The 57,671-nt window shown below is 46.8% G+C and carries 49 protein-coding genes and 3 tRNA genes; 39 read left to right on the top strand and 13 right to left on the bottom strand.

The window, feature by feature from the left end; genetic code table 11:
- Positions 1–14 precede the first annotated feature (14 nt).
- Positions 15–980: a calcium/sodium antiporter gene (locus H141_RS0109845; RefSeq protein WP_019676094.1), complete on the bottom strand. Its 966-nt coding sequence runs from the start codon at positions 978–980 to the stop codon at positions 15–17.
- Between the two features lie 169 nt (positions 981–1,149).
- Between H141_RS0109845 and H141_RS0109840 the strand changes: the two genes are divergently transcribed.
- Positions 1,150–1,899 (top strand): substrate-binding periplasmic protein, encoded by a 750-nt coding sequence (locus tag H141_RS0109840; RefSeq protein WP_019676093.1) that lies wholly within the window; start codon positions 1,150–1,152, stop codon positions 1,897–1,899.
- Between the two features lie 11 nt (positions 1,900–1,910).
- Here H141_RS0109840 and H141_RS0109835 read toward each other — a convergent pair whose 3' ends face one another.
- The 3 genes from H141_RS0109835 to ppnP are packed head-to-tail and all read right to left on the bottom strand — an operon-like array spanning position 1,911 to position 3,291.
- Positions 1,911–2,237 (bottom strand): TraR/DksA family transcriptional regulator, encoded by a 327-nt coding sequence (locus H141_RS0109835; protein WP_026349367.1) that lies wholly within the window; start codon positions 2,235–2,237, stop codon positions 1,911–1,913.
- Between the two features lie 11 nt (positions 2,238–2,248).
- Positions 2,249–2,968 (bottom strand): ABC transporter transmembrane domain-containing protein, encoded by a 720-nt coding sequence (locus H141_RS0109830; RefSeq protein WP_240473116.1) that lies wholly within the window; start codon positions 2,966–2,968, stop codon positions 2,249–2,251.
- A 41-nt stretch (positions 2,969–3,009) separates the two neighbouring features.
- Positions 3,010–3,291: a pyrimidine/purine nucleoside phosphorylase gene (gene ppnP, locus H141_RS0109825; protein ID WP_019676090.1), complete on the bottom strand. Its 282-nt coding sequence runs from the start codon at positions 3,289–3,291 to the stop codon at positions 3,010–3,012.
- Between the two features lie 193 nt (positions 3,292–3,484).
- On the opposite strand from ppnP, the gene H141_RS0109820 reads away from it, so the two are divergent.
- Together H141_RS0109820 and H141_RS0109815 are read left to right on the top strand one after the other, a co-directional pair.
- Positions 3,485–6,010 carry an ExeM/NucH family extracellular endonuclease gene (locus H141_RS0109820; protein WP_019676089.1) on the top strand — a complete coding sequence of 842 codons (2,526 nt, stop codon included), beginning with the start codon at positions 3,485–3,487 and terminating at the stop codon, positions 6,008–6,010.
- 21 nt (positions 6,011–6,031) lie between these two features.
- On the top strand, positions 6,032–6,604 hold the full coding sequence (locus H141_RS0109815) for a PEP-CTERM sorting domain-containing protein (RefSeq protein ID WP_019676088.1): 573 nt from the start codon (positions 6,032–6,034) through the stop codon (positions 6,602–6,604).
- A 91-nt stretch (positions 6,605–6,695) separates the two neighbouring features.
- On the opposite strand, the gene fadE is transcribed toward H141_RS0109815, so the two are convergent.
- The 8 genes from fadE to cmoA all read right to left on the bottom strand — a co-directional run bounded on the left by fadE (position 6,696) and on the right by cmoA (position 15,016).
- The gene (fadE, locus tag H141_RS0109810) at positions 6,696–9,185 is read right to left on the bottom strand and encodes an acyl-CoA dehydrogenase FadE (protein ID WP_019676087.1); all 2,490 of its coding nucleotides are present in this window, start codon (positions 9,183–9,185) and stop codon (positions 6,696–6,698) included.
- Positions 9,186–9,447: 262 nt separating this feature from the next.
- A complete protein-coding gene (locus H141_RS0109800; RefSeq protein WP_240473115.1) occupies positions 9,448–10,209 on the bottom strand; it encodes a DUF3108 domain-containing protein in 762 nt (253 codons plus the stop codon).
- Positions 10,193–10,843, bottom strand: coding sequence for a phosphoribosylglycinamide formyltransferase (purN, locus tag H141_RS0109795; RefSeq protein WP_019676084.1), 651 nt, complete (start codon positions 10,841–10,843; stop codon positions 10,193–10,195). The genes H141_RS0109800 and purN overlap by 17 nt, the downstream gene beginning before the upstream one ends.
- An 8-nt stretch (positions 10,844–10,851) precedes the next feature.
- Positions 10,852–11,895 carry a phosphoribosylformylglycinamidine cyclo-ligase gene (gene purM / locus H141_RS0109790; RefSeq protein ID WP_019676083.1) on the bottom strand — a complete coding sequence of 348 codons (1,044 nt, stop codon included), beginning with the start codon at positions 11,893–11,895 and terminating at the stop codon, positions 10,852–10,854.
- A 75-nt stretch (positions 11,896–11,970) separates the two neighbouring features.
- Positions 11,971–12,378 (bottom strand): hypothetical protein, encoded by a 408-nt coding sequence (locus H141_RS0109785; RefSeq protein WP_019676082.1) that lies wholly within the window; start codon positions 12,376–12,378, stop codon positions 11,971–11,973.
- An 8-nt stretch (positions 12,379–12,386) separates the two neighbouring features.
- Complete coding sequence (locus H141_RS0109780; RefSeq protein WP_019676081.1) at positions 12,387–13,274, bottom strand: LysR family transcriptional regulator; 888 nt, start codon at positions 13,272–13,274, stop codon at positions 12,387–12,389.
- A 23-nt stretch (positions 13,275–13,297) separates the two neighbouring features.
- A complete protein-coding gene (cmoB, locus tag H141_RS0109775; protein WP_019676080.1) occupies positions 13,298–14,263 on the bottom strand; it encodes a tRNA 5-methoxyuridine(34)/uridine 5-oxyacetic acid(34) synthase CmoB in 966 nt (321 codons plus the stop codon).
- A 27-nt stretch (positions 14,264–14,290) separates the two neighbouring features.
- A complete protein-coding gene (gene cmoA, locus H141_RS0109770; RefSeq protein ID WP_019676079.1) occupies positions 14,291–15,016 on the bottom strand; it encodes a carboxy-S-adenosyl-L-methionine synthase CmoA in 726 nt (241 codons plus the stop codon).
- 217 nt (positions 15,017–15,233) lie between these two features.
- Here cmoA and H141_RS0109765 point away from each other — a divergent pair, with 217 nt between their 5' ends.
- The 25 genes from H141_RS0109765 (at position 15,234) to H141_RS0109645 (ending at position 44,578) form a co-directional block, all read left to right on the top strand.
- Positions 15,234–18,056, top strand: coding sequence for a transporter substrate-binding domain-containing protein (locus H141_RS0109765; RefSeq protein ID WP_019676078.1), 2,823 nt, complete (start codon positions 15,234–15,236; stop codon positions 18,054–18,056).
- 83 nt (positions 18,057–18,139) lie between these two features.
- Positions 18,140–19,915: an aspartate--tRNA ligase gene (gene aspS / locus H141_RS0109760; protein ID WP_019676077.1), complete on the top strand. Its 1,776-nt coding sequence runs from the start codon at positions 18,140–18,142 to the stop codon at positions 19,913–19,915.
- Between the two features lie 83 nt (positions 19,916–19,998).
- A complete protein-coding gene (locus H141_RS0109755) occupies positions 19,999–20,742 on the top strand; it encodes a YebC/PmpR family DNA-binding transcriptional regulator (RefSeq protein WP_019676076.1) in 744 nt (247 codons plus the stop codon).
- Positions 20,743–20,744: 2 nt separating this feature from the next.
- On the top strand, positions 20,745–21,266 hold the full coding sequence (ruvC, locus tag H141_RS0109750; protein WP_019676075.1) for a crossover junction endodeoxyribonuclease RuvC: 522 nt from the start codon (positions 20,745–20,747) through the stop codon (positions 21,264–21,266).
- Positions 21,267–21,315: 49 nt separating this feature from the next.
- Positions 21,316–21,933, top strand: a complete 618-nt coding sequence (gene ruvA / locus H141_RS0109745) for a Holliday junction branch migration protein RuvA (protein ID WP_019676074.1) — start codon at positions 21,316–21,318, stop codon at positions 21,931–21,933.
- A gap of 5 nt (positions 21,934–21,938) precedes the next feature.
- Entirely contained in the window at positions 21,939–22,949 is a 1,011-nt protein-coding gene (gene ruvB, locus H141_RS0109740; RefSeq protein WP_026349365.1) for a Holliday junction branch migration DNA helicase RuvB, read from the top strand.
- An 866-nt stretch (positions 22,950–23,815) separates the two neighbouring features.
- Complete coding sequence (gene ybgC, locus H141_RS0109735; protein ID WP_033425459.1) at positions 23,816–24,226, top strand: tol-pal system-associated acyl-CoA thioesterase; 411 nt, start codon at positions 23,816–23,818, stop codon at positions 24,224–24,226.
- Entirely contained in the window at positions 24,216–24,902 is a 687-nt protein-coding gene (gene tolQ, locus H141_RS0109730; RefSeq protein WP_019676071.1) for a protein TolQ, read from the top strand. The genes ybgC and tolQ overlap by 11 nt, the downstream gene beginning before the upstream one ends.
- Positions 24,902–25,327: a protein TolR gene (gene tolR / locus H141_RS0109725; RefSeq protein ID WP_019676070.1), complete on the top strand. Its 426-nt coding sequence runs from the start codon at positions 24,902–24,904 to the stop codon at positions 25,325–25,327. The genes tolQ and tolR overlap by 1 nt, the downstream gene beginning before the upstream one ends.
- Positions 25,317–26,264, top strand: a complete 948-nt coding sequence (gene tolA / locus H141_RS0109720) for a cell envelope integrity protein TolA (RefSeq protein ID WP_019676069.1) — start codon at positions 25,317–25,319, stop codon at positions 26,262–26,264. The genes tolR and tolA overlap by 11 nt, the downstream gene beginning before the upstream one ends.
- A complete protein-coding gene (tolB, locus tag H141_RS0109715) occupies positions 26,264–27,613 on the top strand; it encodes a Tol-Pal system beta propeller repeat protein TolB (protein WP_019676068.1) in 1,350 nt (449 codons plus the stop codon). The genes tolA and tolB overlap by 1 nt, the downstream gene beginning before the upstream one ends.
- Before the next feature lie 36 nt (positions 27,614–27,649).
- Entirely contained in the window at positions 27,650–28,180 is a 531-nt protein-coding gene (pal, locus tag H141_RS0109710) for a peptidoglycan-associated lipoprotein Pal (protein ID WP_019676067.1), read from the top strand.
- Between the two features lie 25 nt (positions 28,181–28,205).
- Positions 28,206–28,997: a tol-pal system protein YbgF gene (ybgF, locus tag H141_RS0109705; RefSeq protein ID WP_019676066.1), complete on the top strand. Its 792-nt coding sequence runs from the start codon at positions 28,206–28,208 to the stop codon at positions 28,995–28,997.
- Between the two features lie 139 nt (positions 28,998–29,136).
- Positions 29,137–29,212, top strand: a tRNA-Lys gene (locus H141_RS0109700).
- Positions 29,213–29,238: 26 nt separating this feature from the next.
- Positions 29,239–29,314, top strand: a tRNA-Lys gene (locus tag H141_RS0109695).
- Between the two features lie 92 nt (positions 29,315–29,406).
- Positions 29,407–30,465 carry a quinolinate synthase NadA gene (gene nadA / locus H141_RS0109690; RefSeq protein ID WP_026349363.1) on the top strand — a complete coding sequence of 353 codons (1,059 nt, stop codon included), beginning with the start codon at positions 29,407–29,409 and terminating at the stop codon, positions 30,463–30,465.
- A 115-nt stretch (positions 30,466–30,580) separates the two neighbouring features.
- Positions 30,581–30,670, top strand: a tRNA-Ser gene (locus H141_RS0109685).
- A gap of 96 nt (positions 30,671–30,766) precedes the next feature.
- Entirely contained in the window at positions 30,767–32,527 is a 1,761-nt protein-coding gene (locus tag H141_RS0109680; RefSeq protein WP_019676064.1) for a site-specific integrase, read from the top strand.
- A gap of 232 nt (positions 32,528–32,759) precedes the next feature.
- Positions 32,760–33,314: a hypothetical protein gene (locus H141_RS0109675; protein WP_019676063.1), complete on the top strand. Its 555-nt coding sequence runs from the start codon at positions 32,760–32,762 to the stop codon at positions 33,312–33,314.
- A gap of 11 nt (positions 33,315–33,325) precedes the next feature.
- Positions 33,326–34,312 (top strand): plasmid recombination protein, encoded by a 987-nt coding sequence (locus tag H141_RS0109670; RefSeq protein WP_019676062.1) that lies wholly within the window; start codon positions 33,326–33,328, stop codon positions 34,310–34,312.
- Positions 34,313–34,447: 135 nt separating this feature from the next.
- Entirely contained in the window at positions 34,448–36,424 is a 1,977-nt protein-coding gene (locus H141_RS0109665) for a type I restriction-modification system subunit M (RefSeq protein ID WP_026349362.1), read from the top strand.
- Positions 36,421–37,794: a restriction endonuclease subunit S gene (locus tag H141_RS20060; protein WP_019676060.1), complete on the top strand. Its 1,374-nt coding sequence runs from the start codon at positions 36,421–36,423 to the stop codon at positions 37,792–37,794. Before H141_RS0109665 ends, H141_RS20060 begins: the two co-directional genes overlap by 4 nt.
- Positions 37,787–38,719 (top strand): DUF4145 domain-containing protein, encoded by a 933-nt coding sequence (locus tag H141_RS0109655; protein ID WP_019676059.1) that lies wholly within the window; start codon positions 37,787–37,789, stop codon positions 38,717–38,719. Before H141_RS20060 ends, H141_RS0109655 begins: the two co-directional genes overlap by 8 nt.
- Positions 38,712–41,870 carry a type I restriction endonuclease subunit R gene (locus tag H141_RS0109650; protein WP_019676058.1) on the top strand — a complete coding sequence of 1,053 codons (3,159 nt, stop codon included), beginning with the start codon at positions 38,712–38,714 and terminating at the stop codon, positions 41,868–41,870. Before H141_RS0109655 ends, H141_RS0109650 begins: the two co-directional genes overlap by 8 nt.
- 125 nt (positions 41,871–41,995) lie before the next feature.
- Entirely contained in the window at positions 41,996–44,578 is a 2,583-nt protein-coding gene (locus H141_RS0109645) for a DEAD/DEAH box helicase (protein WP_019676057.1), read from the top strand.
- 202 nt (positions 44,579–44,780) lie between these two features.
- Here the strand turns inward: H141_RS0109645 and H141_RS0109640 are convergent, their stop codons facing one another.
- Positions 44,781–46,388, bottom strand: a complete 1,608-nt coding sequence (locus H141_RS0109640) for a DUF3987 domain-containing protein (RefSeq protein WP_019676056.1) — start codon at positions 46,386–46,388, stop codon at positions 44,781–44,783.
- Between the two features lie 1,045 nt (positions 46,389–47,433).
- Here H141_RS0109640 and H141_RS0109630 point away from each other — a divergent pair.
- The 11 genes from H141_RS0109630 to H141_RS0109575 all read left to right on the top strand — a co-directional run.
- The gene (locus H141_RS0109630; RefSeq protein ID WP_019676054.1) at positions 47,434–49,005 is read left to right on the top strand and encodes a class I SAM-dependent DNA methyltransferase; all 1,572 of its coding nucleotides are present in this window, start codon (positions 47,434–47,436) and stop codon (positions 49,003–49,005) included.
- Positions 48,995–50,374 (top strand): restriction endonuclease subunit S, encoded by a 1,380-nt coding sequence (locus H141_RS0109625; RefSeq protein ID WP_019676053.1) that lies wholly within the window; start codon positions 48,995–48,997, stop codon positions 50,372–50,374. The genes H141_RS0109630 and H141_RS0109625 overlap by 11 nt, the downstream gene beginning before the upstream one ends.
- 69 nt (positions 50,375–50,443) lie before the next feature.
- Positions 50,444–51,466, top strand: coding sequence for a hypothetical protein (locus H141_RS0109620; protein ID WP_019676052.1), 1,023 nt, complete (start codon positions 50,444–50,446; stop codon positions 51,464–51,466).
- Positions 51,467–51,469: 3 nt separating this feature from the next.
- Positions 51,470–51,910 (top strand): type II toxin-antitoxin system death-on-curing family toxin, encoded by a 441-nt coding sequence (locus tag H141_RS0109615; RefSeq protein ID WP_019676051.1) that lies wholly within the window; start codon positions 51,470–51,472, stop codon positions 51,908–51,910.
- 117 nt (positions 51,911–52,027) lie between these two features.
- A complete protein-coding gene (locus tag H141_RS0109610; RefSeq protein ID WP_019676050.1) occupies positions 52,028–55,171 on the top strand; it encodes a type I restriction endonuclease subunit R in 3,144 nt (1,047 codons plus the stop codon).
- Positions 55,172–55,304: 133 nt separating this feature from the next.
- Positions 55,305–55,583 (top strand): type II toxin-antitoxin system HicA family toxin, encoded by a 279-nt coding sequence (locus H141_RS0109600; protein WP_019676048.1) that lies wholly within the window; start codon positions 55,305–55,307, stop codon positions 55,581–55,583.
- Between the two features lie 29 nt (positions 55,584–55,612).
- A complete protein-coding gene (locus tag H141_RS20055) occupies positions 55,613–56,098 on the top strand; it encodes a toxin-antitoxin system HicB family antitoxin (RefSeq protein WP_019676047.1) in 486 nt (161 codons plus the stop codon).
- Positions 56,091–56,573, top strand: coding sequence for a hypothetical protein (locus tag H141_RS0109590; RefSeq protein ID WP_019676046.1), 483 nt, complete (start codon positions 56,091–56,093; stop codon positions 56,571–56,573). The genes H141_RS20055 and H141_RS0109590 overlap by 8 nt, the downstream gene beginning before the upstream one ends.
- Positions 56,574–56,583: 10 nt before the next feature.
- Entirely contained in the window at positions 56,584–56,748 is a 165-nt protein-coding gene (locus H141_RS21425) for a hypothetical protein (RefSeq protein ID WP_019676045.1), read from the top strand.
- A gap of 506 nt (positions 56,749–57,254) precedes the next feature.
- Complete coding sequence (locus H141_RS21420) at positions 57,255–57,401, top strand: hypothetical protein (RefSeq protein WP_019676044.1); 147 nt, start codon at positions 57,255–57,257, stop codon at positions 57,399–57,401.
- Between the two features lie 50 nt (positions 57,402–57,451).
- A partial coding sequence (locus tag H141_RS0109575) for a transposase (protein ID WP_019676043.1) occupies positions 57,452–57,671 on the top strand: 220 nt, incomplete at its 3' end.

The following is a 57,671-nucleotide window of genomic DNA, read 5'->3' as shown; positions in this document are numbered from 1 at the left end:
TGAAGTGGCTTAAATCAGAAGGCGCTGCTGATTAAATAGCCGGTATAGCCAAAAAATACCGTCAGTAAAAGGGCACCTTCCAGCCGGTTTATCCGGCCCGCTTTTTTAATGCCAATACCCAGCACTAACAATGCAACGGTTAAACCAAACATTAAGGTCCAGTCGCGGCTCAGCACCACTGCATCGACCGCCATCGGCTCAATTGCTGCAGCGATACCCACCACAGCCAGGGTGTTAAACAGGTTAGAACCAATAATGTTACCCAGCGCAATGTCGTGCTCGCCCTTTTTAATCGCCATTAATGATGAGGCGAGCTCTGGCAAAGAGGTACCAATAGCTACTACTGTTAAGCCAATCACTAAGTCACTTACCCCCAAGCCCTGCGCGATATACACCGCACCATAGACCAGAAAGCGGGAGGCAATAATTAACAGTACTAAACCCAGCACCAGCCAGAACAGCGCTTGTTTTAAGGTCATGCTGTTTGCGCTTAGCTCAGTGTCAACATCGGCTGCCATTGCATCCTGTGGGTTGCGCATACCCTGCCACACAGACCAGGCCATGACGAGAGCAAATACGCCCAGCAAACACCAGGCATCAAGCCGGCTTAATTGATGGTCAAACAGCTGCCAGCCGGCAAACAGGGTAATCGCCAGCAGTAGGGGTAGTTCCTTTTTAATGACCTGCGAGTGGACATTAATCGGGCTAATAAGAGCAACTAAGCCGATAATCAGCGCAATATTGGTAATGTTAGAGCCATAAGCATTTCCCAGTGCCAGGGCAGGGTTACCGTCTGCGGCAGCCATGGCGGACACCACCATTTCCGGCGCCGAGGTACCAAAGCCAACTACCAACATGCCTATAAGCAGTGGTGGCATGCCACCAAAACGCGCTGCCGCCGCGGCGCCATCAACAAAACGATCGGCACTCCAGACCAGTAATGCTAAACCAGAAAGTAGTGCTAACACTGCCAGTAACATGAGGTTTTCCTGCTTATGAATAATGCGGGTTAGCATATCAGTTACAACGCCATTTGCCAGAGGGGGCATGGTCGCGGCCAATTATATTTTGGGTTGTAGCAACTTCAGCCTCGAGTTCATTTAACAATTAAGCTAGGCTATAACTGGTATTTAGCAAACGGATAAATGTATGTCCTTTAACAACATAATGGCAGTGCTGCTATCGCTTAGCTTGCTAATGAGTATGCCACTGGCAGCAACTAATATCAGAGTAGTGACAGAATATCGCAGCTATTATCAGATGCAGAACAGTGATGGCAGTTTAGGTGGTTACGCCACTGACGTCGTGCAGGCGCTGTTTGCTGTTACCGGCGATACGCCGGAGTTTGAAGTTAATTCATGGGGCCGCAGTTATTATGAGGCGGAAACCAATAATAATGTGCTTATTTATTCGATGTCGTTTAACCCCGAGCGTGCTGAATTGTTTGATTGTGTGGCGGAGCTGGATAATGAAGAATTATTTTTCTGGGCACTGAAAGACAACATCAAGCGCCCGCTGGATACTCTGAACGATTTAAGGCAGTACCATATTGCGGTTAGCATCGCATCTAACCCTGATCAATATTTAACGGCACAGGGGCTACCACGACTGTTGCGTACCTCTACCCCGGAATATGCGCTGAACATGTTATATAGAAACCGGGTAGACATACTGATAAGTGTTGAAAAATCAATACACTATCGGGCGCAACAGCTTGGTTTTGATCCCAGCCAACTAAGTAAAGTGTTTCAGCTGGCTGAGCTGAATCACCCGTTGTGTGTCGCTTTTAACCGTAATTCCGACGCCGAACTGCGCCAGCGCTACCGCCAGGCATTTGCTACTTTGCAACAAAATGGCACCCTGGCGCAAATTCGGCAACGTTGGAAGTTAGATGAATAACAGCTGAGAAATCACTGCGTTGCAGTATTAGCACAGCTGATACATAAGCTGGTGTAGGGCACCGCATTTAACCGCTCCAGACCAATGGCTTCACCGCATTGACTGCATTGCAGATAGTCGCCATGTTCTATCCGCTGCAGCGCAGTATTAATTTGCCTGAGCTCTTCTGCAGCGTTGTGCTTCAGAGAATTTAACACCTGCTCGTTTTCCCGCTCGGCGGCCTGCTCGGCCGAATCAGCGCTGCGCCCTTGCTGAAAATCATGATGAATAGCGCTTAACTGGCGCTCTAACTGCATTTTCTGAACTATTAATTTATGCTTTAGTTGTTGTAGTGGCATAGCGCCTCCTTTCATTTTACCGGTTGTTTAAAGCATAGACGGCTTTTGCTGATTAGGGGTTGATCTGGCTCATGTCTGCTGTTAGTGGTGTTGTCGGCCTGGTTTGCTTCGCGGATAAACTTATTGCGCCACTCGGTAACGGTTACGGTAAAAAAGATATACAGCCCCACTGCAATAACGGTAATAACCGCATAAAGGGGGGAGAACAGCAGGCTGAAAATAACCGCCACTGCCAGGATTTCAAACAGGGTTGGTACAATGTTGAACATCAGAAAGCGCATCAGGAAGCTGAGGCCATTGCTGCCGCGCTCGATATCCCGGCTGATGCCTCCGGTTTGGCGGTCGAGATGAAATGCCAGTTCCAGGCTATGCAGATGCTTAAACACTTTTAAGCCAATCTGGCGCATGGCATGCTCGGTTACCCGGCCAAACAGCGCGTCGCGCAGCTCACCAAAAAACACCGAGCCAAATCGTAAGCCGCCATATAACAACAGCATGGCGGCAGGCAGCACCACAACAGCGCTGATATTGGCGTCGAGTGCATCAATAATTTCTTTTAATGCCCAGGGCATAACCAGGGTGGCCGCTTTGGCAGCGATCAGGGCCAGTACCGCCAATAAAACCCGGCCCTTAAACGCCATTAAATAAGGCCAGAGTGTCGCCACAGTCTGGCGCAGATCCATTGCCTCAGCGCGCTTCAGGGGTTCAGGTTGTTTAGCTGTACTTCGCATACCGCGCATAGGCTGCTCTTAATAAGGGTTATTTGTGGCTATTATGCATAGGTACAAAGGTAAGCGGTATCCTGGTTTACCTTAACCTGAAATTTAACATTAGCCTCTACCTCAAAATGCTGGCTGCTGTTAAAAGTTTGCCAGTCGGTTTTACCCGGTAGCAACACTGTTAAAGCACCGCTAATTACGGTCATTACTTCATGCTGACTGGTAGCAAATTCATATTCGCCGGGGGCCATTACACCTACTGTGGCGGGTAGTTTTTCGCCAGCGAAAGCGATAGAGGCGACCTTGCCATCAAAATACTGATTAACGTTAAACATGAAAAACTCCTTTGATTTAAGGCTTCTAGTAAACCTGAAAACCCTGCGGTTTCCCAGTAAAAAAAGCTGACGCATAGATGTAAAATAATAAGTTGATTGTTTTTTGAAAAGGTTAATGAAAGTGACATAAATTGGCGCTATCGTAGCGCGCTTTGTTTATTTGTCTATATAACAATAATCTCAGGGAACCAAGATGAAAAAAACGATCTTAGCCGCCAGTATTGCACTGTTACTGGCCCCCGCAGCTCATGCTGAACTCTTTATTTCCGAATATGTCGAAGGCTCAAGTAACAATAAAGCATTGGAGTTTTATAATCCTACCGATGCGACATTAAATCTGGCAGATTACCGGCTCAATGTATTTTTTAACGGTAGTACCAGCGCTGGTTTCAGTGTTGCTTTAAATGGTGAACTGCCAGCTGGCGCAACCTATGTCTTTGCTTCTTCCAGAGCTTCTGCAGAATTAGTGGCACTGGCTGATCAGACAACCGGTTCAGGCTTATGGAACGGTGACGATGCCATTACCCTGACCAAAAGTGGTGTGGTGGTAGACAGTATTGGCCAGGTGGGTGTTGACCCGGGTTCAGCCTGGGGTTCAGGTGATATAACTACTGCAAATGATACCTTACGCCGTGCGGCAGTTAGCTACGATACTAATCCGTTTGATGCTTTTGAGCCTGCAGATCAGTGGTTGGGTTTCGCGCAAGATGATTTTAGTGATATTGGCTTGTTCAACGGTGAAGGCGGTGGCCCGGGTGAACCTGATCCAGAGCCAGAGCCAGATTTTGATTTAAGCTGTGGTGCGCCATTTACACCAATTCATCAAATCCAGGGGAGTGGCGACACAAGTCCGCTAGTGGGCCAGACTCTGGTAGTTGAAGCCGTTGTTAGCCAAACCCTGCCAGGGCTGCGTGGCTTTACCATTCAGTCAGCGCCGGGTGAGGAAGACAACGACCCGATGACTTCAGAAGGGGTATTTGTATTCACTGGCAGTAGCGAGCTGACAGTTGCCACCGGCCAGCGGGTAAGACTGCAGGCCAACGTGGCTGAATTCTTTACCTTGACCCAGCTTACCGGCATTGCTGCTACCGTTGATTGTGGTACCTCGGCACTGCCGCAGGCTACTGAATTAGCGCTACCAGTGCCTGATATGGCTTACTGGGAAGCCCATGAAGGCATGTTGGTCGGCTTTTCCCAGCCGTTAACAGTAAATGAAACCTTTACCCTGGGCCGTTTCGGCGAGCTTACCTTAGCTAACGGCCGTCGTTATACGCCTACCCAGGTTGTGGCACCGGGTGCAGAGGCTATTGCACTGGCTGCATCCCATAAGCTGAACCGGATTATTCTGGATGACAACAGCACAGTGCAGAATCCGGCGCTGGTGCCTTATCCTGCACCGGCACTAAGTGCGGCTAATCCGGTACGGGGAGGCGATACCGTTGTTGGCCTAACCGGTACTTTATATTACTCATTTAATGAATACCGGATTATGCCGAATGCACCGGTAACTATTCTGGCGGATAATCCAAGAAGCGCTGCACCGGCTTTACTGGCTGACGGTAACGTAAAAGTTGCCAGCTTTAATGTGCTGAATTATTTTAATGGTGACGGCGCTGGTGGCGGTTTCCCAACCTCTCGTGGAGCTGATACGGTTGTTGAATTTGAACGGCAGAGAGACAAAATCCTGGCAGCTTTAGCAGGGTTGGATGCCAGCGTAATCGGCTTAATGGAACTGGAAAATGATGGCTTTACCAGCACCTCTGCCATAGCTGATTTAGTCACAGGCCTGAGGCAAGTTAGTGGCCAGGCTGACTGGCAGTTTGTGCAACCAGCCGTTAGCCCTATTGGTACTGATGCAATCACTGTTGGCTTACTGTACCGGGCAGATTTACTGGCCCCGGCAGAGTCTGCACGTTTACTTAATTCTGAGAATTCAGCACTGGACAATAGTGGTCAGCCACTATTTGACGACAACCGGAACCGGCCGATGTTAGCGCAGCGTTTCCGCTTGCTGGAAAATAACGCTGAATTCGCAGTAATGGTTAACCATCTTAAATCTAAAGGTTCAGGTTGTGGAGCTGCAGATGGTGATAGCGGTGATGGTCAGGGTAACTGTAACCTGAGCCGGACCCGTGCGGCAGAGGCAATCGGTGTTTTTGCTGATGAACACTTCGCTGATATTCCGGCGCTGGTTATCGGCGATTTAAATGCTTATGCCAAAGAAGACCCTATTACCACTCTGGCAGCAGCCGGTTATTATAATGTGTTTGAAGCACTTGGTAAGACAGACAGTTATGGCTATGTGTTCCAGGGCCTGGCCGGTTCGCTGGATCATGCATTGCTAAATCAGCACGCACTGGATGCAGTGGCTGACGCTGCCAAATGGAATATCAATGCTGATGAAGCAATAGCACTGGACTATAACACTGAGTCTAAATCTGAGTCGCAAATTTTTGATTATTATGCTCCGGATGCTTATCGCTCCTCTGATCATGATCCGGTAATTGTATCGTTGCAGCTTACGGCTAGTTTCCGGGCCGCTGATCTTGACCAGAATGGCGTAATTGACCGGAACGATATCAGCCTGTTTCAACAGATACTCAGACAAGGCGGTGAGCTATCGCTAAGTTTAGATTTTAATAACGATGGCCGTGTTGATCAGCGTGACATCAGAGCAATGACTACGCTGTGTGATTTGCCACGTTGTGTAACCCCTTAATAATTAATGGAGAATAACAAAATGAAATCAATTTTACTTGCGCTAGGTATACTGTTCAGCGGGTTAAGCCACGCCACGTTAATTCAGCTGGATACTGAGCGTAGCGATTATAAAATCGGTGAAACCATTGTTGTGACATTGTCTGTCAGTGACTTTACCGAAACACTGAGCGGTTTCTGGGCTGAGATTTTTTATTCGTCTTCAGCTATTTCGTTGCTTGACTGGCATTTTGGTGAGGGTTTTGACGATGGTTTCGGTAGCAGTCCGTTTGCTGATCATGATGCAAGCAGTGGTGCTCTGTATCTTGAGGAGTACGCTGACTTTTTTGCTGACGAGTCGATTCTGGCCGGATTACAAGGTAGTAGCTTTGTGTTAGCGACATTCAGTTTTCTGGCAACAGAGACGGGAAACATCCTGTTAAGCTTTAACCCTGAAAAATTTGGCGCGCTAAATTTCGCTAATGACTTTATCGATGTTAACACCGCAGATTTAAACTTTACGGTAAGTGCAGTTGAGGTACCAGTGCCGACTACAGCATTACTGATGTTTGCTGGTATGGCTTTGTTACTGCGTCGTAAGCAGCTTAATAAGTAAAGTATGTAGTGTTTCTTAACAAGCTTTAAAATAAAAGGGCCAGTCTGCAGACTGGCCCTTTTTACTTAACTAATAACTAATAACTTTAAACTTAAGCCGCTTTAGTCTTTTTGCTTTGTTCTGCATTCAGGGCATCAGCCCCATTGGGTTGCTGAGTCAGACTATTATCAGCAGCCAGATACTCCGGCTCGAAGTCATCAACATTAATCACAAATAAGCGGCCTTCTTCAGCTAAGCGCAGTTTGGCGGCTTCTTCCTGGCTGATTACCCCAAGCTCCAGACCTAAGTCAGCAACTTCGTGCAACCGGTAGAAAGGCATACGCTTGTTCGCTGCTTTCGTTACTTTATCAAATAAAGGTTCAGCAGCCAGAACATCCAGCAGTACCTGTTCTACCCGGCCTAACTGATTGCCAGGTTCGTCAGTCAGGTATAAATGCAAGCCTAAGCGTGAACGTGCTTCACATGGCGTTTGCATAATTCGGGCAACCTGATGTTCTACTTTATCTGACGCTTTGCGCAAGGTGCGGCCCCACGGGAATACAATGCGTTTTAACACTATACCCACTAAGCGGTTAGGGAAGTTATCAAATAACTCGTCCAGCGCCAATTGTGCTTTGGCCAGATTATCTTCACAAGCCCATTGTACTAAGGGTAAATCCTGGACCTGACGGCCTTCATCGTTGTAGCGTTTTAACACGGCAGAGGTTAAATACAACATGCTTAAAATGTCACCCAGACGGGCTGAGATCCGCTCGCGGCGTTTTAACTCACCACCCAGGGTGGCCATTGCTACATCAGACATCAGGGCCATAGCAGCACTGAACCTGTTCATTTGTTTGTAGTATCTGGCAGTAGCATCGTTATAGGGTGCATGGCTGAACACACCACCGGTTAACGACAGCCAGAAGGTACGGAAGAAATTACTGATGGCAAAACCAATATGGCCAAATACTGCTTTATCAAAGGCCGTTACCGCAGCGCCTTCGTCTTCCAGTTGCGCGGCTTGTAACTCAGCCAGTACATAAGGATGACAACGAATTGCCCCCTGACCGTAAATAATCATGTTACGGGTTAAGATATTGGCGCCTTCAACGGTAATCGCTACCGGTGCACCCTGATAACCTCGGGCCAGATAGTTGTTCGGCCCCATACAAATACCTTTACCGCCGTGGACATCCATCGCGTCGTTGATCGCGATGCGCATCCGCTCGGTCATATGGTACTTGGTAATAGCTGAAATAACTGACGGCTTTTCACCTAAGTCGATAGCGCCAACCGACATCGTGGTTGAGGCATCTGCCATATAAGCATAGTCACCAATCCGGGCCATGGCTTCTTCCACACCTTCCATTTTGCCGATAGGCAGTTTGAACTGGCGACGAATACGGGCATAAGCGCCGGTTGCCATTGCTGCAGCTTTAATACCACCGGTGCTGTTAGAGGGCAGGGTAATGGCCCGGCCAACTGATAAACATTCTACCAGCATCTTCCAGCCCTGGCCGACCATAGCTGCGCCACCAATAATGTAATCCAGCGGTACAAAAATATCATCGCCCTGAGTTGGACCATTCTGGAATGGCACGTTTAACGGGAAATGGCGACGGCCAATTTTCACGCCCGGGGTATTGGCCGGAATTAATGCGCAGGTAATACCCAGCTCTTCTGTGTCACCCAGTAATTTTTCAGGGTCGTACAGTTTGAAGGCTAAGCCTAAAACGGTAGCAATAGGAGCCAGCGTAATATAACGCTTGTTCCAGGTCAGGCGCATACCCAACACTTCTTTACCCTGCCACTCGCCTTTACAAACAATACCAAAATCCGGAATGGCGCCGGCGTCAGACCCTGCTTCCGGACTGGTCAGGGCGAAACAAGGGACGTCCAGGCCTTTAGCCAGCCGTGGTAAATAATAGTTTTTCTGCTCATCAGTGCCGTAGTGCTGTAACAGCTCGCCCGGGCCTAACGAGTTAGGAACGCCAACAATGCTTGATAACATCATGCTTTTGCTGGTCAGCTTTTGCAGTACGCAAGATTGAGCATAGGCTGAAAATTCCAGACCACCGTATTTCTTAGCGATGATCATAGCGAAAAAGCCTTTGCTTTTCAGGTAGTCATATACTTCAGGCGATAAATCAGCACGTTCGTGAGTGCTGTGCCAGTCATCCACCATTGCCAGTAGTTCTTCTACCGGGCCATCGAGGAATGCCTGCTCTTCAGCACTTAATCTTGGCTTGGGGAAGTTATGCATTTTGTGCCAGTCCGGGTTGCCACGGAACAGGTCTGCTTCCCACCAGGTGGTGCCGGCATCGATCGCTTCTTTTTCAGTGGTCGACATTTCCGGCATAATTTTGCGGTATACGGCCAAAACCGGTTTGGTAATATATTGCTGACGAATACTGGCAATATTTAGGGGCAGTGCCACGGCTAAAAATATCAGCCAGGCTATGATGCCTGCAGTATCAGTCAGACTACCAACCACTAATAACGCAGCAATAGCAGCCGTAAACATTGTTAAGCTGGCGCGATAGTACGCTAACACACCAATTGCCACGACGAGGGCAAGCACTAAAAAGAACACATTCATTGTTAACTCCCAATAAGAGGTCAGACCACTAGTGGTTAAGCTTAGATTGCTTTGGAAAAAGTTGCAAGTGATATCCGGTTTTTCTCTTAGTAAATTGCTACAAACAAAATGTACTATTGCCATATACGCAGCAGGGCAGCCGGATGGCTCAGTTTGATTAATGCAGGCTTTTGCTAAAGAGGGCGGGACAACAGAAAATGTGCCGCGCCCGATATTGTTATTGGCAATGACAATACCGGCGCTGGCAGGGTGTAAAGGCTAATTACTCTGGGCTGGTGAACTCAAGTTTATGTAATTGCACATCAAATTGTTCGACATTATCTTCACCGCGCCATAAGCGTACCAGCATATAGTCGAGCTCGGGTGCTACCCAGGCGTAAACTTGCTTTTCCGGATCGTCCATTCTGGCGATCCGTAAGGTACGCACTGTGTCATAGGGCAGGGCCAGTGGTTCTTCCATTACCACTTTATAGTGATAAGTTTTACTATTGCCGTTACGGTTTAACACTTCATAAAAAAACTCAGTTTTACCGGCGCGCAAATCCAATACCAGTTGCTGATGGTAGCTCAGCGGATCCAGCCAGTTATCCTGCCAGCTGTCAGCCTTAAGCTCCCTTTTTTTGCCTACCAGCAATTGTTGCAGGGTTGGGTCTAAATGCAGTTCATAATGACGACTCGGGCCGGTGCCCTGACGTTTCATTATGTAGTTAAGGGGATGGATTTGGTTATTACTAACCAGAAATTCACTGGTTTCCTGGCGTTTGTCACTGAAAATAAGCCAGCTGATATCACTGCTGTAGCCCATTTTATAGCGATCATCACTGAATTTGAGGTAACGATTAGCCTCACCGTGCTTTTTGCCGGCACGGTAAACCAGGTATTCAGCATTAAATTGGCGAAACTGGGCAGCTGGATCAGCCGTTGTGGTAACAGGTTCGGTTTGAGCGTGAGTTATTCCGGAATAAGTAAGCAGGCTGGTCAACAGTAATGACGCCAGCAGGCGCCATTTAAGATTCATCCTCATCGTTTGCATATCCTTGTTCCGACAATAAATTATTATCTAACCATGCCTTATCGCCGCGTTGTTGTAAACGGTTTTGACAGAACCAGCGAATAACCAGTGGATATAACTGATGTTCCTGTTCGTGTACTCTGGCCGCGACTGTTTTGGCATCATCTCCGGGGAATACCGGTACCTTAGCTTGTAAAATAACCGGCCCACCATCAAGTTGCTCTGTGACAAAGTGCACGCTACAGCCATGTTCGCTGTCGCCGGCATCAATTGCCCGCTGATGGGTGTTTAATCCCTGGTACTTCGGCAGCAAAGACGGATGAATGTTCAATAATTTTCCGCTGTAGTGGCTGACAAAGCCGGCGGTAAGAATGCGCATAAAGCCTGCAAGCACCACCAGGTCTGGTTGGTAGCCGTCAATAAGCGTCATTAATTCTTTGTCGTATGCATCGCGGCTGGCAAAGTTCTTATGGCTCAGCGCATGGTTGGCAATGCCAGCTTCTGCTGCACGTTGTAAGCCATATACTGCCGTTTTATTGGAGATAACCGCGCTAACCCGGCCAGCGATAAAACCGCTGGCACAGGCATCTATTACTGCTTGCAGATTAGAACCATTTCCTGAAATCAGTACTACTATAGATTTCATCGATAGCCCTATTCGTTAATAATGACAAGTTGTTCACCGGCAGCGGCACTTTGAATTTCGCCAAGGTGCCAGGCTGTTTCGCCGGCAGCCTGTAAGCTGGCTAATGCCGGCTCTAATTGATCAGCAGGCACAACCAGTAGCATGCCGACACCACAGTTAAAGGTGCGGTACATTTCGTGACGACTGATATTACCTTGCTGCTGCAGCCAGTTGAAAATGGCCGGCCACTGCCAGCTGTTACCGTTGATCACCGCTTTGGTATCTGCAGGCAACACCCGCGGGATATTTTCCCAGAAACCGCCGCCGGTAATATGGCAAAGGGCATGCACTGGCATTTGCTTGATTAGCGCCAACAGGTTTTTGACATAAATACGGGTTGGTTCCAGTAAATGGTCTGCCAGGCTTTTACCTTCCAGCAGAGTATCTGCCGACTGACCGCTGACTTCCAGCACTTTACGGATCAATGAAAAACCATTGGAATGCGGCCCCGATGAGGCCAGCGCGATTAGCTGATCACCGGCTGTTACTTTACTACCGTCAATAATGTCAGCTTTTTCAACCACACCAACGCAAAAGCCCGCAATATCATAGTCGTCACCGTGGTACATGCCCGGCATTTCAGCAGTTTCGCCACCAACCAAAGCGCAACCTGACTGGACGCAACCTTCAGCAATGCCAGCTACCACTGCCGAGGCGGTATTAACGTCAAGCTTACCAGTCGCATAGTAATCAAGGAAAAACAACGGTTCGGCACCTTGCACGACTAAATCATTAACACACATAGCAACTAAGTCGATGCCAACGCCGTCGTGACGTTTTAAATCCATGGCCAGCCGCAACTTGGTACCGACACCATCTGTGCCAGATACCAGCACCGGCTCTTTATATCCTGCCGGAATTTGACATAAGGCGCCAAAACCCCCTAAGCCTCCCATGACTTCCGGACGGGTAGTGCGTTTTACCGCGCCTTTAATCCGTTCTACCAGGGCGTTGCCGGCATCTATATCAACTCCGGCGTCTTTGTAGCTTAAAGATGTGTTTTGCTCGCTCACGGCTTTCCTCGATTGGCTTAGTTGGTTGGCGGAATCGGCGCGTATTTTACCTGTATAAAGGCGCCGACAAAAGCATTACTGCATGACATTTGCAGCGGCTTGTTTTACATAGTTGGCGATACTAACCGTTTCGTCCTGAGTGATTTTATGGTAACAGACTGATGCAAATGGAAATTCTTTATCAGATAGCTGCACTGAAATGTAAGGTGCAGTCTCATCTGCAGTGTTGTTATGCCAGTTGCCGCCATAGTTTTTGATAAAAATCTCACCAACGTAAGCACCCAAAATGTTACTCAGGGTAAATATCAACTCAGCGGAATGGCTTTGCTGCTGCTCATGCTGATGTAACGCAACCAGTATCGCGTCAACCTTTTTCAGACTGACCAGGCTAAAATCGAGCTCAAGCTGATGTTGTTCTGCGACATAGGCCACCGCATCCCGGGCTGCGTCCTGCATCAGTTTGCTTATTTCATTAGTTTGCATAGAGATCCCTATTTAAAATGTTCAGCCAGAATTAATTGGCGTAATTGTTTGCTGCCGGGCCCCAATGTCTCTTCCTGTGGGGTTAACAGCGACATAGGTACAAGTCGCTCTGAACTATTATTAAGTTGGATCTGAACCAGCTTGCCATTGGCCAGTGCCTCGGCTGCAGCAAAATCCGGCAGCCAGCAGAAGCCCAGACCCAGTTGTAATATTTCAATGGCCTCAACGAAGTTGTCAACTGTCCAGCGTTGCTCGGCTTTTAACCAGCCGATATTTTCCAGAGGTTTTTGCGCGGTATCTCTGATCACGATCTGCAGATATTGGCTGAGCTGGTTTTGTTCCGGCAGTTGCAGACTGGCCAGCTCATGGTTCGCGCCTACCACCGGGATAAAACGGCTGACATACAAGGGTTCCCCCAGGTATCCTTTCGGAACCACACCTGCAATAACCAGATCAGCTTTTTTCTGGACAATAACTTCACTGGTGCCGGTTAATACGGTATCAATAATCTGCACCCGGCTACCGCGGCTTTGTGGATAAAATTTTTGCAGAGCGCGGTACAAGTATTGTTTCGGGTAGGCAAGCTCTACCGCAATCCGGATTTCCGGTTCCCAGCCTTGTTCTATATTGTCGGCCAACAGCTCGAGATCTTCAATTTGCTGGGTTAATACCCTTGAGCGGCGCAGCATTACTTCGCCTGCATCGGTAAGTTGGGCTTTGCGACCAATCACTTCCAGCAGTTCTACTCCTAATTGCGACTGCAATTTAGCCACGGCGTGATTGAGTGAAGACTGACTCTTATTTAATAAATCGGCTGCCTGAGCGTAGCCACCGGCATCGACAACTGCCTGTAAAATGCGCCATTGTTCCAGGGTTGAGCGAGGGCGATAGGGCATAGCGAACCGGATCCTGTATCTGTTTAAACAGTGGCTATAATCACAGCGCGCAGCGGCGCCGGATAACCTTCAATGGTTTTACTATGGTCAGTCGGGTCGAGAAAATCAATTAAACTTTCATTTTCCATCCACGGTGTCGCCCGTTGTTCTGCCAGGCTAGTTGTATTTAAATCAACAACTTTTGGGTTTTTAAAGCCAAGCCTGCTTAACCAGTGACACAACGCCCTGGTGCTCGGAATAAACCATACGTTGCGCATTTTGGCATAGCGCTCACCCGGCACTAAAACCTGCTGCTCATCTCCTTCAACCACCAGGGTTTCCAGGATCAGTTCACCACCCGGCCGTAGCTGTTGCTTTAATTGTTGCAAAAAATCAATTGGCGAGCGCCGATGATACAACACGCCCATTGAGAACACCGTATCAAACTGCGCCAGCGGTGGTAAATCGTCGATGCCAACCGGAATAAGATTAACATCCGGGTCCGGGTTAAAGTGTTTAATTGCCTGAAACTGACTGTAAAAAAGCTGCGACGGGTCAATACCAACCACAAATTGGGCACCGGCACCTCGCATTCGCCACAAGTGATAGCCACTGCCACAGCCAACATCCAGCACAGTGCGGCCGGCTAAAGGGCTGATATGCGGTAATACCCGGTCCCATTTGAAATCTGAGCGCCATTCGGTATCAACCCCGATGCCATGAATGTTAAAAGGGCCTTTGCGCCAGGGTTTCAGTTGCTGCAGTAAATAGCGGATCCGTTCTGCTTCGCCGGCGCTGATATCTGTTGCGTCGCCAAACTGCACTGCATTGGTCAGTTCAACGGTGCTGACATTGGTTGCGGGCAGGTTAGCAATTACTTTTTGCCATTGTTTAAAGTCACCGTGTAAGGCATGTTTCTGCCAGTCAGCTAACTGGGCCGGCAGTGTTTGCAACCAGTTATGCAGCTTGTTGGTGGCTAACTTAGCGTAAAAGGGGCTGAAATCGAGCATTGAATATCCCTGTATTTAGCCGCTGGCTTATTTAATTGCCAGCATTGAGCAAAAGTTAAAACACTGAAACCATAAGCTCTGCTCACTAAAGCCAGCCTGTTGCAACCGCTGCTGATGCTGTGCCAGCGTATCGGGCTTCATCACGTTTTCCAGGGCAGAACGTTTCTGGCTTATCTCCAGCTCGCTGTAGCCGTTGGCCCGTTTAAAATCAAGATGCAAATCAACCAGTAGTTCATTAGTGGTATTGCTGTGGGCAACAAACTTTTCCGATAATATCAGCACGCCGCCGGGCTTTAAGCCCTGGTAAATAGTGTTGATCAGGGTATCACGGTGCTCCGGTGCCAGAAATTGCAAGGTGAAGTTAATCACCACTACAGCGGCATTTTCAATGGCAATATCACGAATATCTGCCAGCTCCAGACTAACCGGGACCTCAGAGCGAAACGCCAGCAGATGCCGTTCACATCGTTCCAGCATCGCTTTGCTGTTATCTACGGCAATCAGCCTGGCACCGCTGACGCTGATATTACGGCGCATCGCCAGACTGGCGGTACCTAGCGAGCAACCTAAATCATAAAAATTGCTGTTGGCTTGCTGATAACGTGCGGTTAGTTTACCAATTGTCTGAATAATAGTCTGATAGCCCGGAATAGAGCGCTGAATCATATCTGGAAAAACTTCGGCAACCTGGTCATCAAACCGGAAGTCCTGGATCTGAGCTAACGGCTCGGCATAAATATGGTCTTTTTGCATAAACTTTACGTACCAGTGCTGCGCAGGAACGGGTTAAAAGCGCGGTAAAAATTAAGCGCCTAGTTTACCTGATTTGTTGCAAGCCGCCAAAAGCAAACTAGCTAGCCAGAACACAAAATAGTCAGAACATAAAGATGCTGATAATGATCCTTGCTTATCTTGACCAATGCGGACAGGAAGGGTACAACGATATGACACTAACTATCAGTCTAAACACATGATCAGACGTTTATTTTATACTGCTGCATTGCTGTTGTGTTTTATCACTGCTGCACAGGCAATGGCCAGCCCGGACAGACTGAGAGTTGCGCTAAGCAACGATACCTATCCTTATATGTTTGTTGATGAGCAAGGCCAGCCGAACGGCCTGATTGTTGACTACTGGCGTGAAATCGCCCGCCAGCAGCAATTTGAAATTGAATTTGTGATGGCTGAGTGGCCAGAAACCATGGCCCTGTTAGATGCCGGCGAGGTTGACCTGCATGGCGGCATGGCGTTTACCGAACAGCGCGCCAAAAATTACAACCTGCATAGCATAAATATTACGATCTACAGTAATGTGTTTGTGCACCGTGATTTGTTGCGGGTGGAATCACTGAAAGATTTAACTCCTTATGTCATAGGGGTGGTAGAAAACTCCAGTCATGTCCCTACGCTTGCCCGGCTATTACCCACAGTTCCTTTGCGCAAATTTCCGAATGTTACTCTGATGTACGATGCAGCGCTGGCCGGAGAACTGAAAGCCTTTGCCGGACTCGACCGTTTACCTCCGCGCTATGATTCCTATCAGAATTTGAACAATCAATTTCCGCTTTATAAAAAGCTGCCGTTAAAGGTCATTCAACTGGTATACGGCGTACCGTTAAACTCGCCGCTTAATGCCAGGTTAGCCCAATACTCTGCAGCAGTGTCTGTTGCTACCCTGAATGAGCTGGAACGCAAATGGCTCGGTTTCAGAGGCGCAAATGCTGACACCTTACTGCTCGGCTTGTCTGTATTAAATCAACCCTATATGCATGTTTCGTCACAGGGCGAAGCTACCGGCTTACTGGTTGACTTATGGCGTTTATGGTCCGAGAAAACCGGTACCAGTATCGCATTTGTGCCGGATAATTCAGATGATAGTCTGACTAATCTGGCGAATCAGCGGATCGATGCTCACATTGGTTTTCCTGCCCTTGCAAGCCTGAATCCGCAGTTGGCTAAGGCGTATCATTTATATAGTTTCAGTACCGCATTCTACAGGTTAAAAAACAGTGATTTACCGGTATTAGACAGCAAGTTCGCCGGCAACATCGGTATTTATAATAATGCCAGTTATCTGGCTGAGTTACAGCAGCAATATCCTGATGTAACGTTCCGACGTTATCCATCTCTGGAATCAATGACCCAGGCAACGTTAGATGGCGAGATAGAAGGCTTTTTCGGCTCAGAGGTGGTAGTAGACACTCGTCTGAATCAGCTTAACCTGGCAACTGATTTTGTGGTGGCACCGGCTAGCCGGATTTTTGCACCGCTTTATGCATTAACCCACGTTGATAACCCGGAACTGGCAGAACAAATCAGGCAGGGTTTTAACCAGATTTCGCTGGCAGAACTAATCAATATTGAAAAAAAATGGGTAAAGCTGGCCGAGCATAGCTACTTCGCCGACTTTAAAAATAAAATACCGCTGACAGCGACCCAGCGCTCGTGGCTGGAACAGCACAGCCCACTGCGGGTAGGTATTATCAGTAACTGGCCGCCGATGGAGTTTGTTGATGAAAATGGCAATGTTGCCGGTTTGACTAATGAAATTCTGCAAATTTTAGCAGAGCGGCTGGATATTGAGTTTGAGCTGAAGGTATATGATGATTTTGACAGTATTCTGAGCGAGCTGGAACAAAGAAAGCTGGATTTGGTAGCGAATGTATCGCCTAAAGCTGAACGCAATGCATATGCCCTGTTTACCGAGCCCTTCTGGACGGTGCAGTGGGCCTTGATCAGCCATATTAATAGTGAAAATATTTCAGTTGTAAAGCAGCTGAAAGGCAAAAGGGTTGCTGTTTTCCAGGATTATCAGCTGGCGCAGCATTATTTAACAGATTCAGTGCCTGAAGTTGAGGTTGTAACACTCACCGATTTAAATGATGGTATCCGCTTGCTACAAAATAATCGGGTCGATTTTGTGCTTGATTCGGTTGAAGCGGGGAGCCGGGCATTAAAACAATCAGGCGCCATAAATTTAAGGATGCAACTGATTGATGATTTACCTGACTACCCATCGCTGGTCGCGGTGCGCAGTGATTATCAGCCACTGGTCGATATTTTAAACAAAGGCTTGCGCAGCATTGGCGACACTGAGCGGGCGCAAATTTATAAGTATTGGTTTGATTTTGAAATTACCCAGGGCATAGACCGTAAACGACTGCTACAGATAGTCTGGCAAGTGGTGGCAGTAACTTTAGTGTTGTTAACTGCGTTTGTGATCTGGAATTTATTTTTACGCCGCGAAGTCGGCCTGCGCCGTAACGCCGAACATAAAATGCGTTATATGGCCACCCATGATGACCTTACCGGCTTAGCAAACCGTAATTTACTGAAAGAACGGATTGAGCAGGCAGTTGAGCAACACCGCAGTCAAAATGAAATATTAGCCGTGCTGTTTCTCGATCTTGATGGCTTTAAAGAAGTTAATGACCTGCATGGTCATGCTGCTGGTGATGAATTACTATTGAAATTTGCAGGCGTGCTGCAAGGATGCGTGCGCACCAGTGATACCGTGGCCCGGTTGGGTGGCGATGAATTTGTGGTGTTGCTAACGGCGTTATTGCACAGCGATGATGCGGCTATTGTCGCCGAGAAAATTCTGTATCAGTTAAGTCAGCCGCTACAACTGACATTTGGCGAAGTCCGGCTAGGTGCCAGTATTGGCATTGCTATTTTTCCACATGATGCCACCAGCAGTTCTGACCTGCTCAAACAAGCCGATAAACAAATGTACCTGGCGAAGCAGCAGGGTAAGAATGGTTACAGTTTTACCGAACGAGAGTTTTCGTGAACGGGCAGTGACATTAAGCGCTATTTCTATATAATTGACGGTCATTTTACAGCGGCTGACCAACGAGATAGAAGGAAGGGTTAATGCGTAGCCATTACTGCGGTTTTTTAAATGCCCAACATGCCGGGCAACAGGTTTCATTGTGTGGCTGGGTTAACCGGCGCCGGGATCTCGGTGGCGTTATTTTTATCGATTTGCGTGACCGTGAAGGTATGGTTCAGGTAATTTGTGACCCGGATCTGACTGAGTTGTTTGAGCTGGCCTATACCTTGCGTAACGAGTTTTGTATTCAGGTAACCGGTGAAGTGCGGTTACGGCCAGCATCACAAATTAACGCCGATATGGCCACCGGTGAAGTTGAAGTATATGCCAGTGGTTTAACTATTCTAAATAAAGCCGCGCCACTGCCGCTGGATTTTAACCACGACAACAGTGAAGAGCAGCGCCTTAAATACCGCTACCTGGATTTACGCCGGCCAGTAATGAGCGAGCGCCTGAAGTTTCGGGCCAGAGTAACCAGTTTTGTTCGTAATTTTATGGACAGTAATGGCTTTCTTGATGTTGAAACCCCGATTTTAACCAAAGCGACCCCGGAAGGCGCGCGTGATTATCTGGTGCCAAGCCGCACCCATAAAGGCCAGTTTTTTGCTTTGCCGCAATCCCCGCAGCTGTTTAAACAATTGCTGATGATGTCTGGCCTGGATCGCTACTATCAAATTGTAAAATGCTTCCGCGATGAAGATTTACGAGCCGACCGCCAGCCTGAATTTACCCAGATTGATATCGAAACGTCATTTATGAGTGCTGAGCAGGTAATGGCAGTGACCGAGCAAATGGTCCAGCAGTTGTTCCTGCAACAACTGGACGTTGACCTTGGTAAATTTCCGCAAATGACTTTCCATGAAGCGATGCGCTTATACGGCTCTGATAAACCTGATTTACGTAACCCGATGCAGTTTGTCGATATTGCAGACTTAGTAACAGACGTTGAGTTTAAAGTATTTTCCGGCCCGGCAAATGATCCGAAAGGCCGGGTAGTGGCGCTGAAAGTGCCGGCAGCTGCCGACAAGGTATCGCGTAAAGACATTGATAACTATACCAGTTTTGTTGGGATATATGGTGCCAGGGGCCTGGCCTGGATGAAGGTCAATGACCTTAGTGCCGGCATTGACGGCGTGCAATCGCCGGTTGCTAAGTTTTTAACGGCCGATATTATCAGCAGCATTCTCGAGCGCACCGCTGCAGCGAACGGCGACATGATTTTCTTTGGTGCTGACAGTTATAAAGTGGTGTGTGAAGCGATGGGTGCGTTACGCCTGAAACTGGGTGAAGATCTGGGGCTGACAGTACCCGGCTGGAAACCACTGTGGGTAGTCGACTTCCCGATGTTTGAAGAAAACGATGATGGCAGCCATACCGCGGTGCATCATCCGTTTACCTCGCCACTGGATACCGCTGCGTTTTTAGCCACACCAGTTGCTGAGCTTGACCATACTAATTTATTGTCTAATGCCTATGATATGGTGCTAAATGGTACTGAATTGGGGGGCGGTTCAGTGCGGATCCACAGCGCTGACGTTCAGGCTAAAGTCTTTAAATTGCTTGGCATCAGCGATGACGAAGCGGCGGAGAAGTTTGGTTTCTTGCTGGAAGCACTGAAGTTTGGCGCGCCACCACATGCCGGTTTGGCTTTTGGTTTAGATCGGCTGGTAATGCTGATGACCGGCGCTACCTCTATTCGTGACGTAATGGCGTTTCCTAAAACAGCTACTGCTGCTTGTCCGTTAACTGATGCGCCGGGTGAAGCTAACCCAACTCAGCTGGCAGAGCTAAGTATTCAGGTTGTCAGGAAGCAGTAATTCGTAGTCAGTTTTAAAGCTGCGACAACGCTCGTTACCATAATGAGTTGTCGCAGCATTTTGCCCTAAGCGAGGAGTTAAATATGGCCGGCCATAGTAAATGGGCGAACATGAAGCATCGTAAAGCCCGCCAGGATGCCAAAAAAAGTAAAATATTTACCAAAATCATTCGAGAGTTAACCGTCTCAGCCCGCAGCAATCCTGATATCAGCGCCAACCCGCGCTTGCGGCTGGCAGTAGACAAAGCCCTGTCTGAAAACATGACGCGTGACACCATCGACCGCGCAATTAAACGTGGTGCCGGTGCGACCGAAGGTGAAAATTACGAAGAGCTGGTGTATGAAGGCTACGGCCCGAATGGGGTCGCTATTATTGTTGAAACCATGACCGATAATAATAAAAGAACGGTTGCTGATGTGCGCAATGCTTTTAGCAAAAATGGAGGCAACCTGGGTACGTCGGGCTCGGTTTCGTACTTATTTGCCCGGCGTGGGGTGCTGTTGTTTGCCCCCGGGGTCGATGAAGACGCATTGTTGGATGCGGCGCTGGAAGCCGGGGCCGAAGATGTGCAAAACCATGAAGATGGCAGTATTGAGGTGTTCACCAGCCAGGAGCAATATAACGATATTAAAGACAGTTTAACGGCTGCTGGTTTTATTGCCGATGATGCCGAAATAGATATGATCCCGTCTATCCGGGCCCAGGTTGATGCCGATAATGTTGGCCGCTTTTTCAAGCTGATCGATATGCTGGAAGATTCAGACGATGTGCAGAATGTTTACCATAATGCTGAGATCAGTGATGAACTGCTTGGCGAGCATGGCTAACAGTGAATATTATTCTGGGAATTGACCCGGGCAGCCGCCTGACCGGCTATGGGGTGGTGCGCCAGCAAGGCAACAAATTTGTGTATCTGGCCAGTGGTTGTATTCGCCTGGGCACTGATGAGTTGCCAGAGCGGTTGTTGCGTATTTTTAATGGCATTTCTGAAATCATTACCCAAACCCAGCCCACCGTGTTTGCTATTGAACAGGTGTTTATGGCCCGTAACCCAGATTCAGCATTAAAGCTGGGGCAGGCCCGCGGCGCCGCTATCGTTGCCGCCAAACATGCCGGGCTGGAGGTCTTCGAATATTCAGCACGTCAGGTAAAACAGGCGGTAGTGGGCACCGGCGCAGCTGACAAAGCCCAGGTGCAGCATATGGTGCGCTCGTTGTTGCAGCTAAGTGCCAGCCCGCAGGCTGATGCGGCCGATGCGCTTGCAGTGGCCTTATGTCACGGGCATACTCAGCAAAGCTTAGTGGCATTAGCTGGCCAGGCCAGCAAAACGGTACGCCGCCGCTTGCGCTGAACCGACCGGGCCAGTTAATTCATCACCAACTAACAAGAAGAACAGCCTGATGATTGGACGTTTACAAGGTATTTTACTGGAAAAACAGGCACCGGATATTTTACTGGACGTGGCCGGCGTGGGCTATGAAGTGCAGTTGCCCCTGACCAGCTTTTACCAGCTGCCAGAGCCAGGCAGCCAGGCGACCATATACACACATTTCGTGGTGCGGGAAGATGCGCAGCTGCTGTATGGTTTTATTACCCGCACAGAACGCAGCTTGTTCCGGCAGCTGATTAAAGCTAATGGGGTAGGGCCGAAACTGGCACTGACTATTTTGTCCGGGATGACTGCCCAGCAATTTGTCCATTGTGTGCTGCATGATGACATCACCACCCTGGTAAAATTGCCGGGCGTTGGCAAAAAAACTGCCGAGCGCCTGGTAATTGAAATGCGCGATCGCCTGAAAGATTGGGGCACCGGCGCTACGCCGGTAACGGACAAACTGACACTGGCTGGTGAAGAGGCGATTTTTGCGCCGCCCGCCAGTGCAGAACAAGATGCATTAGGTGCTTTACTTGGCTTGGGTTACTCGCAGGCTCAGGCCAGCAAAGCAGTAAAATTAGTTAAACGCGCCGACATGAGCAGTGAACAACTGATCATGGCCGCCCTTAAAAGTATGATATAGCCAAGATGATTGAAGCTGATCGAATGATCCAGGGCAACGCGACCCGTGAAGATGAAGTAATAGACCGGGCTATCCGGCCAAAAAGTCTGGCCGACTATACCGGTCAGCAGCATGTTCGTGAGCAAATGGCTATTTTTATCGAGGCAGCCAGAGGCCGGGGCGATCCACTGGATCATCTGCTGATATTTGGCCCGCCGGGTCTTGGTAAAACTACCCTGGCGATGATAGTGGCTAACGAAATGGGGGTAAATATTAAAAGCACCTCCGGCCCGGTGTTGGAAAAAGCCGGTGATTTAGCAGCGCTGCTAACCAACCTTGAACAAAACGATGTGTTGTTTATTGATGAGATCCATCGCTTGAGCCCGGTTGTCGAAGAGATTTTGTATCCGGCAATGGAAGATTATCAGCTGGACATTATGATAGGCGAGGGGCCGGCTGCCCGCTCGATCAAGCTGGAGCTGCCGCCCTTTACCCTTATTGGCGCTACCACCCGCGCCGGGGCGTTAACCTCACCGCTGCGCGATCGCTTTGGCATAGTGCAGCGGCTGGAATTTTATAAGGTGGACGAGCTTAGCGATATTATTCAGCGTTCTGCGTTATACCTGAATTTGCAATTAGAAAAAGACGCAGCCACAGAAATAGCCAGACGCTCACGCGGTACGCCACGCATTGCTAACCGTTTGCTGCGCCGGGTACGGGATTACGCTCAGGTTAAATCTGACGGTACGGTATCAGTGGCAATTGCCGGCCAGGCTCTGCAAATGGTAGACGTTGACGCAGAGGGCTTTGATTATATGGATCGTAAACTTATCCTGGCCATTATTGATAAGTTTATGGGCGGCCCGGTCGGGCTGGATAATTTAGCAGCGGCGATTGGTGAAGAAAAAGAAACTATTGAAGATGTAATAGAGCCGTTTTTAATTCAGCAGGGCTTTATTCAGCGCACTCCCAGAGGCCGGATAGCCTCGCCCCGCGCTTATCAGCACTTCGGCTTCGACTTACCCAAATCAGAATGAATTATCGCATCGTATTCGCAAACTAGTTGGTGCTACAGCTAGGCGGCAAATTAAAGTGCCATACGAGCATAGTCGACTATGTGAGTGTGGGACTTTAATGCAGGCAACAACGCTGCAGTACCAGTTAGAACAGTATACCCTAACTACTTTACGCTGCAGGTAGGCGGCAAGTAAACGAATTCCCATGAGCATAGTTACCTATGCGATTGGTGATGAGAGAACGCAGCCAACACCGCTGCGGCTTAAAGTAGGACGGGTAGACAAAAAAAAGCCCGCTCAGGGAGCGGGCAAAGCAACAAGTTGAAGGAGTGCTTCATAAATCCAGGGAACATGTTTAAACAGCAGCAAAACTAACCTTAGCTATCAGTCATACTGCGCAGTGAACTTTACTAAACAGGGTAACGCTCTTACCTTGCCTTTGCGCTAGCTCAGAACACGGAGCGTATGTTAAAGAGTTCGAGTAATTACTTCAAACGAGAAAAATTAGAACTTAGGCATTAGAATAACTAATGTTACGCTGACTGGTGTTGTTGTTTAATTAAGCAGTTAGCTGGCGCTAATGTAAAGCGCGCCTTTATTCATCTGTGATTAAGTTTAAATGTGGATGATAGCTCGGATTACTTTTTATAGCTTTTTTATGGTTTCGGCATGGTTTAGGTAACGGTAGCAGTATCGACATCGCATACCTTGAAGTAAAACCACCAGATTTGCAGTTGATTGAACTTAAGGGAGGTATCAGAGTCTGCCTTCTGAACACAATGCAATAGCAGGCGTTAAATAAATATAGTTAGCTCCTGCAGCGGTTAGCCATTGAGTTTGGCAACCCGGCTAATTATCATACGCAGTAAATTAAGATGTGATTATAAATGTCTGAGAAAAGCTTCGAATTTCCAATACGAGTGTATTATGAAGATACAGATGCCGGCGGCATCGTTTATTACGCTAATTACCTGAAATTTTTTGAAAGAGCCCGCACCGAATGGTTACGGGCCCTGGGTATTGAGCAGGATATATTGTTGTCAAACAATATCGCCTTTGTTGTTACTCAGGTTTTAATGGATAACAAAAAAAGTGCGGGTTTTAATGAATTATTGACGGTATCGAGTCAAATCAGTACCTTAAAGTCAGCAAGTATGATTTTTTCCCAGCAAATTTATAATGCTTCGGCCCAGTTGGTTTGTCAGGCTGAAATTAAAGTTGCCTGTGTTGACAAGCAGGCCATGAAAGCCCGGCCAATGCCGGCCGAAATTGCAGAGGTGTTAACGCGTGTCAGGTGAAATTTCCATTCTTCATTTATTACTCGATGCCAGTATTGTGGTGCAGGCAGTGATGCTAATTCTGGTAGGTATGTCGGTTGCCTCCTGGAGTATGATTTTTAAACGGAAAAAAGTTTTGAAAGAAGCACTGGCCGATGCCAGGCGGTTTGAAGATAAATTCTGGTCCGGGATAGACTTATCGAAGCTATATGCCGAAGTCAGTGCCCGCCAGAGCAACATAGGTTTAGAGGCACTGTTCCGGGCGGGTTTCAAAGAATTCGCCAGGCTGCATAAAAGCAGCCGCCAGCAACCTGCGGCAATAATGGAAGGCGCACAGCGGGCGATGCGGGTTGGTTTATCACGCGAAGTAGAGCGGCTGGAAACCAATTTACCTTTTCTGGCGACAGTCGGTTCAATCAGCCCTTATATCGGTTTGTTTGGCACCGTCTGGGGCATTATGAATTCATTTATTGCATTGGGTGCGGTACAGCAAGCTACCCTGGCAATGGTGGCGCCGGGTATTGCCGAGGCGCTGATTGCTACTGCGATAGGCCTGTTTGCCGCTATACCGGCCGTTATTGCTTATAACAAGTTCTCGCATCAGGTTGAGTTGCTGGAAAGCAGTTATGCCAATTTTGTTGAAGAGTTTTCTAATATCCTGCATCGCCAGGCTGTTACCAGTACTGAGGCTGCCTGATGTACGTCCGGAAAAAACGGCGGATGATGGCCGAAATAAACGTGGTGCCATACATTGATGTTATGCTGGTGCTGTTGGTTATTTTCATGGTTACTACCCCGCTGATCACTCAGGGGGTGAAAGTAGATTTGCCAAAGTCGGCGGCTGAACCTATTGCCCAGATGACAGAAGGCAAAACTCCGTTAGTAGCTACCGTAGACAGTGATGGTTTGTATTACTTTGAGAAAGACGGTAACCAGCAAGGGCCTTTTACCTCAGCAGAGCTGCAGGTAGAAGTGGCGAGCTGGTTGACGATTGAACCGGGTACTCAGGTAATTGTTAAAGGTGATAAAGCGGTGAGTTATGAAGCCGTTATCCGCCTGATTAATGTTTTAAAAAATGCCGGCGCGCCGGCAGTGGGTTTAATGACTGATAATGAAGTTTGATAAGCTTAAACCAGCACTGACAACTCCGTTAGCAATGTCGGTGGCATTACATGTTGCCATTGTGCTGCTGTTGATATTTGGCGCCAACATCAGTTTTAAGCGCCAAACAGTTGAACTGTCGGTCAGCACTGAACAGGCGGTGGCAGCTAATCCTGCGCCGGTAGAGGCGGTCGCAATTGATCGCAAGCAGTTAGAGCAGCGCATTGCTGAAATTCAGAAGAACCGGGACGACGCTAAAAAAGCGGAAGAAGATCGGATTGCCGCCCTAGAGCGCAGAGCTAAGCAGGCGGAGCGCAACAGAGCCGCGGAAGAAGAGCGGTTAAAACGCGTTGCTGAGCAGAAACGCCAGGCAGATGAAGCCGCACGTAAGTCTAAGGCTGCAGCCGCTGAAGCACAAAAGCAGCAGCAGGCTGAAGCAGCAAAAGCTAAGCAGGCGGAAGAAGCTCGTAAAGCCCGCGAAGCCGAGCAGAAAAAAGCAGAGGCTGCTGCTAAAGCTGCCGAGGAAAAACGCAGACAGGCTGAAGAAGAGGCGGCTAAAGCTCAGGCAGAGCGGGAGCGCAAAGCTCGGGAAGCCCGAGAACAGGCAGAACGTGAACGGCAACTGCAGGAACAACTGGCTAAAGAAGCAGAATCGAGGCGCCAGGCCCGGGCTCAGCAAGCGGTTACGGAAGTGCAGCGCTACACGGCGATGATCCGTGATGCTATTCAGCGTAATTTATTAGTAGATGAAAACATGCGCGGTAAAACAGCCCGGATTAATATCAGGTTGGCAACCAGCGGTTTTGTGACAGACGTACGTTATGTCAGCGGTGACCGTCAGGTAGCAGACGCCGCCATTCGAGCAGTAAACCGGGCAGGAACCTTGCCGGTATCTACTGACCCTGATGTTTATAATCAACTGAAAGATATAACTTTAACGGTGGCACCAGAATTTTAATGATGACTAATTTACTTAAAAAAACCTTAATCCTGACAATTTTACTTTTCCCGGCACTGGCCCGGGCCTCTTTAGAAATTGTGATTACTGAAGGTATAGACTCTGCCAGGCCAGTGGCAATTTTACCTTTCAGTTTTAATGGCACCACCCGGCCAACCGAAAATCTGGCCGAGATTGTTGCTGCCGATTTGATGCGCAGTGGCAAGTTCAGTCCGCTTGCTAACATTAAAATGCCGCAGCGGCCGGCTAAAGTGAGTGAGATAAACTATGCGGCATGGGCGCGTGAAGGCGTTGAAGCCATTGTCATGGGGCAGATTAACGAGATTGGCATTGACCGTTATACCGTAAGTTTTGAGCTGATAGATGTACTTAAAGGCAACAGTGGCCCCAGTTCGCAAATGCTTAATGCCGGTAAACTGGTTACCAGCAACGAACACGTTCTGGATAGCCGGGAAACCACCATTAATGGCAGCCAGTTCCGCCAGTATGCCCATCGGATCAGCGACATTGTTTATGAAAAGCTTACCGGTGAACGTGGTGCCTTCTTAACTAAAATTGCTTATGTGCTGGTACGGCCCGATCATGAATTCCCTTACCAGCTGGTAGTAGCGGATTATGACGGTGTTAACGAACAAATATTGCTGCGTTCGAAAGAGCCGTTAATGTCGCCCAGCTGGTCACCAGATGGCACCAAGCTGGCCTATGTTACCTTTGAGCGGCGACAGGCCCAGATTTTTATCCAGGATATCTATAGTGGCCGGCGTACTGTAGTCAGTACTTTCCCGGGTATTAATGGTGCACCGGTGTGGTCACCAGATGGTGAAAGCCTGGCGCTGGTCTTGTCTAAAGACGGCAACCCTGAGATTTATACCTTAAATATCGCCAGCAAGGCGTTACGCCGGATCACTAATCAGCGGGCGATCGACACTGAGCCAAGTTGGTCTCCCGATGGTAAGGAGCTGGTGTTCAGTTCGGACAGAGGTGGCAATCCCCAGCTATATAGCGTAAATTTAGCCACAGGTACCACCAGACGGTTGACTTTTGAGGGTGAAATGAATCTGGCAGGCGCCTATAGTCCTGATGGCAGCACTATTGTTATGGTGAACCGGACTCAGGGGCAGTATCATATTGCGAAAATGGATCGGCAAAGCCGGTTTTTACAGGTACTGACCAAGACCAATCTGGATGAATCACCCAGTATTGCGCCAAATGGTTCAATGATTATATACAGCACTATGCACGGCTCGTCGCAGGTGTTGGCACTGGTTTCAATGGATGGACGCTTTAAAGCCCGACTGCCGGCGATAGATGGACAGGTTAAATCGCCAGCCTGGTCACCTTTTTTATAAAACAAAAACGTGGTTAACTTACTAAGGACAACAAAAATGAATTTAAACAAAGTGTTAAAGGCTTTATTAGTCGCAGTACCTGTGATGACATTAGCCGCCTGTAGCTCAACGTCATCAACTTCTGCTGACGATGCCCGCACCTCAGGAACTACTGAGCAGGTCACCGATACTGTACAAGTTGAAACTGCAGAGCCAGTAGTAAGCCCTGCTGAGCAAATGCGTCAGAAACTGGAAGCTCTGCGCCAGGAAAATACTATTTATTTCGATTTTGACCGGGCGACAGTTCGGCCGGAATTTGTTGAAGTATTAGAAGCTCATGGTACTTTTTTACGTGCTAACCCAAGCGTCCGTGTGACCATTGAAGGCCATTCAGACGAGCGCGGTACGCCAGAGTACAACATTGCCTTAGGTGAGCGTCGTGCCCAGGCCGTGGTATCTTATTTACAAAACCTGGGTGTGTCTGCAGGCCAGTTGTCTACCGTTAGTTACGGTGAAGAGAAGCCAGTCGACAGATCACGTACTGAAACAGGTTTTGCCAAAAACCGTCGCGCAGTACTGGTTTACTAATAGTTAATAACGAAAAAGAGTGATCATGACAGTAAATAAAACACTGTGGGTTGCTCTGTCCTTAGTGAGTAGCGGTGCCTGGGCTAACCCGGCACCGGTTACTGAGCTGGGCAGAAATATCACTACAAACCAGCAGGTTGCCAGCCAGAGTGCAGGTGCGCTGGAGCAACGTCTGGCAACATTAGAACGGGTAGTTGAAGCCCGGGCTCAGGGTCAGATCCGCATGCAGCAGCAATTAAGTTTATTGCTGGATGAAGTTAGTCAGCTGCGTGGCGTTACTGAAACCCACACTTATCAGCTGGATGAAATGCTGCAACGCCAACGTGATTTATATCAGGAAATTGATCGCAGGGTAGGTGCTTTACAAACCAGCACTGCAGCCCAGCCGGCCGTTACCAGCAACGTTAATAATGTGCCCACGGTTTCATATTCTTCAAATATGTCAGAGAACGATGCTTACGATAAAGCCGTTAATATGGTGTTGAAGGATCGGCGTTACGATGCTGCTATTCCCGAATTTGAAGCCTTTTTGCAAAACTACCCCAACTCAGGTTATGCGCCAAATGCCCATTACTGGCTGGGTCAGCTATTGTTTAATAACAATGAACTGGCGAAGGCGAAAACTCACTTTGAACGGGTTGTTGCTAATTTTGGTACATCTAACAAGGTGCCCGATGCCCTGTTAAAGCTGGGCCAGGTTGCAGAGCGGGAAAATAATAAAGATGCTGCGCTGCGATTTTACCGGCAATTAACCAACGAGCATGCTTCGGCAACGTCTGCCAGGCTGGCGCAGGACCGCATAGACGCACTTAAGTAAACCTAGCAAGCCAACCTTGAGGTTGGCTTTGTCGTTTCATATCGCTGGCTTTTTGTGCAGTCAGGCCAGGATGAAGGCCTTTTTAACAATTTTCAGTTGCACTGGCGCCGTAAATCAGTAAGATATGCGTCCGCGGTAAGGGTCGTTAGCTCAGTTGGTAGAGCAGTTGACTTTTAATCAATTGGTCGCTGGTTCGAATCCAGCACGACCCACCAAACCGCACAAACAAGTACACCGAAGTGGGTCGTTAGCTCAGTTGGTAGAGCAGTTGACTTTTAATCAATTGGTCGCTGGTTCGAATCCAGCACGACCCACCAAACACCAAACACCAACGCCATCCCTTAACTACTGTTCTTGCCGGCCCGGCGGGTGTATAATACGCGCCTTTTTACGCTACCGGTCAGGTGTTATGACGCAGTCGATGTACTTTAGTGAGCAGGATTTCAGATTTCCCAGAAAGCCTGTAGCCCTGTCTACAGATGAAAAACTCGCATACAAAACCCGGATTAAAACCTTGCTGCAGCAAAAGAATGCGGTACTGGTTGCCCATTACTATACCGATCCGGAAATTCAGGCGTTGGCCGAGGAAACCGGTGGTTGCGTGTCAGACTCTTTAGAAATGGCCCGTTTTGGTAACGAACACCCGGCAGAGACGTTAATCGTAGCCGGCGTTAAGTTTATGGGCGAAACCGCAAAAATTCTGACCCCGAATAAAACCGTATTAATGCCAACGCTGGAAGCCACTTGTTCACTGGATTTAGGCTGCCCGGCAGAACCGTTCTCGGCCTTTTGCGATGCCCACCCTGATCGGGTTGTGGTGGTATACGCCAATACCTCAGCCGCCGTTAAAGCCCGCGCTGACTGGGTAGTTACTTCGTCGATTGCGCTGGATGTGGTCGATTATCTGGATAGCCAGGGTAAAAAAATTCTGTGGGGCCCCGATAAGCACCTCGGCGCTTATGTCCAAAAACAAACCGGTGCTGACATGCTGCTGTGGGACGCTGCCTGTATTGTCCACGACGAATTTAAAGCCAGTGCGCTGATTGAGCTGAAAAAGCAGTACCCGGAAGCGGCAGTGCTGGTACACCCGGAATCACCCGACAGCGTAGTGCAACTGGCCGATGCGGTGGGCTCTACCAGTCAGCTGATTAAAGCCAGCCAAACCTTACCGAACAGCACCTTTATTGTCGCCACCGACAAAGGCATTTTTTATAAAATGCAGCAGCAGATGCCGGACCGCACCTTTATCGAAGCCCCAACCGGCGGTAACGGCGCCACCTGCCGCAGCTGCGCTCATTGCCCCTGGATGGCAATGAACGGCTTAAAAGCGATTGAGGCGGCGTTAACCGACACTACCGGCCATGAGATCTTTGTAGATAGCGCCTTGCGCGAAAAAGCCTTAGTGCCGCTGAACCGGATGCTGAACTTCGCCAAAGAGCTTAAAATGCAGGTAAAAGGCAACGCTTAAGCGAAAACGGGCCCTGACTGCTTAAAAAGCAGCCATAAACAAAGGCCTTATGTATATAACAGTTGCAGCGCGCGGTGAATTTCCCTAGTATAGCCGCGCTTGCAACGCAAGTTCCGGAGAGATGGCTGAGTGGCTGAAGGCGCACGCCTGGAAAGTGTGTTTAGGTTAACCCCTAACGAGGGTTCGAATCCCTCTCTCTCCGCCAATACCATAACCCTATGATTTTACTGGACTTATCCACGTGGCATCATGGGGTTTTTCTTTTTGCCACATAGCTTATCCACTAAACCGGAGGCTGTGCATGCGCGCTCAACATACTTATCTTTATCGTGTTAAAGGCTCAAAAAGCTTTTATTTTCGTATCCGCGGGACCTTTTTAGAAAAAATCTGCCATCATCCCGTGGGCAGCGAACACTTTGTCGCGTCGCTCAGAACAGAGCACATGGATGAGGCTCTCTGGCTGTCAAAATTTATTAAACGCAAACTAATACAGGAGTTGACTATGTTTGCAGAACGCACTTTTACTCAAAAAATTCGGATCACAACTATTCAGGCTAATGCCATAGCAGATCTTGCTAGAATGTTTAATCCACAAGAAGAGGAGCTGAAGCTTAAGCTCAAAGCTTTTTTGAAAGAAAGCTTTTCAAAATGGTTGGTTACAGGGAAAACAATGTTTCAGTTAGGTGCTATTGAACCTGCACAGCTTTCATCTCTGCGTACAGTCCCAGATGCAACAATCAAAGAATGCTTTGAGTCGGGCTCCGTGACAGAGAAGCATCCCTCTATTCACTCAACAACACTTAAAGTTTTTGAACATTCAGCCAAGACCCTCGGCTCCGAATTAAACCCATGGAGAGAAGAGGCGTTAATGTCAAACAGGCTTATTGCCGAACTACAAAAACTGCATCGGCAGCATGAAAATTATGAGCCGGGGATGATATCAGAGTCACCTGAATTCGAATTTCGGGAAGGTATGGAGTTTCTGCAATTAATATCAACGTTACGCGACTTTACGGCATTTTTTAGACGGTCTGAGAGAACGGCTACGATTAAACGTGATAAGCATCTACAGCTAGCTGTGTGTATCGATAACTTCTGCACGAGTAAATTTGCAGAAGTGGGCCTGAGCGCGCAATCTCAATATAAGAAATCGTTTGAGGTTTTACAAAATGTCCTGGGATCTACTTTTTTAGTCTCAGAATTAGATCGTCAGGCGGCGATGTCAGTTAAAAACCACATCATCGGCCTACCATCTGGTCGCACAGTCCGAGGCAAGGCCAAGACTTTAAGTGTAAAATCCGTTAACAAGTATTTAACCAACTGCTTCACGCTTTGCGAATGGCTGATGGACTCAATGCAGCTGATTACAGCAAATCCCTTTGCAGGTATGCAGTTATCTCTGAAATCGGAAAAGCATCAACTTAAACGGCGAAAATTCAAACCTACTGAGATCGCAGCCATCTTAGACTATAAACCCTCTGATAGCAGGGAGGCATCTGAATTTCGGCAAGCAGCATATTGGCTTCCAAAAATAGCACTTTACTCTGGTATGAGGCTAAATGAATCCGCCGGCCTTAAAGTGCGTGATATCAAACAAATTGATGACATCTGGGTTTTCGATTTAGGGGAACATCAGCTTAAAAATGAGCGTTCCAGACGCTTAGTGCCAGTACATAGTAAGCTGGTTGAGCGTGGACTGCTCGAATTGATTCAAACACACAGGGATAATGGCGAATTGATGCTTTTTCCTGAGCTACAGACCGATAAAAAGCTGATAGGACGCGATGGTTTGGGTGTGCCTGTCAGCAAATGGCTAAATCGTACCGTATTCAGGAAAATTTGTATTGATAAAAATTACGAAAGAGATCTGGGTTTGTTGGTTGATTTTCATAGTGCGCGAACTACTGTAATTAGTCATTTTAAACATCGCGGTGTGAACGCGTATGTTGTAAAAGCGCTTTTAGGACACGTTGATGATGATATTACGTTTGGTGGTTACGGTGCAGATGAGAGTGTTAGTCTGCCGGTCTTAAAAGACGTGATCGAGCTTTTGGATTACTGACTGTCGCCGAACAACTGACACTTATCGAGTGAGCGGATAGGTTTTAACCCACTAAAACCTATCTCCCCTACTGGGGGAGATAAGTCGCTTCGCGGTGGGATTTGCTGATGCAAATAAAGATAACCGCCACAATAAAACCAAGCAAATATAAAGTGATAAAAAACATACACTTAAGAGTAGTTTTGTCATTTTTTGTGATATAATCAATGTCAACAAGCCAAGGAGTGTTGACATGAAGATAAGAGCTGAATTAAGAAACCCGACACCGCAGATCTGTAAGTCCATTTCTGATTTAATTCAGCCGGTCATTTGTGCGTCTGAGAAGGTATTAGATGATTTTGAGGATACTGTGACGACAGACCGCCGTTATGGAAATTACTCAAGGGATGACATCAAATGGCTGAAATTACTAACTAAGTACATTCAGACAGAAAGTGGTTTAAACCGGTTAGCGACAATGAATTGGGAACTCACTGCTGAAAAACTGTCCAATGTTTTAAGTGCAACCTTTCGAAACAAGAAAGAAGAAGAGCTTGTTCGGAATGCTATTAATCTTGTCGTGACTGAACACCAGGCTACGCCAAATCCAGATATAGATTCATCATCTGATTCAGCAACGAACTTCGAGGAACTAGCTATTAAACTCAATATTTATGCACTTTGCGACTTATGTGAGGCTGGTTGCAGAACGATGACCAACGGTCAGTCTGGCTTTCACTGCAAGGAGATGATCAGTAAACATCCAGTACAAGAGTGTGGGGATTTTAAGCGTCGTAATATTGCGTAAGGAAAAGATGAGTGAAAAACTTTGCAGCGGTTCGCACTGAGTATTACAAATATGACAAAGCCGTTGCATTGCTTGATCACGTTGGAATCAGGCGCAATGGTTTTACAAGATCAGCCAATGTGGTTCGTCCGGATCTTTCACATCACAATGTTCAACATATCTACCAGGGTGCTGAAACGGCTCTTGATGCATTGAATGTTGTTATTGAACGGCATACTAAGTTAAAAAAAAAAAGGCCACGCAGCGATTTTAACATGCTTTTTGAGCATGTAATCATTTTGTCTGAAGAGCATTTTTCTTCGCTTGAAAATAAACATGGCCAAAACAATGTTGCAAAGGGCATTTTAAATAAGCTCCGTAAATATGCTGAAAAAATCCAGGACGAGTTTGGTTTTGAACCGCTCGGAATATCACTTCATCTTGATGAAGGAAAATATGAATACAAATTTTCACCCAATGGCGTAAAGAAAAAATTCATTAGAAATACACACGCGCACATTGATTTCTACAACTACGATTTTAAAAAAAATGTTTCTCCGTTGCGGCACCTGATGGTTAAGGGTTTGGATGAAAACAACAAAACTAATGAGTTGAATCCAAACTTTGTTCGAATGCAAGATATTTCAGGAGAGATTTTAAGCGGTGCTGGCTTTCGTCGTGGCGTTTCTAAATTAGTTACAGGTAGGAAACATCTACGAAAAGAGTTGTTTGTTTTGCAAAAATTAGCTGAAAACACTGAGGCTATAAAACTTTCAGAGCAACAACTAGCGGATCTACAACTAAGCTCAAAACGGCTCGATCGCGATATTCAACAAAAGATCAATCAGGTCGAAGAGTTAGCAGAGGTTATGAACGATTATAAATCTAAAATTAATGATCTCAGTAAGGTAGTAGAGCAGCTGACAAAACGTGCTTATTCACTCACGAAGAATCAGCTTAAGAAGATGGCATCGTTTTTTAATCCAAATAACAGCAGACAGCGGCCACCATCGCCCTAATTACTTGCAAGCCTTTCTTTTGTCGGGTTTAATGCTGCTAGTACTTAAAATAACAACAAGCAGCAACGGACTTGCCTTTTCCCCAGCCATTTATCAGATATGGCCTGCAAACCGCTGCTGCCTCAGAGGTTTTACATGGTCGTTGAAAATCACTCGCAAACTGCATCATTTATCTGGTCTGTCGCCGACCTGTTACGTGGCAATTTTAAACAGTCTCAGTATGGCCGGGTGGTGTTGCCTTTTACGCTGCTTCGTCGAATGGAGTGTGTGCTGGGAGCTACCAAGGCCGATGTCTTATCCGCTGCCACTGCGCATAGCAATAAACCCGACGAAGTGCGTGAGCAGCTATTACGCCGTGCAGCCGGGCAGGAGTTTTTCAATAGCTCTGCATTGAGCTTAAATACCTTGTCCGATACCCAAACCGCTGAAGATTTAATTAGCTATGTGCAATCATTTAGCCGTGAAGCACGGGAGATTTTCGAGCACTTTAACTTTGAAGAATTTGTGCATCAGTTACAGCAGGCAGACTTGCTGTATCAGGTTACCCAACGTTTTGCATCATTTGACCTATCGCCTAAATCCATTAGCAATTTCGGTATGGGGCTTATCTTTGAAGAGCTGATCCGTAAATTTGCGGAAAGCTCTAATGAAACCGCCGGTGAGCACTTTACCCCGCGTGATTGTGTGCATTTAGCCAGCTCATTAATGCTTACCGGGCAAGATCATATTTTGCAGCCCAATAGCATTGTCACTATCTACGATCCAACAGCGGGGACGGGTGGGTTTTTATCTGAAGCCGAAGAGTATATTCAAAGCATCAGCAAGGGCGTAGACGTTAACCTGCTAGGCCAGGAACTTAACCCGGAGTCTTACGCAATCTGTAAAGCCGATATGCTGATTAAAGGCCAAGCAGTTGGCAATATTAAGCTCGGTAACACGCTGTCGAACGATCAGCTACGTGGCGAACGTTTTACCTACATGCTGAGCAACCCGCCATTTGGAGTTGACTGGAAAGGTGTACAAAAGGTTATCGACAAAGAGCATAAAGAGCAGGGTTTTGATGGCCGTTTTGGCCCTGGCTTACCCCGTGTATCCGATGGCTCTTTACTGTTCTTGATGCATTTAGTAAGCAAAATGCGTGATGCTAAAGAAGGCGGTTCGCGTATTGGCATAGTGCTTAACGGTAGCCCGTTATTTACCGGCTCGGCCGGTTCGGGTGAGTCTGAAATTCGCCGCTACCTGCTGCAAAATGACTTGGTTGAAGCCATCGTCGCACTTCCTACCGACATGTTCTTTAACACCGGTATTGCCACCTATATCTGGATTTTATCTAACAGCAAACCGGCTAGCCGCAAAGGTAAAGTGCAGCTGATTGATGGCAGTAACCACTTTGCCAAAATGCGTAAATCGCTGGGTAGTAAGCGTAAATACCTAACTGAAGAGCATATCAACGAGCTGGTGCGCGTGTACGGTAGTATGGAGCAGTCGGCCATCAGTAAGCTGTTCCCGAATGAAGCCTTTGGCTATCGCCGTATTACCGTTGAGCGGCCATTGCGGCTAAATTTCTGCGCAAGTAGCGAGCGTATGAGCAAGCTGCAACAAGAAACGGCGTTGCAAAAGCTATCAGGCGCTGAGTTTAATGAGCTGATGCTGGCCTGCAGTAAGCTGGGTGATACCCTTTATAAAAACCGCGAAAGCTTTATCAAGCTACTCGATAAACAGCTGAAAACAGTGAGCTTTAAAATTGCTGCACCGGTTAAAAAGGCGGTGCTTAATGCGCTATCAGAGCGCGACGATAGCGCCGATATTTGCCATGATGCCAAAGGTAATCCAGAGCCCGATACCAACCTGCGTGATTATGAAAACGTGCCGCTTACTGAATCAATTGATACCTACTTTGCCCGTGAAGTATTACCGCATGTACCCGATGCATGGATAGATACCAGTAAAACCGACCCGTTAGATGGTGAGGTAGGTTTAGTCGGCTTTGAAATACCCTTTAACCGTCATTTCTATGTGTTTACCCCGCCACGGCCACTGAGTGAAATTGATGCTGAGTTAAAAGCATGTACCGACCGCATTAAAGCGATGATCGAGGGGTTGTCAGCATGAGGTTAGATACTTGTCTTGAATACCAAGACTCTGGAATTGATTGGATGGGGTTATTGCCTAAAGAATGGCAATTAGTACCCTTCTTCTCAAGGTTTACTCAGCAAGCCCGGTCTAATAAGGGAATGCATTGCGACAATTTGTTATCGCTGAGTTATGGCCGGGTTGTTACTAAAGATATAAATACGTCTGATGGCCTACTGCCAGAATCCTTTGAAACCTACCAAATAGTAGAACCCGGAGATATCGTATTCAGGCTTACTGATTTACAAAATGATAAAAGAAGTCTAAGAAGTGCGATTGTTGAAGAAATGGGGATTATCACCTCAGCATACCTAGCTGTAAAACCACTCGAAATGGAATCGAGATATGCTCATTATCTGTTTAGAGCATATGATCATACCAAGGTCTTCTATTCTATGGGGGGTGGATTAAGGCAGAGCATGAAGTTTGATGATATGAAACGATTGCCTGTTATTTGTCCACCAACTGATGAACAAACCCAAATCGCCCGATTCCTTGATCATGAAGTCGGTAAAATCGACGCCCTTATCACCGAGCAGGAAAAGCTGATTGCGCTGTTAAAAGAAAAGCGCCAAGCGGTTATTAGTCAGGCGGTAACCAAAGGCTTAAACCCGGCTGTACCGATGAAAGATTCTGGTGTGGATTGGCTGGGGGAAGTGCCGGAACATTGGGATGTAAACCGAATCAAATTTGTGACTCAAGTTTTTGAGCAAGGATGGAGCCCTCAGTGTGAAAGTGAGCCAGTCGAGTCAGGTGAGGAATTTGGTGTTCTGAAAGTTGGCTGCGTCAATGGTGGCATTTTCAGAAGTGAAGAGAACAAGAAACTCCCCTCTGAACTAGAACCTATAAAAGCTTTGAGTCTAAAGGCTGATGATCTGCTTATCTCAAGAGCGAATACTCGTGAGCTTGTTGGGAGCGCTGCCGTTGTTCCCGTTAATTTTGACAACCTACTTTTATGTGACAAGTTATATAGGCTCAGACTATTTAAAAATATCGTAGTACCACAATTTTTGTCTTTCTTTTTAAGTACAGACTTAGTTCGCACTCGAATTGAAACTGAGGCTACAGGCGCAAGTCAGTCGATGCTAAATATAAGTCAAAGCACTATTAATAATCTTTATTTTCCCTGCCCATCAATAGAAGAACAGTTACGGATAGTTGGGTATGTTGTAAAGCAACAATGGCAAATTTTACAGTTAGTTGCTGATGCGAGGGCTTTAACTAATCTCTTAAACGAACGCCGGTCCGCCCTGATTTCTGCCGCTGTTACCGGTAAAATCGACATTCGGGGCTGGCAGACTCCGGTAGAAAATATTAACCCCGCAAACAAGGAAGTATGCGTTGATTAAAAGTTTAGAAAACACCCACATTGGTAAATGGCAGCGTATTGCCAACTTCATATCTGTTGTTGAGTACCCTGTACTTAATTGCCCCTATTGTGGTGAAGAACAATTATATTTCGACCCCGAAAGTATTGATACGCGGCCTGTAACAAAAGACATGGCGGATAGCATTTGCAAGAAGTATCGCCAGGCCAAAGAGGAAAACAAGAAGCCTAGTGTTTTATTGGATGAACTCGGCGATGCTAATGGCTGGGCAAAATTGTTTGGTATTGGTTTAGTTTTTGCTGAAGTAATAGTTAAACAGCAAGATGCTATTAACGGCTTACCCCATTTGATGACCGGCTATTTAACTTGCCACGCTTGTGATGGTTCAGTTGCAGCATCAGGTATGCAAGTTGTCGCTGAAGCAACGCAAAGCAGACGACAAACAACTCTAGTAAAAGTAGAGCATTTTACGCCCACTTTATCGATTATCCCGGTGTCGAATAATGTTCCAGAGCCGATCAAGATCGAATTACTGGATGCGTTTAAACACTTTCATTTCGACCCGCCATCTTCAGCATCAAAGCTGCGCCGAGCCATTGAGCAGTTCTGCAAAGATATGAAGTTGCAAGGGAAAGGGCTGCACCAACAAATCAGCTCTTTACGACAAATTCAGCCGGAATTAGCTGACTACCTTGAACCGCTGAAATTAATTGGTAATGAAGGTACACACGCCTCTGACGTTTCAGAAATCGATTTGTTGCATGCCTTTGAGGTGTTTCAGTTTGTGCTGGAGTATTACGACCGACAAGCGCGGTACAAACAAACCCAGGCTAATTACAAAAAGTTGATGGATAAATACGGCCCTAAACAAGAAGTGCCGAAGCTTGAGAACAAAGCAGCCCCAGCGGTAAAAGGGAATAAACAACAGGCGGTGGCTAATGGCTGACACCAAAGAGCGCATCTTTCAAACCGATATTATAAACAGCCTGGAAGCTCAAGGTTGGCTGGTGGGTAAAGCGGCCAACTATGACCGGGTTAACGCGCTTTATACAGAGGATTTACTGCACTTTGTGTGTGAAGCCTATCCTGAACGCTGGGAGAAGTTTGCCAAAAGTAACCCGGCGAATCCGGAAAAAGTATTAGTACAGGCACTTACCCGAGCGCTGGAGCGTGATGGCGCTTTGCATTTGCTACGCCACGGTTTTAAGGTGATTGGCGGCCATATGAATATCTGCGCCTTTAAGCCTGATCACGGTATGAACCCGGATACCGAACGCCGTTATGGTTTAAACCGTTTGCGGGTTGTTGAGGAAGTATCGTATTCGCCACATGCTAGGGAAGGCGAGTACAACCCACGCATTGATTTAGTGTTATTCGTTAACGGGTTACCCACTGCCACGCTGGAGCTGAAAAGCGAGTTTAAGCAAACCATTGAACACGCTAAAGCGCAGTATAAAAAAGATAGGCCGTTAAAAGACCCGCTTACCCGAAAACCAGAGCCGTTGCTGGCTTTTAAACGCGGTGCTTTGGTGCATTTTGCGGTAACGCAGGATGAAGTGGCGATGACCACTAAGCTGGCCGGCAACGATACTTTTTTCCTACCGTTTAATATGGGTAGTGATGAAGGCGGTGCCGGTAACCCCACACCGAAAGCCAGTGAGTATGCCAGCGGTTACCTGTGGCAATTGTTATTTGCCAAAGACAACTGGCTTAATATCCTTGCCCGGTTTATGCACCTGCAGGTAGATGAAAAACCGCAGTTTGATGGCAGCATTAGCCGCAAAGAAACGATGATATTCCCGCGTTTTCATCAGTGGGATGTGGTCAATCAACTAATCAACACTACCCGCAGTGAGGGGCCTGGCAAACGGTATCTAGTTCAGCACAGTGCTGGTTCGGGTAAATCGAATTCTATTGCTTGGACAGCCCATCAGTTGGCTTCGTTATACCAGCAGGATGAGCGTGGCCAGCATACTAAACTGTTTAGCTCGGTCATTGTGGTCACCGACCGCACGGTATTGGATAACCAGCTACAAAATACCATTCGCCAGTTTGAGCATGCCGATGGCATGATTAAAGCGATTACCCGTGATATTGGTAACCTGAGTAAATCTGAGCAGCTGGCCGAAGCGCTACAAAGTAATACTCGTATTATCATTGTTACCATTCAAACCTTTCCGGCCTTGTATGATGCGCTGGAGCGTTATCCCAAGCTTGCCGAAGGTCATTACGCCATCATTGCCGATGAAGCGCACTCATCTCAAACCGGCTCATCTGCTGCCAAGCTAAAAGCGATATTAGGCAGTGATAAATCTGATAGCGATGAGCTTAGCGCCGAAGAGCTTTTAACTGCAGCCGTGCAATCCCGAACACCAACCGACCGCATCAGTTACTATGCCTTTACTGCGACACCTAAAGGTAAAACACTGGAACTGTTTGGCCGTCCACAGCACCCGAATGAGCCTCTGAGCGATAGTAATAAGCCCACTGCCTTTCATCTGTATTCAATGCGCCAGGCAATTGAAGAAGGCTTTATTCTGGATGTGCTGAACAACTACACCACCTATGCCACTGCCTGGAAAATCGCACACCCCGATGGTGAAGATACCGAGGTGGAAAGCAAGCAAACCCGTATTAAGCTAGCCAAGTGGGTGCGATTACACCCCTATAACATTGGCCAGCGGGTAGAAATTATTGTCGAACATTTCCGTAGCAATGTGCGTCATCTGTTAAACGGTCAGGCCAAGGCCATGGTTGTTACGTCCGGGCGTGAGGATGCGGTGCGTTATCAGCTGGCGATGCAGCAATATATTAAAGATAAAGGCTATGCCGATGTGCATGCCTTGGTGGCGTTCTCGGGCAGTATTTTAGCCAATGAGGTAATACCGGAAGAAGTAACCGAAACCAGCCAGCTACTAAACCCAGGTTTGAAAGGCCGTGACCATGCCAAGGCCCTGGACTCGGATGATTTTAATGTGCTGATTGTTGCCAATAAGTACCAAACCGGTTTTGACCAGCCAAAGCTATGCGCCATGTACGTGGACAAAAAGCTGGCTGGGGTCGAATGTGTGCAAACGCTGTCGAGGTTAAACCGTACTTTCCCCGGTAAAATCCAAACCTTTATCCTGGATTTTGTTAACGCCGCTGAAGATGTAAAAAACAGCTTTGCGCCTTATTACACCCGATCTGAAATTGAAACGATAACTGACCCTTACCTGATTTATGACATTCAAAAGAAGCTGGATGATGAGCATATTTATCAGTGGACTGAAGTGCGTGGTTTTGCCCAAACCTTTTATGACCCCAAAGCCAGTGCCAGTAAATTATCGTTTTTCGCCAAGCCTGCCAAAGAGCGTTTTACCCTGCGTTACCGGCAAGCAAAAGAGGCCTATCACCTAGCCCGTGACGCCAAAGCCAAGGCCGAAGCTGAAGGTAACAGTTACGGCGTTAAGGCAGCAGAAGAGGGTATAAAGCAAGCTGGGGAAACGGTAGACCAGTTAGATCTGTTTAAGAAAAACCTAACGTCGTTTATCCGGCTGTACGAGTTTATGTCGCAGATAGTGCCGTATGAGGATACTGACCTGGAAGCGCTATGTGTTTACGGCAAAAACCTGTTGCCATTGTTACGCGCTGACCGCTTGGAAGATCCTGAAGATTTTGACCTAACCGGCACTGAGCTTACCCATTACCGTATTACCAAAAAGCAGGAGTTGGCTATTCGCTTAGGTGAAGAAGACGGCCCATACCTGAAAGGTATTACCGAAGTTGGTAGCGGTAAAGCACATGATCCTGAGAAGAAAAAGTTGTCAGAGATTATCAATGCGCTTAACGACCTGTTTGGTGCTGAGGTAAGTGACGATGACAAGCTACATTTCGCCCGTGGTGTTGCTGAACGTATCCGCAAGGATGAGCCGACCATGGCACAGATCAGCAAGCACACGCCCGATGAAGTGATGTATGGCCGCTTCCCGCAGCTGGTAACCGATACCATTTTAGATTTAATGGGCGACAACGAAAAGTTGGCTACCGAAGTTCTGGCTTCGCAGCAAAAGGGTAAAGATTTTGCGCGGTTGATACTGCGGTTGTTGGCCGGTTAGAGTTTGAATTAAGTACAGACAACTGACAAAACTGACAGTTTGTTATTATGTCAGTAAAGTCAGTTGTCTGTGAACATTAATAGCTACTGTAAAGTAATTAGTGCTTTTACCAAGGATGAATTTGAATGGCTTTTAAGACCAATACTTTTGCCGTCAAGGCCGCCGCAGACCCTGCAGCTCATTTCAAGACCCTAACAAAGCGCCATTATCCGGACGTAATGCCTCATCAAAAAGATATACTCGAAGAGTATGCCTCGTCATACGAAAATAAGGCTGATGTCGCTCTACAGTTGCCTATTGGAAGTGGTAAGACGTTGGTAGGCTTACTAATAGCGGATTGGCGACGAATTAAAAATGGAGATAGAGTCGTATATCTCTGCCCTACAATCCAACTAGTTCGGCAAACTGTTCTTCAAGCACAAAACCATTATGGCATTGATGTTGTCGACCTGTCGGGAGCAAAAAAGAATTTTTCTCCTACTGATCAGGCTGCATACAAAACGGGATCTAAAATCGCAGTTACCACGTATTCCGGTTTTTTTAATACACATCCATTTTTTGACGATCCTAACGTTGTAATCATCGACGATGCTCATGCTGCGGAGAACTATATTGCAAAAATGTGGTCTCTAGAGATTCCGTCAGAAACACAACTATTTGATGTTCTTGTTGAGTTTCTAAGACCACATTTGCAACCGCAAGAATATGCCCGTTTAAATGGGGACTGGAACGATCCTACAGAAGTAACTTGGGTCGAAAAAATTTCTACCCCCTTACTCGATGAACTCTCAAATGACATTGGTTCAATTATCGATGCTCATGCAGGGACTGATGCGCCAAACCTGTATTACCCTTGGTCTCTAATACGTGATCGTCTTGAATCGTGCCATGTTTATTTGAGCAATCGGCAAATATTAATTAGACCTCTTATCCCGCCAACTTTTACTCACTCTCCTTTTGCTAATGCATCTCAACGTATTTTTATGTCTGCGACACTTGGATCCGGTGGAGATTTAGAGCGACTTACAGGCAGAAAACAAATTGACCGTTTGGCAGCCCCTGAGGGTTTTCAAATGGCTGGTGTAGGGCGAAGATTCTTTGTATTCCCTAGTTTATCTCTTAGTGAGGATGAAACAGATCTACTTAGATTGAAGATGCAGAATCAAGCTGGCCGCTCAGTAATTCTGACTCCAACATCTGCGTTAGCTATAGCTCATGGAGCAATGGTTGTTAGTTCATTAAAAGGGTTTACAGTCTTTACAAAAGATGAAATTGAAGATAACAAAGAGCCATTTATTCGATCTCCTCGTGCCGTTGCCATCCTGGCAAACCGATATGACGGTGTTGATTTTCCTGGTGAAGAATGTCGATTACTCTGTATTGATGGTTTGCCAAAAGCAATTAATTCACAAGAGCGTTTTTTAATGTCAAGAATGGGGGCTGGCGTATTATACAACGAAAGAGTACAAACTCGGGTAATGCAGGCAATGGGACGATGCACGCGCTCGTTACAAGATCGCTCTGCTGTTTTTGTTACAGGTACTGAGTTAGTGGACTTTCTTGCTGATAACCGGAAATGGCCGTTCTTTCCTTCAGAGCTTCAGGCTGAACTCACCTTTGGAGTTGAGCAATCAAAAGATATTTCGAAAGATGATATTTTTGATAATTTCCAAATGTTTTTATCAAACAATGCAGACTGGTCTGCTGCAGATAGTATGATAAGAAATGCAATTCCACATTTTGAACATAGAAAGTTTCCTTCAATGAGTGAGTTAGAAAGGGTTGTGAAGGACGAAATCAGTTACCAAGAAGCTATTTGGAATAAGGATTTTTCCGGGGCACTCAATGCAGCCAGATCAATACTTGGAGGTCTGAATCATCCTAACCTCAGAGGTTATAGAGCACTTTGGTATTATCTTGCTGGAAGCGCTGCACGTCGTCTATCTACAGTACCTGGCGACATTCATGCTTTATCGGCAAAAGATTACTTTGTTCGTGCAAAATCTTCTGCCCCATCAATTTCGTGGCTGAATTCCCTTGCTAGAGAATTAGGGCCTGATGATATGCTTCAGGACACTCCTGTAAATATAGAGTTAAAGCATCAAACAGAAGCAATTGGTAGACAGTTTATGGATTGCGGGTTAGCCACTAACCATAAATTCGAAAAACGTGTTAGCAGAATTATTCAAGGACTTAACGAATCAAGCAAGTTTGAACAGGCCCAAGTTGAACTCGGATTACTACTAGGGTTTTCTGCTGGAAATGACGAAAGTGATGCTGCGCCAGACCCTTGGTGGTTGGGCTATCAAATGGGTATTGTATTTGAAACCAATGCTGACGCGGACAAAGGTACAGTATTTGGCGCCACTAAAGCGAGACAAGCGTCTAGTCATCCTAAATGGATGAAAAAGAGAGTCCAAGGTACTAGCAACATGAATATAGTTGCCGTATTGGTCACACCCTGTACTCAAGCAAAGATTGGCGCGGATCCCCATCTTGAAGACGTTTGTTATTGGGGGTTAGACGATTTCATTTCATGGGCTCATAGTGCTATTGGTGTTTTGAGGGAGCTTAAAGGCACTTACCCCGGTGAAGGAGATCTAATATGGCAAGCAGAAGCAATGAGCCGAATCGAACAGGAGGGGATGACACTTGATGCAATTGTTCGCCGTCCTCGTGCTTCAATTGCGATGCAAATCGTAAATTGAGGTCAGATCATTAGTGACCTGGTTTTGACAACTGACATTGCCGACAAATAAGCTCATTGTCAGTAATGTCAGGTTTAAAATATTGTGTTTTAATGATTAACTAGTCCTAGTCAGTCAGCTCATGCAACAACACAGCGGTTAAAGTAAATCAGTGATTGAACAGCGGGACTGATCCCGCTCTCAACGCGATGACAATGTGTCCTTAGTCTGATGATTTTGAACTTCTGTAGCTTGGATGAATAAGATAACGAATGGTCATTTTTCCATTCTGCCCTGGTACTTGATGCTGGCGTACATATCCATTTTCCTCAAGTATTTCAATAGCTTCATTGACTAAGGTTGCCGTTGTTAAACCTGACCACCCCTTCCTTTGAACATCACGTATTGCAAATGTTTTTGGAAGAAGAGATAGCTTGGATTTTAATAGTTCAGCAGACTGAGAAGTTGATGACGATTTAAGGCCGATACTCCTGATCCGTAAGTTGTGAGTATACAAAAACTCAGACCATTTAATTGCACGGTTTAAAGCCTGAAGACTCACTGCTAAATTAGGGTGGAAAGGTTTTTCTGAAACATTTTTTTCAGCTTGATCAAGTATATGGAGAACCAAAGCTATTTTGGCCACAAGGGAACCATATTTACCCAGTATTGCTTGATCATCATTGTCTGATTCACCTTCACGCTCTATAAGCGCTGTAGCCCATTGATCCCAACGCTTTTGAGCGGTTTCTTCAAAGTTGAATTTCAGTGGTGCAGTATAACGCTCAGGTGTACCAAGTTTGGCCAGTTGGACAAACACATTCTGCATTTGTTCTTTTAGAACTTGATTTTCACATGCATCAACATACTGCTTTTTCGTGACTTCCGGATATACCGCTAGCTGAAATCTTTCAAAAAGACCATCATTAGATTCCCCACTGGCACGGCCAGAGATGAGATTTCTGAGTCTGTCTGGTTGAATATTTCCCATTATAAATAGGGTTGGATTTTCTAAAATGAGATTACCACGTGAAATACGCTCTACTTCGTATAACCCTTTACCATTGAAGGCTTCGTTAACAAAAGATCTATCCTGAGCTTTGTCATTGCGTTCTAAGGGTTCAAGCCAACCATAAAGCTCGTCACGGAAAAGAAATACACCAAGAGGGTTAGTCTCTACGCGCCTGATCAAAGCCTCAATTGTGCAATCGTTAATCATTGGGCGGCGGTATTTGGGTTTTGTCAGATCAAGCATGTTTATTTCCAAATAGACTTCCTTAGCCGCGTCTTCTTCACCCTTATCCATGTGCTGTTGTGCTATTTTCTCCAGTTGTTCGACTTTAGCCTTATTTAATTTCTGCTGAGTTTCGAACTGACTTTCGAGTTTTTTGTTAGCTGGTTCGGTAACGGTTTTTAACGCGTGTCTTAAAAGTGACAAACCAATTTGTGCAGATGGTGTTTTCATTCGTGAAGGTGAACCGATAATCATTGCCCAAAGCGTAGGCTTTAAATCAAAATCTTTGAAAAGACGTTTAGGGGAAATTGTTGCGGAACCACCAATTAATGCAGCAGCACACGCTAATACTGCAACTGCGGCATATTCTTGAGAAGCGTTGTCGCGTAGTTTTGCTTGCTCGGTAATATACTCAAAGAACAATTTTGAGAGCATGTCGTTAGTTACAGGTAAAGCTGAGACCAATTGCTCTTTCATGTCCAATGGCTCTGACCATTCGCTATCGTTATTGCGGTTAGTAATTGTTACCTTAACGTTTTTTACTGATGTAGATTTAAGCTTAAAGCTAAAAATCCGTTTTATTTTTCTCAGTATCATGTGTTGCTCCTTGGTTGTTAACTGCTAGATGTGAGTGTCCCTTTCACAGCGAGATGCTAACGTACCGGAGCTTTCATCGGCACTTTTCTTAGTATGAATTTTTTCTTAGTGAACTCGGTCATTTTAATCTATATAAGCGATTAATCACTTTTGATGTGATTCATTAAAATGATTAAAAATGTTGTGATTTACTAAAGGTTATCTCAGAATGGCATTTTGAGTTTTCAAGATTTCTTCCATAAAAACTTTGCCACAAAACTTTACCACAGTTGCTATCATGGTTGCCTTTGTGTTATTTTGATTGTTATAAATCAATAGGTTATGTCGGTAATTTGAAGTGGTGGGGAGTCCCTCTCTCTCCGCCAATTAAATGAAAAAGGCCCACGCAGTTGCGTGGGCCTTTTTCATTTAAGCGTCGAGATGAGGATTTGGTTCGAACCCTGCGTTTGACCAATTCTCCGGGAGAGAATTGGAACGCACTTTAGTGCGGCCCCGAAGGGGTGGAGGGCAGGAAGCCCGGAATAATCCCGACGCTACTACAAAGCATGGGCCTTTTGACAGTATCAGTAGCCTGCTTTAAATGGTGTTTTTGGGGCTTTATTTCCTAATCGCTTGTCGTCGCCTCAGTTCCTGCATTTTGGCTCTTGCCAATCCGCTTATTGCTTTAATAGAGCGTCTTCTCGCAATTTCTTTAGTGGCGCTGTACTCAATGCCGAAGAGACACGCAGCAATAAAACCTTGATCCAGTAATACAAAAAGATTCGACGTAACATACTCTGCATTTGAAAATAGCATGCTTTTAATCCTCATAATTTAGGTTTGGGTTGTAACTAGAGGGATTTTACTAAATAAAATGGTAGTGCTCGTTCTCAGGCAGCGTTAAAAAGCTATCCCTGAGTATTCTTTTTGAATATAAAGAGCCGCAACAATCACAACTACCCCTTTGTTTCTAAATGCGTTAAATTACCTTCCATACAACCGGCACCTATGCCGGGCTATAACAAAAGCGCGTGTACCTAACACGACATAAGGACATACCCCAACCATGCTTCAAGACATCAAGAAAACTCTGTGGGCTACCGCTGATAAACTGCGTGCTAACGTCGATGCCGCTGAGTACAAGCATATTGTACTGGGGCTGATTTTCTTAAAGTTTATTTCAGACTCTTTCGCTGGCCGCCGGGCAGAGTTGCTTAAGCGTTTAAAAGACCCCAGTGATGAGCTGTATTTTGCTGATGCCAGCGAAGATGATTTAGCCGTTGAGTTGGAAGATCGCGACTACTTTAAAATGGCCAATGTGTTTTGGGTGCCCGAAACGGCGCGCTGGGAAGCCCTGCGCGCCAACGCTAAGCAAGCCGACATTGGCAAGCGCATTGATGATGCCTTAGCGGTGATCGAGCTGGAAAACCCCACCTTAAAAGGCATTTTAGATAAACGCTATGCCCGCGCACCGCTGCCGGATGGCAAGCTGGGCGAGCTGGTCGATGTAATATCAACCATTGGTTTTGGTGAAGACCAAAGCAAAGCACGCGATATTTTAGGCCAGGTGTACGAGTACTTTTTAGGTCAGTTTGCCAGTGCCGAGGGCAAAAAGGGCGGCCAGTTCTATACCCCACAGTCTATCGTTAATACCTTAGTGGCGGTGCTGGACCCACACCAGGGTAAGGTGTACGACCCGTGCTGCGGCAGTGGCGGCATGTTTGTGCAATCGGAAAAGTTTATTGAAGCGCACGGCGGTAAGTTAGGTGATGTGTCTATTTACGGCCAGGAATCTAACCCGACGACCTGGCGCTTAGCGGCAATGAACCTGGCCATTCGTGGTATCGATTTTAACTTAGGCCGCGAGCCTGGCGACACCTTTACCAAAAACCAGCATAGCGACTTGCGCGCCGACTATATTCTGGCCAACCCGCCATTTAATATCAGCGACTGGTGGCACGGCAGTTTAGAGGGCGACCCGCGCTGGGTATATGGCACACCGCCACAAGGCAATGCCAACTATGCCTGGTTGCAGCATATGCTTTATCACCTCAAACCCAGTGGCCGTGCCGGCATTGTCTTGGCCAACGGCTCAATGAGTTCCAGCCAGAACAGCGAAGGCGAAATCCGCCGCGCCATGGTTGATGCCGATGTGGTAGAAGTAATGGTGGCACTTCCGGGCCAGCTATTCTTTAACACCCAAATACCGGCCTGTTTATGGTATTTGGTGAAACAAAAACAACAGCGTAAAGGCGAAGTGCTGTTTATCGATGCCCGTAAACTCGGCAAGATGATCAGTCGGGTGCAAACCGAACTGGATCAAGCCGCCATTGACCGCATCGCCAACACAGTAAAAGCCTGGCGTGGTGATGATTTATCAAATATCGAAGGTTTTGAGCAAGGTTATACGGATATTCCGGGCTTTTGCCGCAGCGTGCCATTAAGCGAGATTGCCGAACACGGCCATGTGTTAACGCCGGGCCGCTATGTCGGTGCGGAAGAAGTAGAAGATTGCGACGACGCCTTTTCCGATAAGATGACAGCCTTAACCGAAAAGCTTGGCGAGCAAATGGCCAAAGGTGCAGAGCTAGACCAGTTAATCCGCCAGAAGTTAGGAGGACTGGGGTATGAGTTCTGAGTGGGGAGAAATAACACTTGGTGAGGTTTGTGCCGCTCAAAATGGTGCTATTCAAACGGGACCTTTTGGTAGTCAGTTACACGCATCTGATTATGTTGAAACAGGTATTCCTGTTGTTATGCCGTCAAATATTGGCCCTGACGGAGGCATTTCTGAGGACGGAATCGCTCGAATTAAACAGCAGGATGCTGATAGGCTATCACAACATAAATTGCAGATTGGCGATGTTGTATTCAGTCGGCGGGGCGATGTAACAAGAAATGCGTTGATTGAACCGCACCAAGTCGGATGGCTATGTGGAACAGGATGCTTGAAGGTACGCCTTGGTGATGAAACTAAGGCTGATGCTAAGTTCATCTCCTATTGTTTAAGATCACCTGAAACAAAAGAATGGCTTATCCGGCATGCGGTTGGTGCAACAATGCCCAATTTAAATACATCCATTTTGTCTGCTGTACCCATTCAGATTCCACCCATTTCAGAGCAAAAGAAAATAACAGAATTGTTGAGAGCTCTGGATGATCGTATCGATCTTCTCCGCGAAACCAACGCCACCTTAGAAGCCATCGCCCAGGCGCTGTTTAAATCCTGGTTTGTTGATTTTGACCCGGTGCATGCCAATGCAGGCACGCAAGCCCCAAGCCTGCCAGCCGAGATACAAGCGCTATTCCCCTCCCGCCTGGTGGAATCCCCGCAGGGGTTAATGCCAGAGGGGTGGGAGGTTAAGCCTTTTGGAGAATTATTAACCCATACAATAGGTGGTGATTGGGGAGATGAACTTCCGACAGATAAAAATAATGTCCGGGTGGCTATCATAAGAGGAACAGATCTACCTGATTTAGCAAATGGCTCTTATGGGCGTGTTCCACTCCGATTTACTAATGAAAAAAAATTGTCGTCGAGAAAACTTCAAGACGGGGATTTAGTTTTAGAAGTTTCCGGCGGAAGCAAAGACCAACCTACAGGTCGCTCCTTGTACTTAACAACCGGTATGCTTAATCAGTTTGATTGCCCTATGGAACCTGCTAGCTTTTGCCGATTGTTACGTCCTTCTAGTCCAGAAATTGGCGTTGTACTAGCCCAACATTTGACTTACATATACGCGCTAGGAAAAACGTGGGAATATCAAAACCAGAGTACAGGGATTAGTAACTTTCAGACAACGCACTTTTTGGAAACCGAATTAGTTGTAGTACCTGATACAAAAGTCCTTAAAGCGTTCTTTGAGATAGCAAGACCTATGGTTGATAGAGCCAATTTAACGCAGATGACCAAACTCGCTGAGTTGCGAGATACGTTGCTGCCTCGTCTAATCTCCGGCCAGTTACGCTTGCCAGAGGCGGAAGCAGCTTTTGCGGAGGTGGTGTAATGCGTAGCTTTAATGTAAATATTCCAACACCAGTAAATTATCACTTTGCCGCTAAGCCGGAGATAAACTATGGCGCATGATTTAACAACGTCGGCGGTAGCTCGGCGCAATGTTCTTAATAATCGCTTTGCATTAGGTAAGCTAGAACAGCATCTAGCCCTTGGTGGTTTGGTTATAGATGGTGAGGCGCTTTTTTTCAAAAGCCATGTAGCAGACATTCTAGATATAGACGAGCGGACCATAGATCGCTACCTAGCCAGCAACGAAGCAGAGCTTAAAGCTAATGGCTATGTAATCTTAAAAGGTAAAGCTTTAAAAAACATTAAGATGGCTCAAGTCGACGACATCAATGTCGTCGACTTAATTGGCGCAAAAACGCCCTCGTTAGGTGTGTTTTCTTTTCGTGCCGTGCTGAATATGGCCATGCTGGTAACTGAAAGCGAGCGTGCCAAAGCAATACGCAGCCGAATGCTGGATATAGTGCTTGATGTTGTAGTGGAAAAGGCTGGTGGTCAAACCCGGTTTATTAACCAACGCGACCAGGATTACCTGCCTGCGGCATTTCAGGAAGATAGCTACCGCAAACAGTTTACTGATGCACTACGTGATTGTTTGGATATGGGAAACCTCAAATACGCGTTGTATACCGATAAAATTTATCAGGCGGTATTTTGCGAGTGTGCCAAAGAATACAAACAGGTTTTGCGCCTGGCCGAAGGCGAAAGTACCCGTGACACCATGTATGCCGAGGTATTACGAACTTTAGCAAGTTTTGAAAGCGGCTTGGCCGTTCAAATACGGCAAAAGTCAGATGCTTTGGGGCGGAAATTGAAAAGCGCTGAAGCTGATGCCTTGTTAGCTGAAGCGGCAAATAGTCCGTTCCTTAAGCCAATGATTGATGATGCCCGGGTTCGAATGGCAAGCCGAGATCTTGGTTTTCGTGATGCGTTGCACCAAAAATTGGAAGCTTACGTGCAGGCTGTACCGGAAGCAGACTATGAACGATTTTTAGGGGAGCGTAGCGCAGCCTTGGAAGAGCGCTTGTCAGATCCCAAGCTGTTAGCGGTGTTGCAAAGACTAAAGGATCGCTAATTTATGGAGCAGATGATCCTTTATTTTGATACTGCTCACGCCATAGAGGTGCATGATTGGATCATTGAACACACTGGCGGTCGGTCAGGAATTTTGGATATAGGTTTGCTCGATAGCGCTTTACAGCATATTCAGAATGATGACTATTACCCGACATTTGAAGAAAAATTAGCCCACCTTGTTTTTGCCATCAATAAGTTTCACGCATTCAACGATGGGAATAAGCGTTCAAGTGTCACGTTGGGAGCCTATTTTCTGATGTTAAATGGTTATGACTATTGTGTGCCAAGATTCCTGATTGATTTAGAAAATATCGTGGTTGCTATAGCGGATAATCAGGTAAGTAAAGACTTACTGCAAATGTTGATTACATCCTTAATTGCAGAAGATGATTATTCAGACGAATTAAAATTAAGGTTGCTCGATGCACTTGGTGGCTTATAGCACGGGTAAGTAGTCATTCATTACTGATAAACGCGTGAAAGCTAAAGACTTGATTTTACAGCTACAACAAGGTATCAAACATAAGTTGCAGCAAGTTGGCTGATTTAGGGACGATGTATGACAGAAGACCAGTTAGAACAGGAAGTACTGGGGTGGTTAGCTGAAATAGGCTACACACCAATTAATGGTTATGACATTGCCCCCGATGGCCCGGCTGCTGAGCGGGCTGACTATGTGCAGCCGCTGCTGCTGGAACGCCTGAAAGCCGCTATTGCCCGCTTAAACCCACATATCCCTTTGGTAGCCCGAGATGATGCCATAGCTCAGCTCAAAGAACTGGGAATACCAGCGCTGTTATCAAGCAATCGACGTTTTCATAACCTGCTGCTTGGCGGTGTACCGGTGCAGTATCAAAAAGACGGTGAAACCCGCGGTGATTTTGTCAGGCTGGTGGATTGGGAAAGTAGTCCCGGTAGCAACGAGTTTTTAGCGGTTAAGCAATTTACCCTTAAGGGCCCTAAGCATAGCCGCCGGCCCGATATTATTTTGTTTATTAACGGCCTGCCGCTGGTGCTGATTGAGCTGAAAAATTCAGCTGATGTAAACGCTGACATCTGGAAAGCGTTTGATCAAATTCAAACCTACAAAGAACAAATACCTGATGTATTTCAGTACAACGAAATACTGGTGATAAGCGATGGCTCGGAAGCGCGCATGGGCTCCTTATCGGCCAATGCAGAGCGCTTTATGCAGTGGCGCACCATTGATGGTGTAAACCTTGACCCACTTGGCCAGTTTAACGAATTAGAAACCATGCTACGCGGCGTGTTTGCCCCGGAGTACCTGCTGGATTACCTGCGCTTTTTTGTGCTGTTTGAAGACGACGGCACCTTGGTTAAAAAGATTGCCGGCTACCATCAGTTCCATGCCGTACGTTCGGCCATTCAACAAGTGGTAACGGCATCGCGCCAGGATGTGCAGGCCAGTAAAAAAGGTAAGGGCGGGGTGGTGTGGCACACCCAGGGCAGTGGTAAAAGCATTACCATGACCTGCTTTGCTGCGCGCGTAATGCGCGAAGCGGCGATGGAAAACCCAACCATAGTGGTGATCACCGACCGCAACGATTTAGACGGCCAGCTATTTGGCGTGTTTTCCTTGGCGCAAGATTTACTGCGTGAGCAACCGGTGCAGGTCGATACCCGGCAGGACTTACGTGAAAAACTCAGTAACCGGCCATCCGGCGGTATTGTGTTTGCCACTATTCAGAAGTTTGCGCCGGGCGCCGATGAAGACAAGTTTCCGGTGTTATCTACCCGGCATAACATAGTAGTGATTGCCGATGAAGCCCATCGTACCCAGTATGGCTTTGAGGCCAAGCTGAAAGAGCGAACCCTGCCCAGCATCGCGGCCGAACCTGGTGCCCCTTATCAAATAAAGCAGAATGTATACCAAGTGGGCTATGCGCAGCATTTGCGGGATGCACTGCCCAATGCCACCTTTGTTGCCTTTACCGGCACCCCCGTATCCAGCGAAGATCGCGACACCCGCGCCGTGTTTGGTGACTACATTCATATTTACGATATGCAGCAGGCCAAAGAAGATGGCGCTACCGTGGCCATTTATTACGAGTCGCGTCTGGCCAAATTAAGCCTGAAGCAAGAGCAGTTACCGCAGATAGATGATGAAGTGGATGAGCTTTCTGAAGACGAAGAAGAGGGCCAGCAAGATAAGCTTAAAAGCAAATGGGCTGCCCTTGAGCGGATTGTCGGCGCTGCACCGCGGATTAAACAGGTAGCGCAAGACTTAGTGCAGCACTTTGAAGAAAGAAATAAAGCACAGCAGGGAAAAGCCATGGTAGTGGCGATGAGCCGTGAGATCTGTGTGCACTTGTATAACGAGATTGTCGCACTGCGCCCCGATTGGCACGACGAAGACCCGGAGAAGGGCGGCATAAAAGTGATTATGACTGGCTCGGCCAGCGATAAAGCGCTGCTTAGGCCGCATATTCACCCCAAGCAAGTTAAAAAACGCTTAGAAAAACGCTTTAAAGACCCGGCCGACCCGCTGCAGCTGGTGATAGTGCGTGACATGTGGCTAACCGGTTTTGATGCGCCCTGCGTGCATACGCTGTATGTCGATAAGCCGATGAAAGGCCATAACCTGATGCAGGCCATTGCCCGGGTTAACCGGGTGTTTAAAGATAAACAAGGTGGCCTGGTAGTCGATTACATCGGCATCGCCAACGAGCTTAAGGCCGCGCTGAAGGAATACACCGCCAGCAAGGGTAGGGGTAAGCCCACCGTTGATGCCGCTGAAGCCTGGGCTGTACTGGAAGAGAAACTTGATGTACTGCGCGGCATGTTACATGGCTTTGATTACAGCGATTTTGCTGTTAGTAGCCATAAGCTGATTGCCGGTGCCGCAAACCATATTTTAGGGATTAAAGACGGCAAAAAGCGCTTTGCCGATACAGCACTGGCGATGAGTAAAGCCTTTAGCCTGTGCTGCACCCTGGATGAAGCCAAAGCCGTGCGCGAAGAAGTGGCGTTTTTGCAGGCAGTCAAGATAATGCTGACTAAGCGAGACATCAGTGCCAAGCGGCGCAGTGACGAAGAAAAAGAGCATGCTATCCGGCAAATTATCGGTAATGCCATAGTGTCCGATCAGGTAGTCGATATTTTTGATGCGGTAGGGTTGGAGAAGCCCAATATCGGCCTGCTGGATGACGAGTTTTTAGATGAAGTACGCAACCTGCCAGAGAAAAATCTGGCGGTTGAACTACTAGAACGCTTGCTGGAGGGCGAGATTAAAACCCGCTTTTCCAGTAACGTGATCCAGCAAAAGAAATTCTCTGAGCTATTAAGCAACGTAGTAACCCGCTACCAGAACCGCAGCATTGAAACTGCACAGGTGATGGAAGAGCTGGTCGAAATGGCCAAAAAATTCCGCGAAGCCGCCAAGCGCGGTGATGACCTGGGCCTGACCGAAGATGAAATTAAATTCTACGACGCCCTGGCCAATAACGAAGCGGCAGTGCTGCAGCTGGGCGATGAAACCTTAAAGAAAATCGCGCACGAGCTAACCGATAACCTGCGTAAGAACATCAGCATAGACTGGAGCAAACGCGAAAGCGTAAGGGCCAGCCTGCGCTTAATGGTGAAGCGTATCCTGCGCAAATACAAATACCCTCCAGATATGGCCGACGACGCCGTGCAGCTGGTGCTGCAGCAGGCAGAGGCGCTAGGAGAAGAGTGGGTATGATAAAATTGGTATCAACGCAGATTCAATCTTACGAAAGTGAATGGGAGCACGCAAATTTGAAAATCGTTGCAAGTTTGAGCGAAAAGTATAATACTGCGCACCTCGGAACTATGACACCGCATATGGTGTCACAATGAGTGGAGATAATTTTCAATCTGTTCTAAGCTTGTTTCAGAGTAGGTCTGTACTTAAATGTAGTGACGTAATAAAAGCGTTGGAAAGTCTAGGCTTTGAGGTTAGAGACGGCAAAAGAGGTGGTCATAAAGTCTTTGTCCATAATGGTTTGAAAGATTTCTACTCGGGTTCATTCAACTGTGATCATGGTAAGAACCCACAAATCAAACCGGCATATATCAAAAACATTAAAAAAATATTAGAACAGTATTCTGAAGAACTTAGCCAACAGAGTTAGGTTAAAGTTAGGTAAACAGGAGAAGGTCAATGGACGCACAAAATTACAGTATCACTGTCCGTAAAGGAGTTTTCGAAGGTGAAGAGTGCTTCGAAGCAAAAGTGCGTGAGTTTCCACATCTAACTGAATATGCTGATTCATCTGATGAGGCTTATGCACTTGCAGTAGATGCTATTGAGACAACAATCACGATTTTCAAAGAAAAAAATAAGCCTCTTCCCGTGCCGATGGAAGTCGCAGATGATTTTAGTGGAAGAGTCACGCTTAGAATGCCAAAGAGTATGCATAGGGCATATTCACAGTGGGCTGAAGATGAAGAAGTAAGTCTAAATCAATTAATTGTTAATTGTTTATCTCATGCGCTCGGGGCATTTAATCATAAACAAGCTACTCCATATCAAGCGTTTGCGGCAAAAGTTGTACCGATAGAAACAGGCAACCGTATTGCTTATAACCGTCGAGTGGACTTAAGTACAGTACTTAAAGCAGCTGAGCCGGAAGTCTGTTATGGCTAAAGAAGCATTGCAAAGAGCAATCAAAGGTCTTTCTGTACACGATGTGTATTTGAAGCATTCGGAGTTTTTCACTAAAGACGGCTGGGATCCTAAAAGGCCTGGTGACATTTCTTTTGTTTATCAGTTTATGACTGATGTTGAAAAGTCAGAAGTATTTGGAATTAATGAAGAAGCAGAAGCAAGTGTAAAAAACTTTTTTGCTGTTTATGTCAAGGTTGGTTGTCGCCTAGTTTCCGAAGGCGAAGATTCGAAACCAGACGCGATCTTTGGACAAGTTGAAGCAACCTTTATCGCAGAGTATTTGTTGGATAAAGATTTTGATGTGGCAGATGAAGAAGCGCTTACAGCTTTTGCTGTAGAGAATGCGAGCTTCCATGTTTGGCCATACTGGCGAGAATATTTGATGGCAACTTGTATGCGCTTAAATCTTCCAAAAGTTGCTTTACCTGTAAGGCAGTTTACTTCTAGAGAGTAAGGCTAATATTTTGGTTGATGAAAAATTAAAAGTTCAGTTTGCTTCTATCTCTGATTTTTTCCAGAACGCGACTGAAGCTCAAAAGCGTGAGGTATTTTTATCTATTTTGGCTCGGGCAAATAAAGCCCAGCGTAAAGTAATGGAGCAATACGCCAAAAGCAGACAGAAATGCTAGCGTGAGGGGTTTCTTTGGGGGTTTCCTACACCTGCTCCATATCGAAACTTTACTTTAATCAGTGTGTTAAATCTACTATTCGAGCGACTCTCTCTCCGCCAATTAAATGAAAAAGGCCCACGCAGTTGCGTGGGCCTTTTTCATTTAAGCGTCGAGACGAGGATTTGGTTCGAACCCTGTGTTCGACAAAACGGCAGGATAGCCGTTTTGCATGGCCCTGCCACCCGCAGGGCTAGCGCCAAGGATGGTGCTGGTAATCCGTCTCTCTCGGCAAACCGCGTGGGCCTTTTAATTTAACACTGAAAAAAAATCGAGATGTGTTGGCATTACTTATATTCAAAAGCTATAGTTTTTGTCGACATTTTTTAAATGAAATGTAAAACAATATTTAGCTGTTCGAGTTGTTTTCAGGGAAGAAACGAGTCGCAGTGATATATCTACTCTTAATCTCCTCTGAAATAAGCAGTTGTCATAAAACGGCACAATCTTAAATAAGAGGAAATATTATGAATTGGGATAGAAAAAATGAAGCTCATCGTTATCTTTGGGCTTTTGTTAGAAGTATGCACTTTGAGTTTGCGACCAATGGAAGCAAAGTCACAACGTTTGAAGAGGGTGGGGAATGGAGGAATGATTTTATTATGAGAGTATAAAAAAATCTGTGTAAGTGGCATTCTACCCATGTATTTGAAAGGAATAAAGAATGCCAGTATCAGACCAGCTTATCGATCAGTTATTAGCTGATTACAGATCCCCTGAAGACCTGCTTGGTGAGCAAGGTATCCTTAAGCAGTTAACTAAAAAGCTTGCTGAGCGTGCCCTTGAAGCTGAGATGGAGCAACATCTTGGTTATGCCAAACATGATGCTATCGGTAAAAATACCGGTAACTCTCGCAATGGTAAAAGTCGTAAATCTGTACGCA

The sequence above is a fragment of the Arsukibacterium perlucidum DSM 18276 genome (assembly GCF_000382165.1).
GTDB lineage: Bacteria > Pseudomonadota > Gammaproteobacteria > Enterobacterales > Alteromonadaceae > Alishewanella > Alishewanella perlucidum.
This window is presented reverse-complemented; position numbering and strand designations above follow the sequence as displayed.

Coding starts and splice junctions, on each gene's coding strand:
- H141_RS0109645 (WP_019676057.1), top strand. CDS start 41,996: ATGGCTTTTAAGACCAATACTTTTGCCGTCAAGGCCGCCGCAGACCCT.
- tolA (WP_019676069.1), top strand. CDS start 25,317: ATGAAGTTTGATAAGCTTAAACCAGCACTGACAACTCCGTTAGCAATG.
- H141_RS0109785 (WP_019676082.1), bottom strand. CDS start 12,378: ATGCAAACTAATGAAATAAGCAAACTGATGCAGGACGCAGCCCGGGAT.
- H141_RS20055 (WP_019676047.1), top strand. CDS start 55,613: ATGGACGCACAAAATTACAGTATCACTGTCCGTAAAGGAGTTTTCGAA.
- H141_RS0109665 (WP_026349362.1), top strand. CDS start 34,448: ATGGTCGTTGAAAATCACTCGCAAACTGCATCATTTATCTGGTCTGTC.
- fadE (WP_019676087.1), bottom strand. CDS start 9,185: ATGAATGTGTTCTTTTTAGTGCTTGCCCTCGTCGTGGCAATTGGTGTG.
- H141_RS0109625 (WP_019676053.1), top strand. CDS start 48,995: ATGAGTTCTGAGTGGGGAGAAATAACACTTGGTGAGGTTTGTGCCGCT.
- H141_RS0109590 (WP_019676046.1), top strand. CDS start 56,091: ATGGCTAAAGAAGCATTGCAAAGAGCAATCAAAGGTCTTTCTGTACAC.
- nadA (WP_026349363.1), top strand. CDS start 29,407: ATGACGCAGTCGATGTACTTTAGTGAGCAGGATTTCAGATTTCCCAGA.
- H141_RS0109610 (WP_019676050.1), top strand. CDS start 52,028: ATGACAGAAGACCAGTTAGAACAGGAAGTACTGGGGTGGTTAGCTGAA.
- H141_RS0109650 (WP_019676058.1), top strand. CDS start 38,712: ATGGCTGACACCAAAGAGCGCATCTTTCAAACCGATATTATAAACAGC.
- H141_RS0109765 (WP_019676078.1), top strand. CDS start 15,234: ATGATCAGACGTTTATTTTATACTGCTGCATTGCTGTTGTGTTTTATC.
- H141_RS0109800 (WP_240473115.1), bottom strand. CDS start 10,209: ATGAGGATGAATCTTAAATGGCGCCTGCTGGCGTCATTACTGTTGACC.
- H141_RS0109845 (WP_019676094.1), bottom strand. CDS start 980: ATGTTACTGGCAGTGTTAGCACTACTTTCTGGTTTAGCATTACTGGTC.
- H141_RS0109780 (WP_019676081.1), bottom strand. CDS start 13,274: ATGCCCTATCGCCCTCGCTCAACCCTGGAACAATGGCGCATTTTACAG.
- ybgC (WP_033425459.1), top strand. CDS start 23,816: ATGTCTGAGAAAAGCTTCGAATTTCCAATACGAGTGTATTATGAAGAT.
- H141_RS0109600 (WP_019676048.1), top strand. CDS start 55,305: ATGAGTGGAGATAATTTTCAATCTGTTCTAAGCTTGTTTCAGAGTAGG.
- pal (WP_019676067.1), top strand. CDS start 27,650: ATGAATTTAAACAAAGTGTTAAAGGCTTTATTAGTCGCAGTACCTGTG.
- H141_RS21420 (WP_019676044.1), top strand. CDS start 57,255: ATGAATTGGGATAGAAAAAATGAAGCTCATCGTTATCTTTGGGCTTTT.
- H141_RS0109620 (WP_019676052.1), top strand. CDS start 50,444: ATGGCGCATGATTTAACAACGTCGGCGGTAGCTCGGCGCAATGTTCTT.
- cmoB (WP_019676080.1), bottom strand. CDS start 14,263: ATGCTCGATTTCAGCCCCTTTTACGCTAAGTTAGCCACCAACAAGCTG.
- purN (WP_019676084.1), bottom strand. CDS start 10,843: ATGAAATCTATAGTAGTACTGATTTCAGGAAATGGTTCTAATCTGCAA.
- ruvA (WP_019676074.1), top strand. CDS start 21,316: ATGATTGGACGTTTACAAGGTATTTTACTGGAAAAACAGGCACCGGAT.
- H141_RS0109680 (WP_019676064.1), top strand. CDS start 30,767: ATGCGCGCTCAACATACTTATCTTTATCGTGTTAAAGGCTCAAAAAGC.
- aspS (WP_019676077.1), top strand. CDS start 18,140: ATGCGTAGCCATTACTGCGGTTTTTTAAATGCCCAACATGCCGGGCAA.
- ybgF (WP_019676066.1), top strand. CDS start 28,206: ATGACAGTAAATAAAACACTGTGGGTTGCTCTGTCCTTAGTGAGTAGC.
- H141_RS0109615 (WP_019676051.1), top strand. CDS start 51,470: ATGGAGCAGATGATCCTTTATTTTGATACTGCTCACGCCATAGAGGTG.
- H141_RS0109675 (WP_019676063.1), top strand. CDS start 32,760: ATGAAGATAAGAGCTGAATTAAGAAACCCGACACCGCAGATCTGTAAG.
- H141_RS0109820 (WP_019676089.1), top strand. CDS start 3,485: ATGAAAAAAACGATCTTAGCCGCCAGTATTGCACTGTTACTGGCCCCC.
- H141_RS0109840 (WP_019676093.1), top strand. CDS start 1,150: ATGTCCTTTAACAACATAATGGCAGTGCTGCTATCGCTTAGCTTGCTA.
- H141_RS0109835 (WP_026349367.1), bottom strand. CDS start 2,237: ATGCCACTACAACAACTAAAGCATAAATTAATAGTTCAGAAAATGCAG.
- ppnP (WP_019676090.1), bottom strand. CDS start 3,291: ATGTTTAACGTTAATCAGTATTTTGATGGCAAGGTCGCCTCTATCGCT.
- ruvB (WP_026349365.1), top strand. CDS start 21,939: ATGATTGAAGCTGATCGAATGATCCAGGGCAACGCGACCCGTGAAGAT.
- tolR (WP_019676070.1), top strand. CDS start 24,902: ATGTACGTCCGGAAAAAACGGCGGATGATGGCCGAAATAAACGTGGTG.
- H141_RS0109755 (WP_019676076.1), top strand. CDS start 19,999: ATGGCCGGCCATAGTAAATGGGCGAACATGAAGCATCGTAAAGCCCGC.
- H141_RS0109640 (WP_019676056.1), bottom strand. CDS start 46,388: ATGATACTGAGAAAAATAAAACGGATTTTTAGCTTTAAGCTTAAATCT.
- H141_RS0109815 (WP_019676088.1), top strand. CDS start 6,032: ATGAAATCAATTTTACTTGCGCTAGGTATACTGTTCAGCGGGTTAAGC.
- H141_RS20060 (WP_019676060.1), top strand. CDS start 36,421: ATGAGGTTAGATACTTGTCTTGAATACCAAGACTCTGGAATTGATTGG.
- H141_RS0109630 (WP_019676054.1), top strand. CDS start 47,434: ATGCTTCAAGACATCAAGAAAACTCTGTGGGCTACCGCTGATAAACTG.
- cmoA (WP_019676079.1), bottom strand. CDS start 15,016: ATGCAAAAAGACCATATTTATGCCGAGCCGTTAGCTCAGATCCAGGAC.
- H141_RS0109830 (WP_240473116.1), bottom strand. CDS start 2,968: ATGCGAAGTACAGCTAAACAACCTGAACCCCTGAAGCGCGCTGAGGCA.
- tolB (WP_019676068.1), top strand. CDS start 26,264: ATGATGACTAATTTACTTAAAAAAACCTTAATCCTGACAATTTTACTT.